This is a genomic window from Nocardia noduli (assembly GCF_019038455.1).
GTDB lineage: Bacteria > Actinomycetota > Actinomycetes > Mycobacteriales > Mycobacteriaceae > Nocardia > Nocardia noduli.
Genome location: NZ_JAFMPL010000003.1, coordinates 173,015 through 230,685, shown reverse-complemented (window position 1 = coordinate 230,685; position 57,671 = coordinate 173,015). Strand labels below are relative to the sequence as shown.

The 57,671-nt window shown below is 68.2% G+C and carries 46 protein-coding genes (2 of these 46 running past the window's edge); 20 read left to right on the top strand and 26 right to left on the bottom strand.

The window, feature by feature from the left end:
* The 12 genes from accA to JZ792_RS04035 all read right to left on the bottom strand — a co-directional run.
* Positions 1–1,290 carry the 5' portion of an acetyl-CoA carboxylase carboxyl transferase subunit alpha gene (gene accA / locus JZ792_RS04090; RefSeq protein ID WP_216906951.1) on the bottom strand. Its footprint begins 405 nt before the window's first position, so the window shows 1,290 of its 1,695 coding nt (coding positions 1–1,290); its start codon is at positions 1,288–1,290; the stop codon falls past the left edge of the window.
* A complete protein-coding gene (locus JZ792_RS04085; protein WP_216906949.1) occupies positions 1,287–2,855 on the bottom strand; it encodes a PfaD family polyunsaturated fatty acid/polyketide biosynthesis protein in 1,569 nt (522 codons plus the stop codon). Before JZ792_RS04085 ends, accA begins: the two co-directional genes overlap by 4 nt.
* The gene (locus JZ792_RS04080; protein ID WP_216906947.1) at positions 2,852–5,041 is read right to left on the bottom strand and encodes a hotdog family protein; all 2,190 of its coding nucleotides are present in this window, start codon (positions 5,039–5,041) and stop codon (positions 2,852–2,854) included. Before JZ792_RS04080 ends, JZ792_RS04085 begins: the two co-directional genes overlap by 4 nt.
* Complete coding sequence (locus tag JZ792_RS04075) at positions 5,038–11,385, bottom strand: type I polyketide synthase (protein ID WP_216906945.1); 6,348 nt, start codon at positions 11,383–11,385, stop codon at positions 5,038–5,040. Before JZ792_RS04075 ends, JZ792_RS04080 begins: the two co-directional genes overlap by 4 nt.
* A 29-nt stretch (positions 11,386–11,414) precedes the next feature.
* Positions 11,415–12,020: an SGNH/GDSL hydrolase family protein gene (locus tag JZ792_RS04070; protein WP_216906943.1), complete on the bottom strand. Its 606-nt coding sequence runs from the start codon at positions 12,018–12,020 to the stop codon at positions 11,415–11,417.
* Positions 12,017–13,267 (bottom strand): NAD(P)/FAD-dependent oxidoreductase, encoded by a 1,251-nt coding sequence (locus JZ792_RS04065; protein ID WP_216906941.1) that lies wholly within the window; start codon positions 13,265–13,267, stop codon positions 12,017–12,019. The genes JZ792_RS04070 and JZ792_RS04065 overlap by 4 nt, the downstream gene beginning before the upstream one ends.
* Before the next feature lie 129 nt (positions 13,268–13,396).
* The gene (locus JZ792_RS04060; RefSeq protein WP_308165134.1) at positions 13,397–15,061 is read right to left on the bottom strand and encodes an AMP-dependent synthetase/ligase; all 1,665 of its coding nucleotides are present in this window, start codon (positions 15,059–15,061) and stop codon (positions 13,397–13,399) included.
* An 86-nt stretch (positions 15,062–15,147) separates the two neighbouring features.
* Positions 15,148–16,080 (bottom strand): LysR family transcriptional regulator, encoded by a 933-nt coding sequence (locus JZ792_RS04055; RefSeq protein WP_216906939.1) that lies wholly within the window; start codon positions 16,078–16,080, stop codon positions 15,148–15,150.
* Between the two features lie 138 nt (positions 16,081–16,218).
* Positions 16,219–17,499, bottom strand: coding sequence for a cytochrome P450 (locus JZ792_RS04050; protein ID WP_216906937.1), 1,281 nt, complete (start codon positions 17,497–17,499; stop codon positions 16,219–16,221).
* A 31-nt stretch (positions 17,500–17,530) separates the two neighbouring features.
* Entirely contained in the window at positions 17,531–18,850 is a 1,320-nt protein-coding gene (locus tag JZ792_RS04045) for an NAD(P)/FAD-dependent oxidoreductase (protein ID WP_216906935.1), read from the bottom strand.
* Positions 18,847–20,073 carry a cytochrome P450 gene (locus JZ792_RS04040; RefSeq protein WP_216906933.1) on the bottom strand — a complete coding sequence of 409 codons (1,227 nt, stop codon included), beginning with the start codon at positions 20,071–20,073 and terminating at the stop codon, positions 18,847–18,849. The genes JZ792_RS04045 and JZ792_RS04040 overlap by 4 nt, the downstream gene beginning before the upstream one ends.
* The gene (locus JZ792_RS04035) at positions 20,070–21,308 is read right to left on the bottom strand and encodes a cytochrome P450 (protein WP_216906931.1); all 1,239 of its coding nucleotides are present in this window, start codon (positions 21,306–21,308) and stop codon (positions 20,070–20,072) included. The genes JZ792_RS04040 and JZ792_RS04035 overlap by 4 nt, the downstream gene beginning before the upstream one ends.
* Positions 21,309–21,563: 255 nt before the next feature.
* On the opposite strand from JZ792_RS04035, the gene JZ792_RS04030 reads away from it, so the two are divergent.
* From JZ792_RS04030 to JZ792_RS04005, 6 genes are read left to right on the top strand one after another with little or no spacing between them, the layout of a single operon-like run.
* Positions 21,564–23,234, top strand: coding sequence for an AMP-binding protein (locus JZ792_RS04030; RefSeq protein ID WP_216906929.1), 1,671 nt, complete (start codon positions 21,564–21,566; stop codon positions 23,232–23,234).
* A gap of 46 nt (positions 23,235–23,280) precedes the next feature.
* Positions 23,281–24,069, top strand: coding sequence for a ferritin-like domain-containing protein (locus JZ792_RS04025; RefSeq protein WP_216906927.1), 789 nt, complete (start codon positions 23,281–23,283; stop codon positions 24,067–24,069).
* Positions 24,070–24,082: 13 nt separating this feature from the next.
* Positions 24,083–24,634 (top strand): PaaI family thioesterase, encoded by a 552-nt coding sequence (locus tag JZ792_RS04020; RefSeq protein WP_254189233.1) that lies wholly within the window; start codon positions 24,083–24,085, stop codon positions 24,632–24,634.
* Entirely contained in the window at positions 24,631–24,894 is a 264-nt protein-coding gene (locus tag JZ792_RS04015; RefSeq protein ID WP_216906925.1) for an acyl carrier protein, read from the top strand. Before JZ792_RS04020 ends, JZ792_RS04015 begins: the two co-directional genes overlap by 4 nt.
* Complete coding sequence (locus tag JZ792_RS04010) at positions 24,891–25,763, top strand: SAM-dependent methyltransferase (protein ID WP_308165133.1); 873 nt, start codon at positions 24,891–24,893, stop codon at positions 25,761–25,763. The genes JZ792_RS04015 and JZ792_RS04010 overlap by 4 nt, the downstream gene beginning before the upstream one ends.
* A gap of 18 nt (positions 25,764–25,781) precedes the next feature.
* Positions 25,782–26,624 (top strand): acyl-ACP desaturase, encoded by an 843-nt coding sequence (locus tag JZ792_RS04005; protein ID WP_216906923.1) that lies wholly within the window; start codon positions 25,782–25,784, stop codon positions 26,622–26,624.
* A 54-nt stretch (positions 26,625–26,678) separates the two neighbouring features.
* Here the strand turns inward: JZ792_RS04005 and JZ792_RS04000 are convergent, their stop codons facing one another.
* Positions 26,679–27,224, bottom strand: coding sequence for a PaaI family thioesterase (locus JZ792_RS04000; protein ID WP_232839623.1), 546 nt, complete (start codon positions 27,222–27,224; stop codon positions 26,679–26,681).
* Positions 27,225–27,516: 292 nt separating this feature from the next.
* Here JZ792_RS04000 and JZ792_RS03995 point away from each other — a divergent pair, with 292 nt between their 5' ends.
* A complete protein-coding gene (locus JZ792_RS03995; RefSeq protein WP_216906921.1) occupies positions 27,517–27,720 on the top strand; it encodes an EF-hand domain-containing protein in 204 nt (67 codons plus the stop codon).
* Positions 27,721–27,792: 72 nt separating this feature from the next.
* Here the strand turns inward: JZ792_RS03995 and JZ792_RS03990 are convergent, their stop codons facing one another.
* From JZ792_RS03990 to JZ792_RS03985, 3 genes are read right to left on the bottom strand one after another with little or no spacing between them, the layout of a single operon-like run.
* On the bottom strand, positions 27,793–28,560 hold the full coding sequence (locus JZ792_RS03990; protein ID WP_308165132.1) for an SDR family NAD(P)-dependent oxidoreductase: 768 nt from the start codon (positions 28,558–28,560) through the stop codon (positions 27,793–27,795).
* Positions 28,557–29,591, bottom strand: coding sequence for a phosphotransferase family protein (locus JZ792_RS41775; protein WP_254189267.1), 1,035 nt, complete (start codon positions 29,589–29,591; stop codon positions 28,557–28,559). Before JZ792_RS41775 ends, JZ792_RS03990 begins: the two co-directional genes overlap by 4 nt.
* An 11-nt stretch (positions 29,592–29,602) precedes the next feature.
* On the bottom strand, positions 29,603–30,826 hold the full coding sequence (locus tag JZ792_RS03985) for an acyl-CoA dehydrogenase family protein (RefSeq protein WP_216906919.1): 1,224 nt from the start codon (positions 30,824–30,826) through the stop codon (positions 29,603–29,605).
* 152 nt (positions 30,827–30,978) lie between these two features.
* Here JZ792_RS03985 and JZ792_RS03980 point away from each other — a divergent pair, with 152 nt between their 5' ends.
* Positions 30,979–31,842 (top strand): TetR-type transcription factor C-terminal domain-containing protein, encoded by an 864-nt coding sequence (locus tag JZ792_RS03980; RefSeq protein WP_216906917.1) that lies wholly within the window; start codon positions 30,979–30,981, stop codon positions 31,840–31,842.
* 3 nt (positions 31,843–31,845) lie between these two features.
* Here the strand turns inward: JZ792_RS03980 and JZ792_RS03975 are convergent, their stop codons facing one another.
* Positions 31,846–33,069 carry an oxygenase MpaB family protein gene (locus JZ792_RS03975; RefSeq protein WP_216906915.1) on the bottom strand — a complete coding sequence of 408 codons (1,224 nt, stop codon included), beginning with the start codon at positions 33,067–33,069 and terminating at the stop codon, positions 31,846–31,848.
* The gene (locus JZ792_RS03970; protein WP_216906913.1) at positions 33,020–33,682 is read right to left on the bottom strand and encodes a TetR/AcrR family transcriptional regulator; all 663 of its coding nucleotides are present in this window, start codon (positions 33,680–33,682) and stop codon (positions 33,020–33,022) included. Before JZ792_RS03970 ends, JZ792_RS03975 begins: the two co-directional genes overlap by 50 nt.
* A 111-nt stretch (positions 33,683–33,793) precedes the next feature.
* Here JZ792_RS03970 and JZ792_RS03965 point away from each other — a divergent pair, with 111 nt between their 5' ends.
* A complete protein-coding gene (locus JZ792_RS03965; RefSeq protein WP_216906911.1) occupies positions 33,794–34,600 on the top strand; it encodes an SDR family NAD(P)-dependent oxidoreductase in 807 nt (268 codons plus the stop codon).
* Between the two features lie 86 nt (positions 34,601–34,686).
* Here JZ792_RS03965 and JZ792_RS03960 read toward each other — a convergent pair whose 3' ends face one another.
* The 3 genes from JZ792_RS03960 to JZ792_RS03950 all read right to left on the bottom strand — a co-directional run bounded on the left by JZ792_RS03960 (position 34,687) and on the right by JZ792_RS03950 (position 38,763).
* On the bottom strand, positions 34,687–36,675 hold the full coding sequence (locus JZ792_RS03960; protein ID WP_216906909.1) for a family 2A encapsulin nanocompartment cargo protein cysteine desulfurase: 1,989 nt from the start codon (positions 36,673–36,675) through the stop codon (positions 34,687–34,689).
* Positions 36,647–37,579, bottom strand: coding sequence for a family 2A encapsulin nanocompartment shell protein (locus tag JZ792_RS03955; protein ID WP_216906907.1), 933 nt, complete (start codon positions 37,577–37,579; stop codon positions 36,647–36,649). Before JZ792_RS03955 ends, JZ792_RS03960 begins: the two co-directional genes overlap by 29 nt.
* A 242-nt stretch (positions 37,580–37,821) precedes the next feature.
* Complete coding sequence (locus JZ792_RS03950) at positions 37,822–38,763, bottom strand: TauD/TfdA dioxygenase family protein (RefSeq protein ID WP_216906905.1); 942 nt, start codon at positions 38,761–38,763, stop codon at positions 37,822–37,824.
* Between the two features lie 236 nt (positions 38,764–38,999).
* Between JZ792_RS03950 and JZ792_RS03945 the strand changes: the two genes are divergently transcribed.
* The 5 genes from JZ792_RS03945 to JZ792_RS03925 all read left to right on the top strand — a co-directional run bounded on the left by JZ792_RS03945 (position 39,000) and on the right by JZ792_RS03925 (position 46,777).
* Entirely contained in the window at positions 39,000–41,045 is a 2,046-nt protein-coding gene (locus tag JZ792_RS03945) for an ABC transporter ATP-binding protein (RefSeq protein ID WP_216906903.1), read from the top strand.
* A complete protein-coding gene (locus JZ792_RS03940) occupies positions 41,042–42,883 on the top strand; it encodes an ABC transporter ATP-binding protein (protein WP_216906901.1) in 1,842 nt (613 codons plus the stop codon). The genes JZ792_RS03945 and JZ792_RS03940 overlap by 4 nt, the downstream gene beginning before the upstream one ends.
* Positions 42,884–42,918: 35 nt before the next feature.
* A complete protein-coding gene (locus JZ792_RS03935; RefSeq protein ID WP_254189232.1) occupies positions 42,919–44,235 on the top strand; it encodes an NtaA/DmoA family FMN-dependent monooxygenase in 1,317 nt (438 codons plus the stop codon).
* A 37-nt stretch (positions 44,236–44,272) separates the two neighbouring features.
* Positions 44,273–45,415: a terpene synthase family protein gene (locus JZ792_RS03930; protein ID WP_254189231.1), complete on the top strand. Its 1,143-nt coding sequence runs from the start codon at positions 44,273–44,275 to the stop codon at positions 45,413–45,415.
* 120 nt (positions 45,416–45,535) lie between these two features.
* Entirely contained in the window at positions 45,536–46,777 is a 1,242-nt protein-coding gene (locus JZ792_RS03925; RefSeq protein ID WP_308165131.1) for a diguanylate cyclase domain-containing protein, read from the top strand.
* A gap of 21 nt (positions 46,778–46,798) precedes the next feature.
* On the opposite strand, the gene JZ792_RS03920 is transcribed toward JZ792_RS03925, so the two are convergent.
* Entirely contained in the window at positions 46,799–47,680 is an 882-nt protein-coding gene (locus JZ792_RS03920) for a hypothetical protein (RefSeq protein ID WP_308165130.1), read from the bottom strand.
* A gap of 351 nt (positions 47,681–48,031) precedes the next feature.
* Here JZ792_RS03920 and JZ792_RS03915 point away from each other — a divergent pair, with 351 nt between their 5' ends.
* Positions 48,032–48,577 (top strand): hypothetical protein, encoded by a 546-nt coding sequence (locus JZ792_RS03915; RefSeq protein ID WP_232839617.1) that lies wholly within the window; start codon positions 48,032–48,034, stop codon positions 48,575–48,577.
* A gap of 81 nt (positions 48,578–48,658) precedes the next feature.
* On the opposite strand, the gene JZ792_RS03910 is transcribed toward JZ792_RS03915, so the two are convergent.
* From JZ792_RS03910 to JZ792_RS03895, 4 genes are all read right to left on the bottom strand, one after another.
* Positions 48,659–50,269 (bottom strand): succinic semialdehyde dehydrogenase, encoded by a 1,611-nt coding sequence (locus JZ792_RS03910; RefSeq protein WP_216906895.1) that lies wholly within the window; start codon positions 50,267–50,269, stop codon positions 48,659–48,661.
* 99 nt (positions 50,270–50,368) lie between these two features.
* On the bottom strand, positions 50,369–50,572 hold the full coding sequence (locus JZ792_RS03905) for a ferredoxin (RefSeq protein ID WP_216906893.1): 204 nt from the start codon (positions 50,570–50,572) through the stop codon (positions 50,369–50,371).
* Positions 50,569–51,363 (bottom strand): SDR family oxidoreductase, encoded by a 795-nt coding sequence (locus JZ792_RS03900; RefSeq protein ID WP_216906891.1) that lies wholly within the window; start codon positions 51,361–51,363, stop codon positions 50,569–50,571. The genes JZ792_RS03905 and JZ792_RS03900 overlap by 4 nt, the downstream gene beginning before the upstream one ends.
* Positions 51,363–52,568, bottom strand: a complete 1,206-nt coding sequence (locus tag JZ792_RS03895) for a cytochrome P450 (protein WP_216906889.1) — start codon at positions 52,566–52,568, stop codon at positions 51,363–51,365. The genes JZ792_RS03900 and JZ792_RS03895 overlap by 1 nt, the downstream gene beginning before the upstream one ends.
* A gap of 296 nt (positions 52,569–52,864) precedes the next feature.
* On the opposite strand from JZ792_RS03895, the gene JZ792_RS03890 reads away from it, so the two are divergent.
* The 5 genes from JZ792_RS03890 to JZ792_RS03870 form a co-directional block, all read left to right on the top strand.
* Positions 52,865–53,005: a hypothetical protein gene (locus tag JZ792_RS03890; protein WP_216906887.1), complete on the top strand. Its 141-nt coding sequence runs from the start codon at positions 52,865–52,867 to the stop codon at positions 53,003–53,005.
* Entirely contained in the window at positions 53,002–53,892 is an 891-nt protein-coding gene (locus JZ792_RS03885; RefSeq protein WP_216906885.1) for an NAD(P)-dependent oxidoreductase, read from the top strand. The genes JZ792_RS03890 and JZ792_RS03885 overlap by 4 nt, the downstream gene beginning before the upstream one ends.
* A gap of 51 nt (positions 53,893–53,943) precedes the next feature.
* Positions 53,944–55,410: an FAD-dependent oxidoreductase gene (locus JZ792_RS03880; RefSeq protein ID WP_216906883.1), complete on the top strand. Its 1,467-nt coding sequence runs from the start codon at positions 53,944–53,946 to the stop codon at positions 55,408–55,410.
* Between the two features lie 19 nt (positions 55,411–55,429).
* Entirely contained in the window at positions 55,430–56,008 is a 579-nt protein-coding gene (locus JZ792_RS03875; protein ID WP_109524384.1) for a TetR/AcrR family transcriptional regulator, read from the top strand.
* 103 nt (positions 56,009–56,111) lie between these two features.
* On the top strand, positions 56,112–57,671 hold the 5' portion of the coding sequence (locus JZ792_RS03870; protein ID WP_308165129.1) for a GMC family oxidoreductase. It continues 24 nt past the right edge of the window; only the first 1,560 of its 1,584 coding nucleotides appear in the window; its start codon is at positions 56,112–56,114; its stop codon lies beyond the right edge, outside the window.

Genomic DNA, 57,671 nt, shown 5'->3' with positions numbered 1-57,671 from the left:
AACGGGCAGTCCCGCCAGCAGTTTCAAGGATTCCGCGATGGCGACGGCCTGACCTTGTTCCTCGGCGGTCACTCCTGGATACGCGCCCGCGGTGTCGACGAGGGAGATCACCGGAAGGCCCAGTTTCGCCGCGAGGCGCAGCAGGCGCGCCGATTTGCGGTAGCCCGACGGTGTCGGCATGCCGAAGTTGCGACGGGTGAGTTCGGCGGCGGTGTGGCCCTTCTGGGTGCCGACGACCGCGACCGGGACACCGTCGAGGCGGGCGAGGCCGGTGATCATGGCCGGGCAGTCGGCCGACATCCGGTCACCGTGCAGTTCGACGAATTCGTCGAAGGCGGCGGCGAAATAGTCCAGCGTGGTCGGTCGACCCAATTCCCTTGCCGCGCGGACGGACTCCCAGGGGTCGCGTTCGGGCAGCGATGCCGGATCGCTGATGATCGGTGGCTGGAGTTCGGTGGCGGGGATGCGTCGACCGCGATCGGCGGCCATTCTCAGCAGCCGTGCGAGTCGGTCGCGCAGTGCCGAACGATGGCAGATCATATCCACGATGCCGTGCTCGACCAGGAATTCGGCGGTCTGGAAGCCCGGCGGCAGGGTTTCGCCGATGGTCTGGCTGATCACCCTGGGGCCCGCGAAACCGAGACGCGCCTTCGGTTCGGCGATGATGATGTCGGTGCTGGTGGCGAACGAGGCGGCGACACCGCCGTAGGTGGGGTCGGCGATCACCGAGATGGTCAGGATGCCCGCGTCGTCGAGTGCGCGCAGCGCCTGGCTGGTCTTGGCCATCTGCATCAGGGCGAGGATGCCCTCCTGCATGCGCGCGCCGCCGGACGCGGTAACCAGGACCAGCGGGATGCGCGACTCGAGCGCGGTCTCGGCGGCGGTGGTGACCGCCTCACCGACCGCCGCGCCCAGACTGCCGCCGAGGAAACGGAAATCCATGACGGCCAGGACCACCGGCGCGCCGTCGACGGTGCCGCGCGCGCAACGGATTCCGTCGGGGAGGCCGGTGGCCGCGCGGGCGCGAGCGTGCCGGTCGATGTAACTGAGAGAATCGGTGAATTCCAGCGGATCGGTGACGGTTTCGGCGTATTCGATCGGCTCGACCAACGCGGGGTCGAGCAGTGAGTCGATGCGCTGGTCGGCGGTGAGCGCGCCGTGCCCGTCGCATTCCGGGCAGACGTGGCCTGCGCGTTCATAGCGTTTGCCGTAGACGATGGCTCCGCAACGCGGGCACAGCATCCAGGACGGTTCCGTGGCGGTGTCGATCTCGGTATCCGTGACGGTCATCGTTCCTCGCTCGGTCGTGGCGCGAATCGGGCGATGTCGGCGGGTAAACGCACACCGGCGGTGCGTAATTGCGCGATCCGGGTGAGATAGGCGGCGCCGGTGATCATCTGGTCGGCGATATCGGCGACGGTGCGGTTGTTCGGTGAGGCCAGGTAGGTGCCCGCGGTCCAGCTGTTGAACGCGCCCATCGCGGGCCCGCACCAGATCTGATAGTCGGCGGCGCGTTCGGCCTCACCCCGGATACTCCACCCGGACGAGAGCCCGAGATACCACCGGAAGATCAGTGCCATACGGCGTTTCGGATCCTCCGCCGCGCCGACGAGCTGGGCGGGGTCACGGTCGGTGAAGAAGGTGACACAGTCCTGCCAGACGGCCTCGAGCGGTCGCCGCAGGATCGTGGTCTCGAGTTCGGTACGCAGCGCGTCGGGCAGGGCGTCCACGCCCGCGTACTCGCGGTAGGTCTCGTAGAGCCGGTGCGCGCGAGCGGCGAACATGGTGCCGCGCCGCAGCACCTGCACCTGCACGCCGAGTTCGAACATATCCGAGGACGGCGCCATGGTGCAGTCGGCGAAATCCGCTGTGGCGAGCAGCTTCTTGGTGGTCTCCGACTGGTCGGCCTCGACAGCGGCCTGGTTGATCGACCCGGTGACCACGTAGGCCGCGCCGAGCGCGAAGGCGGCGGCCGCGGCGGCGGGTGTTCCGATTCCGCCTGCCGCGCCGATCCGCACGGCCGCCGCGGACGGTAGGTCCCGGGCGAGGCGATCCCGAGCCGCGATCAACTCGGGTAGCAGGACGGTGAGCGGACGACGGTCGGTATGCCCACCCGAATCGGCTTCGGCGGTGATGTCGTCGGCCATCGGCACGCGCTCGGCCAGGCGCGCCTGTTCGGGGTCGAGATCACCGCGTTCGACCAGTTCGCGGAGCAGGTGCGCGGGCGCAGGACGCAGGAACAGGTCGGCGACCTCCACCCGGGAAACCTTGGCGATCAGGCGATTGCGGGCCACGACGCGACCGTCCCGGTCGGTGGTCAGCCCGGCGGCCCGGTAGCGGACCACCTCGCGGGTGAGCGACATGAATGCCGACGCCTCGACGCAGCGCACCGCGTGGCGCAGGCAGGAATCCACGATCGCCCGCTCCAACGCCGGTTCGGACGGACTGTGGATCAGGTTGCAGGCGAACGGCCGGTCGGTGAGTTCGGCGGCGAGCCGCGACAGCGCCGCGTCCACGATCCCGGGTGACACACCCGCCGCGCCGTAGGACGCGAGGTACCCGGCCCGCGACATCGCCGACACAAGCGCCGGTGAGGCGATACCGTTCGCCATGGCTCCCGCCGCGTAGGCGGTGCGGACACCATGTGCGGCACGGAATCCGCTGTCGCCCAGCTGTTCCGGCGGAAGAGGTCCGACTGCGGCAAGTATTCGCGCGCCTGCGGCGACGGTCTCGTCGGCCGTGGCCACGACGCGGTCGCCGTGTCGGATGATCCAGCACGGGCGCCGCAGGTCCAGCAGGAGCGCGCCGATATCGGCGGCCGTCGCGGCGACAGCGGCCGTCCGTGTCGCGGTCATCGCGTCACCTTCCGATCGGTCAATTCGACGGCGAGATCGAGGAGTTCGTAGATGCGAAGGCCCGGCTTCCACAGCGATCCGTCGGCGACGACCACGACACCGTCGCGGGTCCGGGTGACGGATTTGATGTGGGCTTCGAGTTCGACCGTGCCGTCGGTCGGCAGGAACTGTCCGCGATAGCGCCAGCTGAAGGCGATGTCGCGGGGGATGCGGAAGACGGGGTCGGTCATGGTGTCGGCGTAGCCCGCGTCGAGCATCCATTCCTGGATCGCGTGGATCACCGACTCCACGCCGAGCGACCCCGGGATCACCGGGTCCAGGTGGAAGTGCCGGGCGAAATACCAGTCCGACGGGTCGATGACACGCAGCGAATGCAGGTAGCCCTCGCCGAATTCGCCGCCGCCGTCGACCACGTCGACACTGTCGATCAGGGTCAGGTTGCGGCGCGCGCACAGCGGCGCGGACGGATCCGCCCGCCGTGCCGCCACGTCGACGGAACGCACGGCGGCCGAGGGATTCTCGGACAGCCACGCGGGTTTGGTCTTCCCGGCGTCGAGTCCGGTCTGATTGGCCAGTGCCTGATCGCTGAAATACCCGAACATGGTCTCGCCGCGGTAGAACGGTTCGCCGTCGACGCTCAGCGTGTAGTCGAAGGTCTGTAGCGAGGAGCCGGGCAGGATGGTGGTGCTCAGCAGGCGCGAGGACTGTTCGATGGTGGCGTCGCGCAGGTCGACCTGGCGCAGCACGGTCGCCGTGCCGCCCAGATTCCGCAGGCTCAGGGTGGTGCCCGCCTGGGTCAGCGTCGGGCCCGCGTAGTACCCCATCAGCAATGCCGCCTGCAATGAGGTCTCCATGTAGACGAAATGCGGCATGGAGTCGTTGGCGGTGTCGGCGTAGTACCAGGAATCGGCGGGCGAATCGTATTCGGTGGTGTAGGAGGCGGAGTCCAATCTGCCGCGCTCGCCGTCGAATTCGATGACGCGGTCGACGAGCAGCAGTCCGCCGGTGGGCAGCCGGGTCGCCCGCACGCCGGTGTACTCCGCGAACTCGGGGCCCATCGCGATGGCCTGGTCGCCGCGCGAGAGGTGGGTCATGTGGAATTCGTTGAGCAGGAGGCCGGTGGCCGCGGCTCCGGGGCCCACCGATGCTCCCGCGGGTTCGACCACGGCGACCGTCACCTCGACGGTATCGGCGACACCGGATACCCGAGCGGACCCGGTCACGTGCGGGCGCGGGACGAGATCGATACGGGTGACGACGAATTCGACGGTGCCCGAGATGTTCTCGCCCTCCGCGTCCATGCCCACCGCCGAGACCAGGTCACCGTGTGACAGGCACAACCACATCCCGGTGTAGAGGGCGAATACTTCGGCCGCCTGGACGACCGCGGCGCGCGGGTCGCCGTCGAAGGTCGCGACCACGAGACCTTTGCCGCCGCCGCGCAGTTCGATGCGTTCCACTCCCGTCAGTACCAACGGGGATGTGGCAGCCAGACGTGCTGTCACCTCGGCGGTACCGCGCCGGTAGCCGGGGCCGAATACCCCGGCGATGTCGGCGGTGGCGAGTCGACGCAAGGCCGACAGGTCGAGGTGGGTGACCGCCGAGCGAGCGGGCGGTTTGAAGGCGTCTTCCGGTGCGCTCGAGGTGCCGGGGTGTGACGCGGCCCGCGACGGGGAGAGCGGTGGTGCTACCTCGTGAGCCGACGGCGGCCCATATCGTTGCCAGATGGCGCGTTGGAGGGCCACCTGGGCGGCGAGTGCGGCGCGGTGGGCTTCCACGACCCCCGCGCGAAGCTCGCCGACCGCCGTGCGTACGACATCGCGGTCGGGTCCGCCGACTGCGTTGTGCACGACGTTCCCACCGGACCCGCTGGCCACGTTGCGCGCCACGACTCCGTCGGATGTGCCGATTGCGTCGTGCGCTACGTCGCCGACGCCTGTGGGCGATGGGTTGCGCTCCGTGCCGCCGAGTCGACCGGCAGAGTAGACCGAATCACCGCCGATGACGCCGTCGCCGTTTGTGTCGGTGCCGGTGCCGGTGTCGGTGACCGACCTGTACTCCGTGTCCGTACCGGGTTCCGGCCCCCACCCACGGCGCGCGGACTGCACTCCAGCGTTCGCACCTGCCGGTGCGCCCGGCGCGGGGACCGGATCGAAGGGGATTCCGTCGAAGTCGAGAACTGTCATGACATCCACTGCCTCACCGAGGTTCGAAACTTCTCCGTCAGATCGGGTGTCGTCACCACGGTGACGTCCGAGAAGCGTTGCAGTACTGTGCCGTCCGTCCCTACGGCGGTCGCGTCGATACGGGCGTCCACCTTTCCGGCGCGGGGGTTGTCCACGACCAGCAGGAACGGCTCGTGCGACGGGAGCGGGCGGTAGTAGTCGATTCGTCCGACGCCGAGTGGTAAGCAGGCCGAACCGAGCAGGCGGTGGCCGAGTACCGGTGGTCCCTGGAGGATGAGGTCGGCCAATACCGGGTCGTGCAGTCTGCCCGCGTACGCGCCCGCGGCGACCGTGGTGGCGGGCAATGAGCATTCGAGCACGATCGTCTCGTCGGAGGCGGTCAGGATCGAGCGCATGCCCTGGAGGGCGGGGGCGTGGAATTGCACTCCGTCGCGGTAGATCTCGTCGGCCGGGGCTCGGACACCGGCGGGGACCACGGTTCGGGGTGGGGTGTCGGGGTGCTCTTCAAGCGTGAGCACGGCTCGGAAATGTGTTGCGGTGGTGCCGAGTACGCTCGCGCGCACCGCGATGCCGTTGTCGTCGGCCGGTTCGAGTTCGAGGTGGAGTTCGTCGATCGGGTGGTCGAACACGATCCCCTTGAGTACCTGGAAGTCCCGGACGCCGATCACCGTCCGGCCGGGCAGGTGGCGTTCGGCGAGGTTGATCATCGCGCCGAGACCGAAGGTCGCGGGCAGGACGATGTGGTCGCCGATGCGGTGTGCGGCGATCACAGGTTCCTCGGTCAGCCCGGTCACTCCGCGCCGTGCGCGAATTCCGCCGCGCACGGCCGATTCCGCGCGTGACAGCGGTGTGGCCGGTCCGATCAGGACCACGGTGTCGGCGGCCCGTTCCTCGGTGAACTGCTCGGTGAACGCGGCGGCGCCCCGGGTGGGCGCGAGCAGTTCGACACCGCGATCGACGAAGAACTCACGCAATTCGGGGGTGACCATTCCACCGTCCCACGCACCCCAGTCGACGGCGGTGACGTGGCAGTCGGGATGGGCGTGCCGATAACTCACCGCGAATCGACTGAGGGCTTCGTTGGCGGCGGCGTAGTCGGACTGGCCCGCGTTGCCGAACAGGCCCGCCACCGAGGTGAACAGGATCAGGTGGCGCAACTCGCCCACGGCGGCGAGCACAGCCGCCAAGCCGCCGATCTTGGGTCGCACGACGCGGTCGATCGACTCCTCGGACTTGGCGGTGATCATCGAATCGGCGAGCACACCGGCACCGTGCACGACGCCGGTGATCGAGTCTCTCCACGGTGCGAGCGCGGTGCGCACGGCCTCGGGGTCGGTGACGTCGACCGCGATGTATTCGGCCCGGTCGTCCAGATCCCGGAGGGTGGAACGGATTTCGCGGGTCGCGCGGATCGCCGAGCAGTGCCGCTCGATATCGCGCGGGGTGACGCCGGTGCCGCCCAACGCGCGCAGTGCCGCCTGTTTGAGATCCGGATCGTCCACCGCGACGGCCCATTGCGGCTCCGTCGCGAGTTCGGATCGCCCGAGCAGGACGAAACGTGCGGGACCGCGGTCGGCGAGCGCGCGCACGCAGGTGGCGGTCACGCCGCGCGCTCCCCCGGTGACCACGAGTACGTCGTCGGCGGACAGGACGCTCGGCGGCTGTTCGTCGGCCGGGCGCACCGCCGTCACCGTGCGCGCACCGGCGTATCCGCTCGGAACCAGGGTCCGACGGTTTCCGGCGGCGTCGATGCCGACCTCGAGCGTGTCGCGCGCGCTGTCGGACAGTTCCGTCAGGATCGTCGCGGCGAACTGTTCGCCGGTCACGCCGGGTGCCAGGTCGAGCGCGCGCGTGAAGATCGCGGAGTGTTCGGCGGCCAGTGTTTTCACCACGCCGCCCGCGCCGCCGAGGAGCGCGGTGAACGGGTCGGCGGTGCCGAGGAAACCCAGTGCGCCGTCGAGTCGGGTGACCGTCGCGAACGCCGCCGGGCCGGTGGCGGCGAGCAGGCCGGGGAGCACGTGTTTCGCGGTGAGGATGACATCGGTCAACCGACGTCCGGCCTGTTCCGCGTCGGCCTGCCCGCCCACGAGAACCACGCAGATATCCACCGCATCGGTGTGATCCGAGGTGGACGAGCCGACGGTGCTGACGCGCCAGCCTCGTGCGGCACAGGCCCTTTCGATCGCTGTTCGATCGGATTCGTTGTCGGCGAGATCGACCACGAGGACCTCGGCCCGCGCGGGGTACCGGTCCACCACCACGTCCACGGGCGGCAGGGCGACGGACTCGACGAGATGCCGCGGCGTCGAGGCCGCGGCTTCAGCTTTTGGGTGGACATCACCGCCGGTCGACGCCGCGAACTCGGCCACGATCTGATCCAGCGTGCGCAGGGTTCCCAGTTGCTCCGGACCCAGGCTCGGCAATCGCGGAAACCGTTCTTGCAGAGCACCGATCACCTGCACCCGCTTGATCGAATCCACGCCGAGATCCGCCTCCAGATCGCGGCCGGGATCCACCATGTCCACGGGATAGCCGGTCTTGTCAGCGACCACTTCGCGCAGGGCGCGGCGCAGTTCCTCCTCCGACGGGTTCGCATCGCCGTCCGCGGTGCTCGGGTCCTCGCCCGCCACCGGGACGCTCTGCGGCTCGGTCGAGGACACACCGAGCAGATCCACGATCTGATCCAGGGTGCGCAGGGTGCCCAGCTGTTCGGGCCCCAGATTCGGCAGGTGCGGGAAGCGTTCTTGCAGCGCGCCGATCACCTGGACCCGCTTGATCGAATCCACGCCGAGATCCGCCTCGAGGTCGCGGCCCGGATCCACCATCTCGACCGGATAGCCGGTCTTGTCCGCGACGACTTCCTGGAGGGCGCGACGGAGTTCGTCGGCGGACACGCCGGTGTCCTGCGCCGGGGTGGGCGATACGACTTCCGGTGCGGGCGCGGACCCGTTCGATTCGACCGACGGAACGGCCATCGGCACACCGATATTCACCTCGGCAGGGGCGGCGGCGGACTCGTACGCGGCGGGCGCGAAACTCTCCCGGGCGGTCACGGCGGCCGGTTGCGACACCTGCGGGGCGGGCGGAGCTACCCGGCGCGACGGCGCGCGGACGGACGCCGGGCCACCACCTTCCAGCTCCGCCAGTTGCACCAGGACATCGACCGCGTGGGTGTGACTGGCGCTGATCGTGACGCCGTGGTCCTTGACGGCCTCGATCGCCCGGACCGTGTACTCGTCCAACGCGCCGCCGCTCAACGCGCCCGCCAGGCCGCGCGCGATATCGAGCTGACCGTCCAGATACTGGTTGTGGGTGCGCAGATGCTGCACCAGCGCGGTGTCGAGCGCGTCGACCGTCGGGACGGGCGCGTAGACATCGGCTGCGAACGGCTCACGCGGCTGCGGGGACGGATGCACGGAGGTCTGCGGTGCACCGTTGGACTGTGCTGGCACGACTGGCCTTTCGATTTCTCGACGGTGTTCGGGGACGGCGGCGGCGTAGGCGAGAACCGGTTCGGGCGCGGTCACGCCGACGCGATAGCCGTCACCGAGGGCTTCGGCATAGGCTTGTCTGCGGCTCGACGGGACGTACTCCGGCGCCGAGAGCGGTACCGTCATACCGGCTTTCGCGGTGACGGCGGGTCGCGGGGGCGCTCCGTGACGGTTCAGACCGCGCAGGTCGACACCGAGCACGGCCAGCCGGACGGCGGCGCGGGCGAGCGCGAGACTGCCGTCGCCGACCGGTCCGGAATCGGTGGCGACGGCGATCACCTTGTCGCCGAGGGTGCGCCGGACCAGTGAGGTGAGTACCTGTTTCGGACCGAATTCCACGAAGATCGCGCAGCCGTCGTCGTACATGGCGTTCAGCGCCGCGGCGAATTCGACCGGTTTGCTGAGCTGTTCGGTGAGGATCGCACCGTTGTGCGCGCTGTCGGCGCCGTATCGCACGCCGGGTGTGTCGGCGTAGACCGTCGCGTCCGGCTCGCCGATCCGCACCGCGGCGACGGCTTCGGCGAAGGCCGTGACGGCGTGACCGACGTAGGGCGTGTGGAACGCACCCGACACCGGTAGTTCGCGCGTGACGATCTCGCGTTCGGCGCTGCGTGCCGCCACAGCGGCGATACCGGCCGCTCCCCCGCCGACCACGACCTGATCGGGGGCGTTGTGGTTGCAGATCCACACGTCGTCGATATCGGCGATGAGTTCCTCGGCGGTCTCGCGGGTCGCGCCCACCGCCATCATGGTGCCCGCGTCGACACCGTCCGCCGGGGTCATCGCCACACCGCGAGCACGGGCCAGACGATGGAATTCCTCGGTCTCGAGCGCGCCGGATGCCCACAGCGCGGTCAGTTCGCCGAAGCTGTGGCCGAGGTAACCGTCTGCGCGCAAACCGAATTCGGTCAGTACCAGGAACTGTCCCGCTGATATCGCGCCGATCGCGGGCTGGGCGAATTCGGTGCGGCGCAGGGTCAGTTCCTGCTCCGATCGGGTCTGCTCGTCGAACGCGGGCGGCGGGAACACCACCGACGACAGTCGACGCGCCGCACCCGCGAAGGCCGCGTTCGCGGTGTCGAAAGCCGTGCCGACCGGCGGATTGTCCAGTGCCGCCGCGGCTCCCATGTCGACGTATTGGCTGCCCTGACCGGCGAACAGCGCGGCGACCTTGCGGTTCGGCAGGGCTGCGGCGCGGAAGTACACGCCCTCGGGATGGTCCCAGTGGCTCGCTTCCGGGTCGCGGATCAACTCGTCGACGGCCAGTTCGCGCAGATGGTCGGCGCTGTCGTCGTCCACCGAGACGAAGCCGACGCGAGCGTGATCCTCGGGAATGTCACCGCCGTCGTGCGGTTCGACGCTGCGCACCGCGTCGATCAGTCCGGCCACATCGAGTGCGTGCCACAGGTGTGCGTGCGGCGTGCGGTGCAGGACCTGCCCGCGTACCTGGTCGGCTTCCTCGAGCACGAGGTGGAAGTTGGTGCCGCCGAATCCCATGGCGGAAGCCGCGGCCCGGCGCACCGGCCGCTGCGGATCGAGAATCCACGGGCGGGTGGCGGTGTTCACGTAGTACGGGGTCTCGGTCGCGCTGATCTCGGCGTTGGGCGCGTCGACATTGATCGTGCCCGGCAGTACCTTCTGGTGCAGGGCCAGCGCGAGTTTCATGACGCTCGCGGTGCCCGCGGCGCCCTTGGTGTGCCCGATCTGGGATTTGACGCTGCCGAGCGCGGCGAAACCGGTTTCGGAGCTCGCGTCCGACAGCACGCCCTTGAGTGCGGTGAGTTCGGTCTTGTCGCCGACGGCGGTGCCGGTGGCGTGCGCTTCGATGAGTTCGATATCGGCGGGCGAGCATTCGGCGTCGGCGTAGGCGCGTTGCAGGGCGAGCCGCTGTCCCTCCGCGCGCGGGGCGTAGATGCTCTTGGCGCGTCCGTCGCTGGACGAGCCGAGTCCGCGGATCACCGCGTAGATCCGATTGCCGTCGCGGCGCGCGTCGGCCAAGCGGCGCAGCGCGAGCATGGTGATGCCCTCGCCGAGCAGGGTGCCGTTGGCCTCGTCGGAGAACGGGCTGATCCGCCCGGTCGGCGAGAGCGCGCCGACCTTGCTGAAGCACATGTAGATGAAGATGGTGTTCTCGGTGTCGACACCGCCGGTCAGCACCATATCGGCGCGGCCGTCCTGCAATTCGGCGATGGCGGTGCGGATCGCGGCCATCGACGCGGCGCAGGCCGCGTCGACGGTGCAGTTGATGCCGCCCAGGCCGAGCCGGTTGGCGACCCGGCCCGCGACGACATTGGCGAGCAGACCGGGGAAGGAATTCTCCTCCCACGGCGCGAACGCGGCGACGAATCTGTCGGCGATCGCGTCGGCGTCGTCGTCGGACAGGCCGACCGAACGCGCCGCCTCCTTGAGCACCGGCGTCGAGAGCCGGGCCGCCAGCGGATGCATGAGCGGCACCGGGCCGGTGGTGCCGAGGACGACGCCGGTCCGGCTCGGGTCGTACCAGGCCGAGTCCACCGCGCCCGCGTCGATGAGCAGGTCACGCGCGACGCCCAGGCTCAGCGTCTGCATGGTGCTCGTCACTTCGAGCTGGTTGGGCGGGAGCCCGAATTCCAGTGGGTCGAAATCGATATCGGGCAGGAAGGCGCCGCGCCGGGAGTAGGTCTTGTCGGCGGCCGTCGGATCCGGGTCGTAGTAGTCGTCCAGGCTCCATCGCGACGTGGGCACTTCCTCGGTGCAGTCCACGCCGTCGACGATGTTCTGCCAGTACTCGCGATGGTCGCGGGCCCGCGGCAGCAGGCCCGACATCCCGACGATGGCGATCGGGTTGCGTGCCAGTCGTCTGTCGTCCGTCACAGGAAATTCCTCTCGAGCAGCGATGCGGGTCAGGCGGCGACGTTGGTCGCCGTGGCCGAGGCGATGACCTCGGCCGCGCCCGCGGCGAATAGTCGGTGGCCGAGCGGGCTCGGGTGCAGGCCGTCCTCGGTCCACACCTCGGCCCGTTCCCATTCGGGGCGGGCCGCGATGTCGAGCAGTTCGGCGCCGGTGTTCGCGGTGACCTCGGCCAGGGTGGTGTTGGCGTAGTCGAACCGCTCGCGCAGCAGTCCGCGGAAGCCGTCCGGCACCGGGAGGCGGGCCGGGATATCGGGGTAGCTGGCGGTGAAAACCGTTGCGCCCGAATCGCACAGCGTGCCGAAGATGGTGCGCAGGTTCTCCGCGAATCGGTCGGGTTCGAAATCGCTGACCAGATCGTTGACGCCGACGACGACGCCGTAGACGTTCGAACGCGCCGCGAGGGCCGAAGGCAGCTGGGCGGCGACCACCGCGGTGGTCGTCGCACCGTGCACGCCGAGATTGCGCACGGCGGCGGGGCGCATACCGAGTTGGCCGCCCAGGCGCGCCACCCAGCCCCGGTAGCCGCCGCCCGTGGCCGGGTCGCCCCGGCCTTCCACGAAACTGTCGCCGAGCGCGACCAGACCGGCCGCACTCATGCCAGCGCCTCGGTATTGGTCACGTGCCGGTCGGCTTCGGGGAATCCGACCTCTTCGTACAGGTCGGCCAGCTGCTGCTCACCGAAGAACTTGTCCGGCGGGTACAGGCCCGCGATCAGACCGAAGAATTTCTTCGAGTAGTCGGGGCTCATGCTGGTGGCCCGGAAGACCGAGTCGTAGTACGGGGTCAGGGTGAGTTCGGAGATGCTGCGGGTCAGCTCGTAAGTGCTCGCGCTCTGCGCGTCGCGTTCGCGTTCGTACTCGGCGAGGGCCTCGTCCATCGGGCGCGCGCCCGACAGGCCCTCGTGGGCGAGGTCGGCGAGCAACTGGCCGTACTTGAAGGCGTCGGTGATGCCCCAGCCGGTGAACGGGTCCTTGTGATAGCCGGCGTCGCCGACCAGTGCCCAGCCGGGTCCGAAGGAACGCCGCCGGTAGTTGTCGGGGTAGAGCATCGGTCGGAACTGTTCGACGCGCTCGGCGGTGTCGCGGAAGCGCGCGCCGATCGCCGGGTCGATCTGGTCGATGATCTCCTGCACGCTGCCGTCGGGATCGGCGCGGAACTCGCGGAAGCGGTCGCGCTTGCGCATCACCGCGACCAGGTACTGGTCGTCGTTGGTCGGCCAGGCGGCGAACTGCTGCTCTCCGAAGCCGGTGCGGTGCTGCATCCCCCAGTCGACGCCCTCGTAGTACGAGTAGTAGATGAAGCAGGCGGCGGCGGAGCCGTCGTACTCCTGCGCGCCGACCTGCTTGGCCACCGTCGAATTCGACCCGTCGGCGCCGATCACCAGCCGCGCGCGGAACTCCTGCTCGGCGCCCTCGCCGACCCGGCCGCGGATACCGGCCACCCGATCGCCGTCGAAGACCAACTCGGTGACGCCGAAACCTTCGATGACCTCGGCACCGGACTCACCGGCCGCCTCGACCAGGATCTTGTCCAGGACGGTGCGACGCGGGCAGTACACCGCGTCGATGCCGTCGGCGGACGGGTCGGCCATGCCGTTGATGACGATATCGGTGTAGGTGAAGTTCAGGTTGCGCACCGGCGGGCATCCGGTGGCCACCACCCGGTCGAGCAGGCCCCACGAGTTCAGCAGGCTCAGGCCGGCCTGGTGGATGTAGTGGGTGGAGGGGGTGTCGCTGGGGAAGGTGGCCCGGTCGACGGCGAGCACCCGGTAGCCGCGCCTGGCCAGCAGCATCGCCAGCGGTGCGCCCGCGACGCGAGTTCCGACAACAATGACGTCGTACATGGTGGCATCACTTTCGGTAGTCGAATGACGATTCGAGTCTGTCGCCGTGAATGGCCGGGAACCAGTGGGCCGAGCCGTAATTCATCGGCCGATCGGTCCCGGCTATCACGCGGATGATTTCCCGCGAATTCACCCGCGGGAAAGGTAGAGCTGATCGATATCGTCCGAATAGGCCGATTCGATCGCGGCGCGGCGCAACTTCCGCGACGAGGTGAGCAGACCGTTCTCGACGGTGAAATCGCCGTCGACGATCCGGAATTCGCGAATGGATTCCGGACGTGAGACGAGCGAATTCGCCTCGTCCACCGCGGCCCGGACCGCCGCGGCGGGATCACCCGCCGGATTCGCCGCGCGCCAGCGCTGGGCCTGCGGCTCGTCGAGGGTGACCAGCGCGGTGACGTAGGCGCGGCCGTCACCGATCACCATGCAATTGCTGACCAGCGGATGCAGCCGGACCCGATCCTCGAGCGGGGCGGGCGCGACGTTCTTACCGGTCGAGGTGACCAGGATTTCCTTCTTGCGTCCGGTGATCCGCAGGAACCCGTCGGCGTCGAGCTCGCCCAGGTCACCGGTGTGCAGCCAGCCCTCGTCGTCGACGGGCCGCTGGTCGGCGGCCGCGCCCCAGTATCCCGGCGAGACATGGGGACCGCGCACCAGCACCTCGCCGTCGGCGCCGATGCCGACCGACGTCCCAGGGATCGGGCGACCGGTGGTGGCGAGGCGATTCGTCTCGGGGGCGTTGACCGTCACGGCGGTCGCCGCCTCGGTCAGGCCGTAGCAGTTCAGGATCACCACACCGAAACCCGCGTAGAAACCGGCGGTTGAATCGTCGAGGGACGCACCGCCGGAGATGACGTGGCGCAGCCTGCCGCCCAGTGCCGCGCCGACCGGATTGTCGGTGAATTCCGGTGCCGCGCCGGCGCCGAGGATGTCGAGTCCGCGTGCGACCGCCTCCCGTTCGGCCTCTTCGGTGATCAGGGTGCGGCAGAACTTTCGGATCTTCTCCAGCCCGTAGGGAATCATGGCGAGGAAGGTGGGGCGCAGCCGCGGCAGTGCGGGTACGAGGTCGGGGATGCCGGGCAGCAGGTAGGTCTGCGAACCGCCGACCAGGCACGCGAACAGGATGGTCTGACCGAAGACATGTGCCAGCGGCAGTGCGTGCACGGTGGTTCCGTCGAACATCGCGCCGGTCTGGCGGACGGTGTTGGCCGAGGAGACGTACATGTTGCGGTGGGTGATCATGCAGCCCTTGGCAACTCCGGTGGTGCCGCTGGTGTACACGATCATGGCGAGGTCGTCGGCGCGGACCGCGGCGATGCGGGCGTCGAGTTCGGGGGCGACCGCCGTGGTCGTCCAGGTAGCTATCTCGGGGAAGGTCCAGGCCGCCGTCGCGCCCGCCGCCGTCAGCCGTTCGGCGTCGGTCGCGTCCTCGGCGGCGAAATGCGCGCTGCCGCTGTCGGAGAGGATGTGTTTGATCTGCACCGGCGACGAGGTCGGGTACACGGGAACGAGGACGGCGCCGACGGCCAGGATCGCGCAGTCCAGCAGCGCCCACTCCAGTGTGGTCCGCCCCAGTACCGCGACCCGGTCACCCGCCGCGACACCGCGGGCGAGCAGCGCCGAGGCGACCGCGCGCACCGCCGTGTCGAGTTCGGCACAGGTGAGCACGGTTCCGTCCGCGGTGGACAGGGAATTCCGCTTCGGATTCCCCGCCGCCGCCGCGGATATCACCGAGTACAAACCGGTGTGGTCCGCCAGATCTGATCCGTTTTCGGTGATCGAGACACTATTCACAGCGCCAATTCTTCTCGGCGACGACGAATGATGTCTCCGCTATACCTCCTTGGCGACCGCGCGAATGTCAAATCCTATCGACGTGGTCATGCGGTTGCCGCGCGCGCAATATCGATTCGTGGGGATTCGGCCGATTCTATGCATTCGAGAAACAGGGATACCGCCGGATTCGCCTCGGCCGCCAGCCATACCGCGTAGAGATCGAGTGTGGGAACCGGATCGAATAATTTCACCGCGACCGTGCTGCTGTCGGGGGCGCCCATGCCCATCGACACCGCGCGGGGCAGCGACGCGAAACCGACGAGCGGGCGCACCGAGACCATATGCGCCGTCGCCCCCGGGTCGTCGGCGGTGTGGACCACCTCCAGCGAGATCCGTTTATCCGCCGCCGCCTGGAAGATCGCGTCGTACATCGCCGGACACTGCTCGCGGGCGAACAGGACACATTCCTGCGCGTCCAATTCGGCGAAAGGCACACCCGGCCGGTCCGCCCACCGGTGCCTGCGGCCCACGACCGCGACGAGCGGAACCCGGTGCAGCAGTCGCCGATACCGGAATTCGGTAGTACTCGGATGCCCGTAGACCAGGGCGACATCCAGTGAGCCGTCCGCCAGGGCCGCCAGCTGCGGTCCGGTGCGCTTCTCGAAAAGTGACACCACGATATCGGGATGTCTGCGGGTCATCCGCTCCAATGCGTCCGGCACCACGTGTCGACTGGCAGGCAGGTTGTACCCGACATTGAGTGAACCCGCCCGCCCGGCTGCCGTAGCCTTCGTCAACTTCGTGGCCCGCTCCATCTGGGCCACGATCAGTCGTGCCTGACTTTCGAACTCGAAACCGGCGGGGGTCAGCTTCACCTCGTGCGAATTGCGTGAAACGAGCTGTACCCCCAGCGATTTCTCCAACTTCTGCAACTGTGTGCTGAGGCTGGGCTGCGTCAGATGCAAGCGCTGCGCTGCGCGGCCGAAGTGCAGCTCTTCGGCGATCGCGATGAACGAGACCAGATGTCGGAACTCCATGCCGACTCCTTCCGGGTACCCGATACGCTAGCTTCGCCAAGTAACCGAGAATGAACCGAGCCCGCACAGCACCTGCCCAAACAGTTGCGGATGGGTGAACCGAATCCGCTGTCCATCGGCGCGATGGTGACGGCGCGGCTAATCGGCTGTGAACGCGGTGGGCAGCGCTTCGAGGCCGCGAATGACGACATTCGGCTTGAACGGCGGCGTGTCGGAAAGCAATTCGATGCCGCGCACCTTGCGCAGCAATACGTCGAGCAGTACCTCCATCTCCAGCAGCGCCAGCGGCGCACCCAGGCAGTAGTGGATGCCGAGGCTGAAACCGAGATGCCTGTTGGCCGGTTTCATCCGGTCGGCGTAGCGCGAGACATCGGTGCGGTCGGGGTCGGTGAAGGCCGCGGCGTCGCGGTTGGCCGAGTTGATCAGGACCACGACACCCTCCCCCTTCTCGAATTCGTGCCCTGCCACGGTGATCGGGCGCGTCGCGGCCCGCGTGGTGATCTGCACCGACGGCTCGAGTCGGAGCAGTTCGTCCGGGGCGTAGGCGGTCAGGCCGGGGTTCGCGCGCATGGCGGCGATCTGGTCCGGATTGCGCATCAGCCGCAACATGCCGGTGCCGATCAGGTTCGCCGTGGTCTCGTGACCGGCGACGAAGGTGGTGATGCAGGTGGCGAGCAGTTCCTGTTCGGTCAGCACGTCACCGCGGTCCTCGACCTGGGACAGCACACTGAGCAGGTCGTCGGTGGGACGGGCCCTGCGCTCGTTCAGCAATTCGCGGAAGTAGGACATGAAACCGCGCGAGGCCGCGCTACGGGCCCGCAGCGCTTCCTCGGGCAGCGTGTAGTCGTGGTCGAAACCGCGCGCCAGATCCAGCGACCATCGGTGCACTTGGGCGTAGGCCTCCTCGGGGACGCCGATCAGCTCGCAGGCGATGACCAGCGGCAGCGGGTAGGCGATCATCTCGACCAGATCGAATTCCCCGGCCTCGAGGGCGTTGTCGACCAACTGTTCGGTGAGCTGTTCGATCCGTGGCCGCAGCCGGGTGACCATGCGCGGGGTGAAACCCTTGGTCACCAGATTGCGCAGCCGGGTGTGGTCCGGCGGTTCCATCCACAGGAACGAGGTCGGCAGTTCCTCGGGTGCGTCTTCGGGCGACACCGTCGGATGCATCATCCCCGCTTCCTCCGCGTGGCTCCACGCGGTGGTCGAGAGCACCGCGGCGCAATCCTCGTAGCGGGTCAGGACGCGGTGGCCCAGTGGGGTCTGATGCACCGGGCCCGCCTCGCGCAGTACGCGGCCGGGGGTATAGGGGTCGGATCGGCCTTCGGGGCCGAACAGTTTCACGAGTGCGTCCTGGATCGCGGCGTCGCGTTCCGCGACGACCGTCAGCGGAGCGGGTGCGACTGTCTCGGAAGTCATAGCGGGTGGTGCCTCCTGTTCGAACGATCGGTCAACGATGGTTTCGACTGCCACGCAGCAGTATTCGGCCCGCCATCGCGGGGTGTAGCAGCGCGGCGGGTGGCTCGACGAGGTTGGCGACGCGCAGGAAGGTCCGCGCCACCTTCGGGTCGGTATGCGCGGCGCGATGGGCCGCGCCGACGTAGGCGTTGGTGACACGGATACGTGCCGTGCGGTCGCCGACGACGCCCGGGTAGCGCAGGTCCGAGCCGGTCGACATCTGCCACGCGACGTCGACGATCCGGCCCGCGGCGGCGTAGAAACGCGCGGGCAGATCCGCCGTGCCCGCGGCGACGAGGCAGTCGCGCAACGCGAGTGCCTGCTGCGCGGCGACCGACATCCCCTGCGCGTAGAGGGGATTGAAACTGCATACCGCGTCACCGAGGGCGAGGAATCCGTCGATGTGCGCGCCGCGGCGTTCGTACCTGCGTCGTATCGAATGCCGGAACCGGTGGGGCACGATGTCGTCGAGCGGTTCGGCGGCGGTGATGATGCCGTGGATGTCGGGTGCGGCGAGCGTGGCCGCGAAGGCGGCGAAGCCGGCCGGATCGGTCGGCGGATGATCGCCGAGCATTCCGGCGAGTGTCACGTGCCAGCGGTCGTCCTCGACGCGGATCGCGCCGCCGCCGCGTCCGTTCGGTCCGGTCGAGATGATGACCGAGCTGTGATCGTCGAGCTGGCCGGGACTGCGGCGGTAGAACCGCGACGCGTAGCCGAGATCGACCTCGACCTGATCCTGCGGCGGGACCGGCGCCGCGAGGGCTCGCAACCACTCCGGTGCGCGCGAGGCCCGTCCGGTCGCGTCCACCACCAGATCGGCGGCCAATGTCCGCGGGTCGTCGTCGCGGGAGACCACGACCCCGGTCACTTCACGCGCGGTGCCCGCGAGCGCCTTCGCCGTGGTCCGATCACGCAGTGTGATACCGGGAATCGCCAGCGTGCGGTCCCTGATGACCGATTCGAGCAGCGGTCTCGTCGCCATCAGCGAGGTCAGCCCGGTGGACGTCGGGGTGACCCGAAGGCCCCCGAGATACCAGCGGGTGCCGAGCAGTGCCTCGGCGGTGGGCGCGCCGAGTCCGGCCACCCGCGCGGTGAACCCGGGGTAGAGCTCCTCCATGATGGTGCGGCCGCGGTCGAGCAGGCCGTGCAGATGCCTCGCCTGCGGGACGCCCCGGCGCGAGCCCTCCTCGTCGAGCGGGTCGCGCTCGATCAGGGTGACCCGCGCGAAGTGGTCGGAAAGCACACGGGCGGTGAGCATTCCGGCGATTCCCGCGCCGAGTACCACCGCGTGCCCGGAGCCATCGGCACTCATCGTGTCAGCGTCACCGGGAGGGCGGCGATCCCACGGTGGATCAGGCTGGGTCGGTAGTCGATCCGGTCGGTGGCCAGGTCCACCGACGAGGTCCGTTCGAACAGGGTACGCACGGCGGTGTCGGCTTCGATCCGGGCCAGCGGCGCGCCGACGCAGAAGTGGATGCCGAGACTGAAGCCGAGATGTTTACGGGCGGGCCGGTTTCCGGCGTAACGGGTGACGTCGAAGCTGTCGGCGTCGGAGAACACCCGGTCGTCGCGACCCGCCGACGCCGTGAGCACCACGACCCCGTCACCACGGCGGAACGTACGCCCGCCCACCACGGTGTCGGCCAGCGCGACCCGGATGGTGAATTGTGTGGGCGGGTCGTAGCGCATCATCTCGTCCAGGGCGGGCGCGATCAGGTCCGGATTCTCGCGCAGGATCGCCACCTGGTCGGGGTTGCGCAGCAGCGCGAGCATGCCGTTGCCGATGAGATTGATCGAGGTCTCCATGCCCGCAACCAGCGTCAACAGCGCGATGCCGATGACCTCGGGTTCGGTCAGCACGCCCGCGGCCGAGGCCGCGACGAGTTCGCCGAGCAGATCCGAACTCGGCTGCTCCTTCTTGCGCGCGACCACCCGCGCGAAATAGCCCATACATTCCATCGCCGCCGTGCCCCGGGCCGCGACGTCCTGCTCGCCGAGCAGCCAATCGGGGTCGCTGCCGCGCGCGATCGCCAGCTGCCATTCGCGGAACAGCGCGCCGTCGGCGGGGTCGGCGCCGAGCAGGCGTACCGGAACCATCGCCACCGCCAGCGGCACGGCGAGATCGTTGAGGATGTCGAGTTCGCCGCGTTCGAGCGCGCGATCGACCAGTTCGCCGACGACCCGGCCCGCCAACGGCGACATCTCCGCCATGGTCTTCGGCGTGAACGCCTTCGCGACGACCTTGCGATAGCGGCCGTGTTCGGGCGGGTCCATCCGGACGAACGACCCCGGAATGGCCGCGGTGGTGTCGCGGAACGGGCTGATACCCGCGCTGTACCCGTGCCCCCAGTCCGAGCCGGTGAGGATCTGCGCGCACTCCTCGTAGCGGGTGACCATCGTGACCGGCACGTCGCCGAATTCGAACGGGAACAACGCCGTCGCGTCGCGCACCCGGCGGTAGGCGGGATAGGGATCGGCGTGCTGATCGGGTTGCCAGGCGTCGAAGGTGACGCCGGTGGGGAGTGCGGTGCTCATCGGGGCTCCATTCGGACACGAAGTTGCGACATGCCGCGCACGACCACATTCGGTCGGTACGGCGGTTCCTCGAGCAGCGTCATCGACTCGACCCGGCTCGCGAGAGCTCGCAGGACCACCGACATCTCGAGCCGGGCCAGCGGTGCGCCGAGGCAGTAGTGCAGGCCGAGGCCGAAGGACAGGTGCCTTTCGGGGCGAGTACCGCGCGCGTAGCGGGCGATATCGAAGCGATCGGCGTCGGGGAAGGCGAGCGGATCGCGGTTGGCGGAGGCCAGGAGGACGATCACCGCGTCACCGGGGGCGAATATCCTTCCGCCCACGGCGATTTCGTCGTGGGCGGTGCGGGTGGTCAGGTGCACGGGTGCGTCGTAGCGCAGCACTTCGTCGACCGCCGGTTCCGCGAGTTCCGGGAACGATCGCAGTCGCTGGAATTCCTCCGGGTGGCGGATGAGGGCCAGTACACCGTTGCCGATGAGGTTCACCGTGGTCTCGTGGCCGGCGACGACCAGGATCAGCAGGGTGCCGAGCAGTTCGGTGCGAGTCAGTCCGGCGCCCGCGTCGTCCGCCTGGACCAGGGCGGTGATCAGATCCGCTCGTGGCTCCGCGCGCCGTCGGTCGACCAGGTCGCCGAAGAATTCCAGGAAGGCGTGCACGGCCGCGGTCCGCGCGGCCAATTCGTCCGGGGAGAGCAGCACATCCGGATCGAGCCCGCGAGCGATACCCGTCGACATGGTCCTGACGTGCTCGTGTGCCTCCTCGGGGACGCCGAGCAGTTCGCACACCATGGTCAACGGAAGGGGGTAGGCCAGCGCGTCGAGCAGGTCGACCTCGCCCTGCGCGAGGACCTTGTCCAGCAGATCCCCGGTCAATTGCTCGGCGCGCTCACGCATGCCGGAAATGGTGCGGGCGGTGAACGCCTTGCCGACCAGGCCGCGCAACCTGGTGTGCTCCGGGGGTTCCATCCACAGGAACGACCCCGGCAGTTCGACCTCGCTGTCGCCGTGCAGGAGTTCGGGTTCCTCGGCATGGCTCCACCTGGCGTCCTGCATGATCGCCTGCGCCTCCCGGTGCCGGGTGACCAGATGCGTGTCGTGCGGTCCCGGGACGAACGGGCCGTCGGCGCGTAATATCTCGTAACTGCCGTACGGATTGTGCCGCATATGTGGCGCGATACTCTCGAGGACCGCGATTTGCACGGGGGTCGGCGCCGCACTCGCGGAATGGTCGGAAATCACCGGCAACTCCTGGATACAGAAATAGGTGAAAATCGCACCGCACCCCGGCCGTTCGGAACGGCTTGCAGCCCAGCGCATTCGAGACCAATCGTGCCATCGACCGGCGGGGACGCCTCGGCAATCGACTGTTTCGATCGCGCCATAGCGGAATTACTCGATCACCCGGAACAATGGCGTGATCGCGGATTCATATCGAACCGTTCAATTCATGATGCGTTCAAAGAGTTGTCACAATTCGCTGTTGTCGTGGAAAACATGAATTCTGCGGATTCGGCCGAAACGTTGCACGGCCTGCTGGCCCGCGTCGCCGCCGACCACCCCCTGGTGCACGCCCGGTTCTGGTCGGTCTCCGAATCGCTGAGCTATCGGGAACTCGATCGGGCGGCACGTTCGATGGCCGCCGCGCTGGTCCGGCGCGGGATCCGGCGCGGTGAACCGATCGGCATCCTGTGCCCCAACGCACCGGAGTTCCTGATCTGTCTGTTCGCCGTCGCCGCGGCGGGCGGTGCGGCGACGCCCCTTCCGCTGCCCGCGGGTGCGAAACAGACCGGCGGCTATCCCAGGAAACTGGCCGCCATCGCCGAGGCGGCGGGAATGAACACCCTCCTCGTCTCGCATCGCTTCGCCGATCTCACGCCCCTCCTCGCCGACGTGGTCGAGGCCGAACTGCTCGACGCGGGTGCGCTGGCCCGCCTCGCCGACGCGACCGAGGACACCGACACCGCACTGCCGAAGATGCGGGGCGACGATCCCGCCATCGTGCAGTTCACCTCCGGCAGCACGGCGATGCCGAAAGGTGTTCGCCTGACCCATCGCAACGTGCTGAGCGGACTGGCCGCCATCCGTTCCGGCATCGACCTGAGCCTCGACGATCAGGGCGGATTCTGGCTGCCGCTGTTCCACGACATGGGTCTGTTCGGCACGCTGTCGGCGGTCCTTCGCGGTATCCCGGCGCACGTGTGGTCGCCGATGTCGTTCGTCAAGGATCCGACGCGCTGGCTGGCCGAATTCGCCGAGAGCGGATCGACCATCACCGCGATGCCGAATTTCGGCTACGAATCGCTGCTGGCCGCGATCTCGCCGGAAGAGGTCGCCGAATTCGATCTGCGGCGCTGGCGGATCGCGTTCAACGGAGCCGAACCGATCTCGCACGACGTGGTTTCCGCGTTCTGCGAACGTTTCGCACCGGCGGGGTTCGCGCGGTCGAGCATGTTCGGCGTGTACGGCATGGCCGAGGCGACGCTCGCCGTCGCCTTCCCGCCGCTGGGCCGCGCACCGGTCTTCGAATGGGTCGACCGCGCCCGGCTCTGCGACGACAGTCGCGCCGAGACCGTCCCCTCCGACGCCGCGGGCGCACGCGCGGTCGCGAGCGTCGGTTCGGCCGTGGCCGGACTCACCCTGCGCGTCGTGGCGCCCGATACCGGAACCGAATTACACGACGGCGTGGTCGGCGAGATCCTGATCCGCGGTGACGCGGTGACCGCGGGGTATCTGTCCGCCGATCCTGCCGCGACCACGGGCCTCATCACCGACGACGGCTGGTTGCGCACCGGCGATCTCGGGTATCTGCGGGCGGGTGAACTCTTCGTCACCGGCCGCAGCAAGGACATGATCACCGTGCGCGGCGCGAACTACTACGCCCAGGACGTGGAGGCCGCGATCGGCGATCTCGACGGTATCTACAAGGGCCGGTGCACCGCGGCCGCCGATCCGGGCGGCGCCGACATCATCGCGCTGATCGCCGAATCCGAACGCACCGGCGCCGAGGCCGAGCTGCTCGCCCGCGATATCCGCGACCGGATCGCGGCCGAACTCGGCCTGGCCGCCGTCGAAGTCCACATCGTCGCCCCGCGCAGCATTCCCCGCACCAGCAGCGGCAAACTCCGCCGTCTCGCCGCACGTGACCTGCTCACCGCCGGTCACTGAACCCCTCCGGCCACTTCCGCACCGCCCCTACCGATCTGGAGCCACGATGCACAGCTACGACGTGTTCCGCCATTACGAGCGGCTGCACTGGCGCCTCGCCGACCTGGATCTCGACGCGATCGACCGCAGTCTGGTCCGCCCCGAGTACATCACCCTGGCCAAGAGCGCCACCATGGGCGAATCCAATGTGATCGCCGCCGTCCACGGATTCATGAACGAATTCGTCGACGACTACGACTTCTCCACTTTCGCCGTGGTCTGGGGCTATCAGGAAGTGCAACACCACTACGCCTTCCGGTCGTGGCTCGGCGCGGTCGGCGAGGCCGTCGACGAGAAGGCCGTCGATTCCATGCGCGAGCCCTACGCCCCCGGCACCACCCCCTCGGCCACCCTGGCCACCAACATCATCTCCGAGCTGACGGTCAACCACATCTACCGCGCGGTGTCGAACTGGGTGCGCGAGCCGGTGCTGAAGAATCTGCTGCTCGACGCCAGCCGCGACGAAGCGGGCCATGCCCGCGAATTCATCCACTACGCCACCGAACGGTTGAAGCGGCGACCCCAAGAGCTGCCCTCCGTATTGGAAACGCTCTACGTCTACAGCTCCGAGGCCAAGATCAAACATCCGGTGAGCACCTTCAAATCCGGGATCACCGAACTCGGTGATCACGAGACCATCGATACCGGATTCGAGCTGTTCCTCGAACAGGTCGCAGCCGTCGGTGAACTGGATGTGTTGCACGACAAGGTCCGCCGCACCTTCGCCAATATGACCGGCCTCGATCTGTCGAGTAACGCCCGGGTGCGCCGCGCGCTCGCGGACGCGCTGGTCTGAGCCGGCCGACGCCATGGATCAGGAAACCATCACCGTACCGTGGTCGGTCATCCCCGACTACCGGTGCTTCGGGTGTTCCCCGCACAACGAAGGCGGCCTGCGGCTGGTCTTCACCGCCCATCCCGACGGGTTGCAGGCCCGGTTCCGGCTCGGTCGATCCTTCGAGTCCTACCCGGGTGTCGTGCACGGCGGTCTGACCGGCGTGATCTGCGACGAGGTGATGGGGAATCTGATCGTGCTCGCACGGCACACGCCCGCGTTCACCGTCTCCCAGCGCACCCGGTTCGTCACACCGCTGCTCGTGGATCACGAATACACCTGCGTGGCAAGTCTTTCCGGTAGCGCCGCGGATGCCTTGATCCAGGGCAACGCCGAAATCCTCGACGCGTCCGGAGCGCTGTGCGCCGGATCGACCGCCACCTACCAGCCCTTCGACTTCCGCGACGTGCGCCATCAGCTGACGCTCGACGACGACGAGGTCGCCCTGCTCTCACACGCTCTCGACCCCGAATCGCACGACCGTCCCGCAACGAAACACCCCGCAACGAACGGAGTCCTGCTATGACCGCGAACACCCCCGACGAGATCCTGCGCACCATCACCGCCATCGCCGTGGCCGAAACCGGTATCGCCGAGACCGAACTGCGTCCCGATGTCGATCTGCGCGCGATGGCGGGCGTCGACTCGGTGCGGGTGCTGCGCATGGTCGCCAAGATCGAGCGCGCCTACGACATCGAACTCGAGGACGAGGCCGTCTTCGGCATGGCCACACTCGACGATGTCGTCGCCGTGGTGGACAGCGAACTGCGCCAGGCCGCCGCGTGAGCGTCGACAGCGTAACGGCCGACAGCGTCAGCGCGCCCGGCGCGATCGCCGATACCAATCAGCACTACGACCTCGACCCGGATATCTTCGGCCAGTTCCTCGATCCGCTGCGCAAGTACAGCGCGGGCCGCTACCTGTCCGAGCACGACACCCTCGAACAGGCCCAGCGCAACAAGTTGCGCTTCGTCGCCGACCGGCTCGGCCTGCGCGGCGGGGAACGGCTGCTCGACATCGGCTGCGGCTGGGGTTCGCTGATCCTGTACATGGCGGCCGAACTGCGGTGCGAGACGCTGGGTGTCAGTCCGGCGCCGCGCCAGCACGGGTACATCGCCGAACAGGCCGCCGCCCGCGGCGTCGCGGATCTGGTCCGCACCAGGGTCGGCCACTTCGAACGTCTCGACCTGCCCGCGCGCGGTTTCGACGCGGTGACCATGCTCGGGTCGATCGTGCACATGCCCGACCTGGACGAGGTGTTCCGGCGCGCGCGGGCGGTGCTGCGCCGCGACGGCAGGCTCTACGTCTCGGAGAGCTGCTTCCGCAATGCCGCGATCCGGGCCCGATTCGATGACAGGGCCGGTACCGATTTCGTCCGCGAGGACATCTTCGGCTGGGGCGATCTGCGGCCGCTGTCTGATCTGGTCACCGCCGCGGAGAACGCGGGCTTCTCGATCATCTCGGTGGACGATCTCACCGAGGACTACCACCGCACCATCGAGGACTGGATCGCCAACGTCGAGGCGAACGGGGCCACGATCGACTCGCACGGGGCGGGCATGGCGCAGCGGCTGCGGCACTACCTGGAGATCGCCAACGCGGGCTGGGGGTACACCACCAAGCATTACGCGCTGGTGTGCCGCAACGGCCGCTGACACCGGAGGACGACGACCATGGACATCGAGTCCGGATTGATCTCCGTCGGCGATATCGCCGATGCCGTCGACGGGTTCCTCGCCGCCTCCCCCGCCGCCCGTGGCTGGGATGTGGAGACCGCCGTCGACTGGAACCGCGCCGACGCGGGGCTGCTCAGCGAGGGGCAACGCTCGGCGGTCGAGTTCATCACGCTCATCGAGGATCACCTGCCCGGCTATTTCGAGGTGTACCACCGGTATTTCCCGGTCGACGACACCGTCGACGCGCCGACCTTCGTCCACAATCGCGAGCTGTACCACTTCACGGTCCGCTGGGCCCTGGAAGAGGACACCCATGCCCGCGCGCTGACGCGCTACCAGCAGGCGTCGGGGATGGCCGAGCGCGACGCCCTTCGCACCGCGTTGGCGGTGGAGGGTCGCCGTCCCTTCGACCTGCCCTACGAGCATCCGGTGCAGTTCTTCGCCTACGCGCTGGTGCAGGAGAAGGCGACGCAGATGTACTACCAGCAGCTGCGTGACGTGGTGGGCGATCCGGTGCTCGCTACGGTGCTGTCGCGGCTCGCGCGCGACGAGGCACGGCATTTCAGTTTCATGGCCGATGTGGTCGGGCGCTATCTGCGCGTCCACGGTGACGCCGTCGTCGAACCGATCCGCGACGTGGTCGCGCATTTCCGGATGCCGCTCGCCGACACCATGCGCGGGTATTGGCGCTGGGCGCTGAAGATCGCGGACGTGGCCGAATACGACCACACCGAGGCCTACGAACATCTGGTGAAGGTGATCGACCGCGCGGTCGACGCCCGCACGGATCGGGTCGACGAACTGGTGCGATTCATCGACCAGTGCCGGATCGTGGCCTGACCGCGAACGAGGAAGGGGCCCGCGACATCGTGTCGCGGGCCCCTTCTCGTCGGGTCAGCTCCCCGGCTGAAGGACCAGGATGGTGGTCGAACCGTGCGCGATCAGCTTCCCGCCCGCGTCGGTGATCCGGCCCTCGGCGGTGGCGGTGCGCCGCCCGACGTGCACCACCTCGGCATCGCAGGTGAGCCTGCTGCCGTCGAGCGTGACCGACCGGATGAAATTCACTTTCAGTTCCAGCGTCGTGTACGCGACACCGTCGGCGAGCCTGGTGAACACCGCACTACCCATCGCGGTGTCCATCAGGGTGGCGAGCACGCCGCCGTGCACGGTGAACATCGCGTTGATGGTGGCCGGATTCGGGTCGAGGTAGTAGCGGGTACGACCGTCGCCCACGTACTCCTGCCGGATTCCGAGCGACGCGCCGACGCCCAGATTCTCCCGCAGGCCCCGCTCGAACACCTCGGTCAGTTCACCGGCTCGCGACGCGACCGTTCCGGTGAGTCCACTGCCGTTGGTCTGGGTGCTGGTCATGAGATCTTCCTCCCTGCCGTACAAAGTGCCGAATTCGCCGCGCATCCGCATCGGCTTCTCAACGCTCACCCATTCCCCGGGGGGACGCCGGTCCCCGCGCGATATTCGATTGGCGCGATCGACGTTCGCGATCGACGCCTCACGAACGGCGTTTCACGATCCGTGACAATGGCCGGAAATACCGCGTCACGCAGGTACGCATTCGATGTCATGACGCACCGCGTGCAGAAATATCGAAGAATTCGCCACCGATCGCCCCCCTGTGCGCCTACCCTTGACGCGTCAGTTTTCCACTACGGCTCGACCACCTGTCGCGAAGTGGTATTCGACCACTTCGCCTAGAAGTTGGGAGAAGCACCGAATGGACAATCGCGACATTCTCGCCGCCTTCGCACTCATGGACCGAGACGGCGACGGCTACGTCACCCGCGACGAATTCTTCGCGCATTACCAGAACGAGGGACGTCAGCCGCACGACATCATCGCCATGTTCGACACTCTCGACGGCGACGGTGACGGGATGATCGTCAAGCACGAGGTCCAGGCCGCGCGCGACCGTATCTGAGTCGGTCCGAACGCGGGCTGCGCGAGCGAGTCGGTCCCGGATATCGTTCCGGGACCGACTTTCTCGTCGGTGTCAGTGCCCCGACATACCGCCGTCCACCGCGAGGGTCGTCCCGGTGATGTAGGAACTCGCGGGACTCGCCAGGAAGACGACGGCCGCGTCGAGTTCGTGCTGTTCGCCGAGCCTGCCCAACGGGCTGGTCTGTCGCACGAAGGTCAGCAGTTGGTCGGCGGGCACGGCGGCGGTCATCTCGCTGGCGAAATAGCCGGGGGCGATGGCGTTCACCCGGATACCTCGGCGGCCCGACCACTGCTGGGCGAGATCTCGGGTCAGGCCGATGAGCCCGGCCTTACTCGCGGCATAGGCCGCCTGCGGCGCATAGGATTTGATCAGACCGAGCACGCTGGCGATATTGACGATGCTCGAACCGGGCGTCATCCGCTGCCCGCAGGCCTGCGCCGCCCAGTACGCGCCGTTGAGGTTCAGGTCGATGACCTTGCGGAATTCGTCGGGTTGTTCCCGCACCGCGGGGACCGCCGTTCCGATACCGGCGTTGTTGATCAGGATGTCGATGCGGCCGTACTCGGTCATCGCCGCCTCGGCCATGGCCTGGCACCGATCGGGATCGGAGACGTCCGCGCCGACGACGAGTGCGCGCCTGCCGAGTTCGCGCACCCGGGCGGCGACGGTCTCCGACTGTTCGGTCCGGCGGGCGGCGAGTACCAGATCCGCGCCCGCCTGCGCGAGCGCGAGGGCGAATCCGGCGCCCAGGCCCGAACTCGCGCCGGTGACGATCGCGACCTTGCCGTCGAGCCGGAACAGGTCGAGTACGTTGCTCACAGTGACTCCGTCGAACGATGTCCGGTGCGCGAGACGGTCCGCAACGCGCGTAATCCGGCGGCCATGAATTCCGGCGTCGCCTCGGCGGCGCGACGGGCGTCCCCGCCCGCGTCCGACCCGTGCAGCGCGCGGTGCGTGATGCCCTCGCCGATGACGCCGAGTTTGAAATTGGCCAGGGCGAGATAGAAATTCCAGTCCGCGAGATCGCGCCCGGACAGGGTGGCGTATCGCTGCGCCAAAACCTCCGGCGACGGAAGACGCGGGCTGGTCCATGCCGCGTCCGTGCCGAGGACGAGATCGAATACCGGTGTGCGATAGACGCACATCAGCGCGATATCGGTCAGCGGGTCACCCAGTGTCGACATCTCCCAGTCGACGACGGCGCGCACGATATCCGGCGACGCCGAATCGAGAATCGTATTGTCGATCCGGAAATCGCCGTGGATGATCGACGCGTCCGACGTCGCGGGAATCGCCTCGGACAATGCCGCGTGCAGTGCCGCGAAATCCGGGAGGTCGCGGGTCTTCACCCGATCCCATTGCCGGGCCCACAGCGCGACCTGGCGGGCGACGAATTCGTGTGGGCGACCGAAATTCTCCAGACCCGCGGCCCGATAGTCCACCGCGTGCAGGTCGACCAGGGTGGCGACGAGCGCATCCGCGCTCGCCCGGACCTGCGCGTCGGTCAGCGTCGCCAGATCGGCACGGTCGCGGATCACACTGCCCTCGACGTATTCCACGACCGTCATGGGCGCGCCCAGCGCGGTGCCGTCGGCATCGAAGGCGACCACCGCCGCGACCGGGACGGAGGTGCCTGCCAGTCGGCTGGTGACGGTGTACTCGCGCGCCATGTCGTGCGCGGACGGGGTGAGTCCGCTCGTCGGCGGACGGCGCACCACCCAGGTCGAGCGGTCGTCGTAGGCCTTGAAGGTGAGATTCGAGCGCCCGCCGCTGATCATTTCGACCCGCAGTTCGCCCGCGACGTCGATACCGGCGCCGACGAGGTAGTCGCGCAGTGCCGCGACGTCCATACCCGGCAGAGTCACGGGGTCTCCTTCGATTCGGTCTCGCGCGCGGCGCGCTTCGCCGCGCCGATCACCCGTTTGGCGATCGCCCACCGGTGCACTTCCGACGGTCCGTCGTACACCCGGAACGGGCGCACCTCGCGGGACAGTCGCGCCAGCGGCAGATCGTCGGAAACCCCGAGTCCGCCGCACATCTGGACGCTGCGGTCGACGATCCGGAAGATCGCCTCGGCGGCGAAGGTCTTCGCCACGGAGGTCGAATTCGCCGCCGTCTCACCGGCGTCCAGTTCCCAGCACGCGCGGGTCAGCAGCGCCCTGGTCGCCGCGATATCGATCTCGTTGTCTGCCACCATCTGCTGGACCATGCCCAGATCCCCGAGTTTCGCGCCGAAGCCCTGCCGCCGCGCGACGTGGGCGACGGCGATGTCGTGCCCGCGCCTGGCCGCGCCGAGCCAGCGCATCACGTGGGTCATCCTGGCGGGTCCGAGCCGCACCTGCGCGTATTCGAAGCCGCGGTCCACCTCGCCGAGCACCCCGGCGTCGGGGACGAACAGGTCGTCGAAGAACACCTCGCAGTGGCCGCCGAGCATGGATTTGTCCAGGGTGGAGATATGCCTACCGACCCGGAGGCCGGGCGCGTCGGCCGGGGTGAGGAACATGGTGGCGCCGCCGCGATCACCCGGTTCGCCGGAGGTACGGGCGAAGATGATGAAGAATCCCGCGCCGTCCGCCCCGGTGATGAACCATTTGTGGCCAGAGATCCGCCAGCCGCCGTCCACGCGCACCGCCCGCGTCGTCAGCGCGGAGGGATCAGAACCCGCGCCGGGCGCGGGTTCTGTCATCGCGAAGGCGGACCTGACCTCACCGCGTGCCAGCGGTTCCAGGTACCGCTGCTTCTGCGCCGCGTCGGCGATATGGGCGAGCATGTGGACATTGCCCTCGTCCGGGGCCGCGATATTCAGTGCCGTCGGACCGAACAGCGAGTAGCCCGCCTCTTCGAAGACCGGTGCGCGATCGGACATGTTCAGACCGTGTCCGCCGTATTCGACCGGTGCGTGCGGCGCGAAGACGCCCGCCTTCCGCGCCTGCGCTTGCAGTTCGACCCGTATCGCGTCCCCACCGGCCGCGGCGATATCGCCGACGTGCTCGTCCTCGATCGGGAGGACGACCTCGCGGACGAAGGTCCGCACCTTCTCGACCAGCGCGGTCGTCTCCGGTGAATACGACAGGTCGATCGGCATCGGAAACTCCTCCAGCGTGGGCGGCGGTGGGCGGCGGACCACCGAATCGATTAGAACGATCGTTCGGTCCGCATGGGCCAATACACTGGCATGTTCGTGCTCGGCACGTCAAAATATTCAGGAATCCTGAACAGATCGGAGCAGAACCAGCGATGACGTCCGATATTCACGAATCGATTCGTTCGGCGCGGCGCGCGGCCGGGGTCTCCCAGCGCGAACTGGCGCGCAGGCTCGGCCTGAGCACCGCGACCATCAGCGCGATCGAGAGCGGGAAGACCGGGGTCAGCGTCGAGCGGTTGCGGGTACTCGCCGACGCCCTGCACGTCGACGTGCGCGACCTGGTCGGCGGCGCCGAACCCGCCCCGCGCGGCCGCGAATCCGATACCGGAGTACGGGCGGCGGCGGTGCGGCGGCACGGCGCGCGGCACTGGCGTGAATTCCCGCCGCTGTCGATCGATCCGGTGCTCGACGCGGCGATCGAATCGTTCGTCGAGACCGGATATCACGGGGCCACCATGCGCTCGCTGGCCCATCGCGCGGGGATGAGCGTGCCCGGCGTCTATCACCGCTATCGCGACAAACAGGAACTGCTCGTCCGCGTTCTCGACATCACCATGGACGAATTGCACTGGCGGGTCGGCGCCGCGCGGGCCGACGGTGCGACGAGCGCCGAACGGGTCGCGCTGATCGTGGAGGCGCTGGCGCTCTACCACACCCACCGCCGGGCGCTGGCCTTCATCGGCGCGAGTGAGATGCGCAGTCTCAAGGGTGAGAACCGGCGTCGCATCACGCAGTCCCGCAACGAGATCCAGTATCTGCTCGACGAGGAGATCGCCGCGGCCGTCGCCGAGGGAACCCTGCGGACCGATCACCCGCGCGACGCGGGGCGGGCGATCGCCACCATGTGCACGTCGCTGTCACAGTGGTTCCGCAGCGACGGCCCGTCCACCCCTGAGCAGATCGCGCGCGAGTATTCGGAATTCGCACTCGATCTGCTCAGGAAGACGCCCGGGTAGCGATTACGCGATCTTCTCGAGCGGTGGCGCGGATTCGCCGATGGTGGCCTTCGTCTCGCCGATCAGCCTGCGCAGGAACGCTTCCTGTTCGCGTCGCCCCTGGATCGCGGCCCGGTCGGTGCCGCCGGGGGACAAGCGGACGAACGCGCTGCGCACCAGGTTGACGGGGATGCGCAGCGCCGGGTACCAGGGTGGAACGTAGGCGGGCAGGCCGAGCGTGCGCATCGCCTTCGGGCCCAGGAACGCGGTGGTCACCGACAGATGCTGGGCGCGGGCGATGCGGCCGCGCAGCCCGGGCAGGTTGGGATAGGACCACCGCAACGGGTCGTCGGCCATCGGGACGGCGAGCTGGCGGCTGGTCTCGTCGGGGTTGGTGATGGCGGCGAGGCAGTGGTACAGGATCTCCACGCCGTCGCGGAAACCCGTTGGCAGCCACTGTTCTTCGACACCGATCAGCCAGCCCACGTAGCGGGTCAGGTGGGCGGCGGCGACCGTGTCGGCCCGCGACGGGACGATGCCGAGCACCATGCCGCCGACGAAGGGGGCGAGCAGCGCGCCGACGAGCGTGGCCGCCATATCGGTCTGATTGATGGGCAGGCCCCAGTCGTCCCCGCGCCAATCCGGCATGGCGGCGACGTGGCGGCGGACCATCGAGTGGATGAAACGCACATGCAGCGTCGAGCGGTAGCCCTGACCGAACAGGTCCATCCCGTTCTCCGTGGACACATCCATGGCCCATTGCAGAGTTTCGGCGAACCGCCGGGCCGGTCCCTTCTCCAGCGCACCGGTGCGGATCAGGGTCTTGTTGAAACCCGAGGCGAGATATCCACCGAGGAAGGACACATCGCGCGCGAAATAGAGACCGTCGGAACCGCCGGAACGGAAGACCCGCTCGCCACGGCGCAGCAATTCGGGATCGACCCAGTCGGGGGTGGTCTCGACCATGGTGAAGAACGCGCGCAGAGGTTCGGGCGCGTCGGGGACGCTGGAGATTCCCGCGCGCAGCGCCTGTTCGAACAGGGGGCGAGTGGTCCCCATGCCTTCGGCGTACATCCAGTCGACGAGCCGATCCATCGGTTCGTCGCCCACGACGAGGGATTCGCCGAGTCGACGCCACCGGTCCGGCGACGGCTCGCCGATGCCGAGCAGCAGGGCGATCGGTCCGAGACCGGGCGGCCTACGGGGCCGATCGGGGTGTCGAGTAGGCGGATTCGGCGAAGTGGTCATCGTTGACTTCCTCAGATGGTGTGGCGATGCCGTGTTTCATCAACGGCACGATGGCGGTGCGGACGAAAGCGCGGGCCTTGTCCGGATCGGCGAAGTCGACGTTGCCGCCGCCCGGTGTGAGCATCAGCGAATGTGCCAGGCGGGCAACGAGTTCGGCGACGGGTCGGGGGTCGTATCGGGCGACGAGCCCCGCGGCCTGCGCCTGGGTGAGCATCCCGACGATGTAGTCGATCCCGATCGCCACCAGGCGTTCCCCCTGCACGGTGTAGAAGCCGAGCACTTCATCGGGGGCGACGCGAAGCAATTCGGTGATCAGCCGGTGGATTCTGGTCTGCACCAGGACATGCAGCATCGTCTCCTCGATCTGCGCGTCGACGCCGGAGGCCGTCGCCGCGATCCCGGTGACCTCGGCGAGCATCCGCCGGGTCTCGCGGGCCAGAACGGCCTCCACGAGATTGTCCTTACCCGCGAACCGGCGATGCACGGTAACCCTGCTGATACCCGCACGGCGGGCGATGTCCTCGAGGCTGGCGCGCCGGATTCCGACCTGCACGATGCGTTCGAGCGCGGCGTCCATGATCGCCTCGTCCACATCGTCGAATCCATCCCGCATGTAACGAAGATAGAAATCATGTTGCATTATGTCAATGCCTCATCCCCGCGCACCAACGCGGCGACCGGAAGCCGCCAGCGCGCCGTCCGGCGCCGAACGAGACTTCTGCTCATGGATCTTCTGTTGCAGGACAAGGTCGCGGTGGTCACCGGCGGGTCGAAGGGAATCGGACTCGCCACCGCGCGCACCCTTCACGCCGAAGGGGCACTCGTCGTCGCCGCGTCGCGGCGTTCGACCCCCGAACTCGACGAACTCGCCGGTGATCGGTTCGCCCACGTCGCCGTCGACCTGTCCACCCCGGACGGCCCCGCGCGGGCCGTCGAACGGGCCGAACGACTGTTCGGCGGACTCGATATTCTCGTCAACAACGCCGGTGGCCCGCCGCGGGGCGCGGTGCTGCCGCGCTTCTCCTTCCACGACCTCGACGACGCCGACTGGCAGGCGATGCTGGACTTCAACCTGATGACGACGGTGCGGGCGGTGCGGGCCGCGATCCCGCGCCTGCTGGCACGAGGTGGCGGCGCGATCGTCAATATCGCCTCGACCATGGCCCACGTGCCCAGCGGCACGAATGTCGACTACGGGGTGGCGAAAGCGGGTGTACGCAATCTCACCCAGGCCCTCTCGGAGGAATTCGGCCCGCAGGGCATCCGGGTGAACACCGTCTCCCCCGGGCCGGTCGTCACGCCCTGGTGGACCGAGGACGGCGGCGCCGCCGATGTCATCGCGGCGGCGACGGGCACCGATCGCGCCGGTGTCCTCGGCGGCGGCGCGGCGCAGATGATGCGGCTGACGACCGGTCGGCTCATCGCGCCACAGGAGGTCGCCGACGCGATCGTGCTGCTGTGCTCCCCGCGTTCGGCCAGCACCACCGGGACCGACGTCCTGGTGGACGCCGGTTTGAACAAAGCGGTCTGAGCAGTCCGCGACAACGAAAGGGCCCGTTCTCGCTTCGATTCGAGGCGAGAACGGGCCCTTCGCTACCTTTCGGCTATTGCGGGTTTCTACCGCCGGGAACGAGCGAGTTGGATGAGGGTCGCGATCATCCGGTCGATCTCCTCGCAGGTGTTGTAGAAGGCGAAGGAGGGACGCACGGTCGCCTCGAGGCCGTAGCGGCGCAGGATCGGCTGCGCGCAGTGATGTCCGGCGCGCACCGCTATCCCCTTCTCGTTCAATGCCTTTCCGACTTCGAGTGGCTCGAATCCCGCCATCACGAACGACAGGACGCTCGCCTTCTCCCGTGCGGTGCCGACCAGTCGCACCCCCGGAACGGCCGCGAGCAGCGGTGTCGCGTATTCGAGGAGATCGTGCTCGTAGCGGGCGATATTCTCCATGCCGATACGTTCCACGTATTCGATCGCGCTGCCGAGACCGACGGCATCGGCGATATTGCCGGTGCCCGCCTCGAAACGTCCCGGCGGCGGCTGGAACACCGCGCGTTCGAGTGTCACGTCGCTGATCATGTTGCCACCCCCCTGCCAGGGCGGAACATCTTGCAGCACTTCGGATTTCCCGTAGACCACACCGATACCCGTCGGCCCGTACAACTTGTGCCCGGAGAACACGAAGTAGTCGGCGTTCAGCGAACGCATATCGACACGCGTGTGCGGCACCGATTGCGCACCGTCGATCACCGCGATCGCGCCCGCGCGGTGGGCCTGGTCCACGATGGCGTGCACCGGGGTCACCGTGCCGAGCGCGTTCGACACGTGGGCCACCGAAACGAGTTTCGTACGGTCGGAGAGCAGACGGGTGTATTCGTCGAGCAGCAGATCCCCGTTCTCGTCGACCGGGATCACCTTCAGCACCGCGCCGGTCTCCGCCGCGAGCATCTGCCACGGCACGATATTCGCGTGATGCTCGAGATGTGAGATGACGATCTCGTCGCCCTCGCGAATATTGGCGCGACCCCAGGTCTGCGCGATCAGGTTGATCCCCTCGGTGGCGCCGCGGACGAAGATGATCTCCTCCGAGGACGAGGCACCGAGAAAACGCGCGACGGTATCGCGTGCGTTCTCGTAGGCATCGGTGGAACGCGCCGCCAACTCGTGCGCGGCGCGATGGATATTCGAATTCTCGTGCTCGTAGAAATACGCGAGACGGTCGATGACCGCGCGTGGTTTCTGCGTGGTCGCCGCATTGTCGAACCACACGAGCGGATGACCGTTGACCCGCTCCCGCAGAATCGGGAAATCGTTGCGGACCGCGTACACGTCGAACGGCGGACGCGGGTCGGGCGCGATTCGGCCCGCGTTCGACTCCAGGAAATAGAACGGCGACGACGGCGCGGGCGCCTGGATCTGCTCGGTCGGCCGGTCGAGGAAATAGAAAGCGGGCGCACCCGCGATCGGCACCGAACCCGCCGAATCCAGCGCCCGGGTCGGCGGGAGCAGATCGGTGAACGCGGGCAGCGGCGGCGTGAAGTATTCGGCGTAGGAGCCGATCACACCGGTCGACGGATCCGCGACCGCCGGGGCCGCGGATTCCGGCGCGACGTTCGCCGCGCTCGCGTAGGTCGGTGCGGGCACGGCCGCACCGGCGGCGGGAATACCGGTGGCGGGCGTTCCCGAATAACCACGCGGTGACGAAAGCGATTGGGGTGACGAAGAACTCGGCTCGGACGCGTTGCTCACGGGAGTGGACGGGACGGCGGCCGACGGGGACGCGCCGACCGGTGCCGTCCGCGCGGGCGGACCGGCCCGGTCGATCTCCCAGCCGGGCACGGTCGGCTCCGGTGTCGCCCCACCCGGGGGCGCGGCGGACCCACTCGGCGGGGTCGTGGACGGCGACGTACCCGCCCGTGGCGCGGGATCCGGGGGTGTGGCGGCGAGGGCCGTCACACCCGGCGACGCGGACGGCATGGCCGCGAAAATCTGCGCGGCCAGCCGATTCAGGGTCGATTCGTCGGGTAACAGCGGACCCGGCGCAGCGGCGTATTCGGCCTGCTCCGACGCGCCCGACCGATCAGCTGCGGTAGCTCGGGGCGTAGTCATGGAACTTGTCCACCTCGGCTCCCTCCAGCACGGCCACCGCATCGTCGGTCAGTACCGCGAGTGAGCAGTACAGCGACACCAGATACGAGGCGATCGCGCTGCGATCGATTCCCATGAACTTCACCGACAGACCGAGGCCCTGCTCGCCGGAAAGCCCCGGCTGGTAGAGACCGATCACGCCCTGCCTGGACTCACCGGTGCGGATCAGGAGGAATTTCGTCTTCCCGCCTTCGACCGGAACCTTGTCCGAGGGAATGATGGGAATGCCGCGCCAGGTGATGAATTGGGATCCGAACAAACTCACCGTCGGCGGCGGAACCCCGCGCCGGGTGCATTCTCTGCCGAAAGCCGCGATTCCCTGCGGGTGGGTGAGGAAGAACGCGGGTTCCTTCCACACGCGGGCGATCAGATTGTCCAGATCGTCCGGGGTCGGCGGTCCACCGATCGTGGAGATCCGCTGTTTCTCCGCGGTGTTGGCGATCAGTCCGTAGTCCGGACTGTTGATCAATTCGCCTTCCTGATGCTCCTTGATCGCTTCGATCGTGAGCCGCAGCTGCTGGGCGATCTGATCGTGCGGGCTCGAGTACAGATCGGAGACGCGAGTGTGCACATCCATGATGGTGTGCACCGCCTTGAGGCGGTACTCCCTGGGCTCACGGTCGTAATCGACGAAGGTGTCCGGCAGGGGGGATTCATCGAAATTGTCGCACTGGATATCGACGGTGTTCTCGTGGGTGACCCGGTTGCGCCGGAAGATACCCGCCTCCACCGGAACCCAATTCAGCAGATGAACGAGCCAGCGGGGGCTGATCGACTCCATCTGGGGAACGGATTTCGTCGCATTGGCCAGTGTCCTCGCGGCGTCGTCGCTGAGGGCAACCGGTTGCGGCCTTGCACTTGTCATTCGAACCACCTCGGCTCGGCAAATCCACCGTTATCGGCTGCGCCAATGCTAGCGCCACGGCCCCCCGTTGTCGCGCTGGATCCGATCTCCGACGCGCCGTGTCGCGAGAGTCACTCCGACTGGACACGCCGAGTCGACGGTGCCCCGGACACGCCGAGCGGCCACCGGCGATGCCGGTGACCGCGTTTCGATGGTGTGTCCGAATCCCCCTGCCGTTCAGGGCTCTTCGCCGCGCGCGGCGGTCAGGCGCCGAGGAAGGCGTCACCCTCGAGCGATTCGGAGAGCCGCCCGTCCACACCACGGGGGACATCGCCCTCGATAGTCACCCGGTACAACACCCGGTCGTAGCCGAGGTGGCCCGCGTCGGGAATGGCGAGATGCGCGGTGGCGCGGTTGTCCCAGAACGCGACGCTGCCCGGCGCCCAGCGGAAGCGCACCGTGTACTCGGTGCGAGTGGCTTCCTCCCACAGCGCGTCGAGCAGGTGGGAACTCAGGCGAGGGCCGAGATTGCGCACCGTCTTGGTCTTGCGGGTGAAACCGGGGCTGACGAACAGCGCCCGCTCCCCCGTTTCCGGATGCACGCGCACCACCGGATGATAGGTGCGCAACGGCTTGCCGTCGATCACCGCCGCCCGCGTGCTGCCCTGGGTCGCGCGGTTCTCGAAGGTGTGCTCGGCGTCGAGGACGTCGGCGAAGGCGCGCACCTCGGCGGGCAGGTTCTCGTAGGCGGCGACCAGATTCGTCCAGGCGGTGTCGCCGCCGAACGGGGGCAGGATGTCGGCGCGCAGGATGGAGAAGGCGGGCGGATTGATCAGCGCGGTGACGTCGGTGTGCCAACTGCTGTCGTAGGAGGTCCGCTTGCGCCCGTACTGCGTGCCGTAGCGACGGCTGTCGATCGGCAGGATCTCCGGGAAACCCTCCGGCGGGTTCTCCTCGTACGGATGGGCCGGGGTGACCTTTCCGAACCGGCGTGCGAAGGCGATCTGTTCCGCGTGCCCGATCGTCTGATCGCGGAAGAACACCACCTTCCATTTCAACAATGCCTGCCGAATTTCCGCGATCACCTGATCGGAAAGTTCCTCGGAAAGGTCGACACCGGATATCTCAGCGCCGGTATACCCGGACTGCGGCGCTACCGTGATCGTCGATTCCGTCGAAATCTGTTCTGTCGCCGCGATTGTCATCGGACCCACCACCTGATTCGCTCGGGGAGAACATGTCCTGACCAGGCTAGGACGGACGGGGAAATCCCTGACGGGTTGCGATCGGCAAGATTGTCTACACCATTCTTGAAGTTTCTCTTGACGGAGTTTCCGACCAGAATTTTCGATCACCCTGATCCAGTTCATTGCCCGAGGCAACGAATTTCGCGCACTGTTGTCCTGGCGTGTGTGTTCGAAAAGCAGGAGGTTTCCCGATCATGAGCTACGGCAGAGGCGCATTGCTCGCCGGAGCGGATACCGGGACCGGCGGCGACGTCCGCACCCTGCGTACCGGCCTGGCGATGATGGCGCGCGGATGTGCCCGCATGCCGGGAGCGGCCGCGATAGCGATCGGCTCCGGACTCACCAACGCGGTGTGCATGGTGCTGGCCGCCAAAGCGATCGGCTGGAGTACCGAACACGTCGTCGTCGCGGGCTTCGCCGAGGATCGATTCCTGGTTGGCGCGGCCACGACGGGCGCGCTGTTCGTCCTCGCGGTCTCGCTGCTGCGCATCCTGACGATCATCTCCCGTGGCGTCGCGACCGGCGTCGTCCAGTACCACAACGAGGCCGCGACCAGGAAGGCCGTCACCGCGGCCTACCTGCGGCTGGGCGTCTCGTGGCACCGCAGGCATTCGGCGGGCGAACTGGTGTCGCGCGCGGTCTCCGACGCCGAGACCGCGTGGGATCCGATGCAGCACTTCCCCTTCGCGGTCGGCATGACGGGCATGCTGCTGCTGGTGATGGCCGATATCGCGCTGGCCGATCCGTGGCTGGCGCTGATCGCGGCGATCCTCATCCCGCTGGTCTTCGCCGCGAACCTGCTGTATCAGCGGGTGCTCGCGCCCCGGGCACGCGCAGCGCAACAACAACGCGCCGTCGTCAGCGGGCTCGCGCACGAGGCGGTCGCCGGACGCCAGGTGATCCGGACCCTCGGCATCACCGAACGCGAGATCGATCGGTTCGCGCGGGCCGCGGACGCCTCACGGGCGGCGAATCGTCGCATGGGCAACGCGGGTGCGATCTTCGATCCGGCGATCGAACTCATGCCGCCGCTGGCCGCGCTGGTGATCCTGGCCGTCGGGGTGGCCCGTGTCGACGCGGGCCATCTCGGAGTCGGCGCCCTGGTCGAGGTCATCTACCTGCTCATCACCACGGCCATTCCGCTCAATGTCATCGCCCGATTCCTCGGTGTGCTGCCGCTCGGGGTCGCCGGACACACCAGGGTCGAACAGATTCTCACCGCGACCGAGCGGCCCGCTCACGGCCGGTCGACGCCCTCGTGGCAACCGGACGGGGTGGCGCTCGAACTCGCCGACGTCGATTTCGGCTATCGCGACGCGGGCGGCGGGCGGGCGCACGCCGATCGCGACGCCGTGCGGGATCTGACGCTCGCCGTCCGCCCGGGGACGGTCGTCGCCGTCGCCGGGGCGACCGGGGCGGGCAAGACCACACTGCTCGCGTTGCTCGCCCACCTGTTGGAAGCCGATCGCGGCGCGGTGTCGGTGGACGGCGTCGACACCCGACTCGTCGCGCCGGAGGCGGTGCGCCGGCGTACCGCGCTCGTCACCCAGAACGCGTTCCTGTTCGCCGATACCGTGCGGGCCAACGTCGTCCTCGACGCGCGACCGACCGGATCCGGTGACGGGACGACACCGCGACCATCCCGGCCGCGGACCGAGGACGACGCGGACGCCGAACTCGATCGGGCGCTGCGCATCGCCGGTGCGGCCGGATTCGTCGCCGGGCTACCGCACGGCGCCGACACCGTCCTCGGTGAGGATGTGCAACTCTCCGGTGGACAGCGTCAGCGGATCGCGTTGGCCAGGGCCGTTTTCCGGCGGCCCGGTCTGCTGCTGCTCGACGACGCCACCTCCGCGCTCGACCCGCTGGTGGAACGCGAGGTGGTCGACGCCCTGCGCGCGGAATACGCGGGCGATGATCGGCGAACCACCGTCGTGCTGGTCGGACACCGCGCAGCCACCATCGCCCTGGCCGACACCGTGGTCTTCCTCGACGGCGGGCGGATTCGGGCGCTGGGCGGACACGAGGAACTGCTCGATTCCGAACCCGGCTACCGCGCGCTGCTCGGCGCCTACTCCGACGGTGACGACGCCGAGGTTGACGAAACAGATACCACCGGTGGGCGATTCCCGACGCGGACCGGCGAGCGTCACGGGCTCGAAGTCGACGCGGTCTACGCTGACCCGCCGCCGCCCGGTCACGGATCCCAACCCGACCTCGCCGTTCGGCGGGCACGGTGAGCACCTCCGAGTACGAGCGGACCACCCCCGAACGCGCCTACGGCACGGCCGCCCTGCTTCGGCGGGTTCGTCGCGACACGACGTTCTCCGGTCGTTCCCTGGTCCTCATCCTGCTGCTCGCGACGGTCGCGGCGTCGGGCCGCATCGTCATCCCGGTCACCATCCAGTACGCGCTCGACCACGCCCTGCTCTCCGATGCCGACGCCGCGACCCGGTCGCGGGTGGTCACCGGTGCGGTGGCCGTCGGGGTCACGGCGGTCCTGCTGGCGATGCTCGCCTCCGCGCTGATGAACCACCGACTGATCCGCGCCGTCGAGCAGGCGCTGTACGAACTGCGGGTCGCGGCGTTCGCCCGCATTCTGCGGCTCTCGCCCGCCGACCCGAGGGCCGAGTCCGGCGGCGCACTGGTCGCGCGCGTCACCAACGATGTCGACGTCGTCACCCTGTACGCGCAGTCCGGCGGAATCACGTTGGTGCAGAACATCGCCCAGATGCTGCTGGCGCTGGCGGTGATGCTGGTCTACTCCTGGCCGCCCGCGGTACTGGTCCTGCTGATCGGCCTCGGTGTCCCGCTGGCCGGGCACAGTTTGCAGCGGTGGGTGGGCCGACGGTTCGACACGGTGCGTCGACGCATCGGCGAACTCTACGCGGGGCTGCTCGAGGTACTCGTCGGCATCGACACCATCCGTGGATACGGCATCGAGGAGCGTATGGGCGAACGCGCCGCCGCGCAGATCGACGGGGTGCGCGACGCGCAGTGCCGCACCCTGTGGCCGATGGGTTTCAACATCTCCATCGGCGAGGTCGCCAGCGGACTGATCACCACCGCGGTACTCGTCGCGGGCACCGCCGCGGGGGTCGGGGTGTTCGGGGTCGGGTTCGGGTTGAGCGCGGGCGATGTCGTGGCCTTCCTGTTCCTGGTCACGTTCTTCGTCCGGCCGATGCAGTTCGCGGTCAGCAGTCTCGCCGACGCGCGCAATGCCGAAGCGGGTTTGCGCCGCGTGGTCGAGATACTCGATCTGGATCAGGTGTCGGGGACAGGCAGCCGGACCGCGTTGCCGGAAGGACCCGCCACCGTCGAATTCCACGGGGTCGGATTCGCCTACGTGACCGGCAGACCCGCGCTACACGATGTCGACCTGCGGATCGCGGAGGGTGAGCACGTCGCCGTGGTCGGTGAGACCGGTTCGGGTAAGAGCACTTTCGCGAAACTGGTGACCAGGCAGCTGCTGCCGGGATCGGGCACCGCGACGCTGTGGGATGTCGATATCGCGGAGATCTCCGACGACGCGCTCACGCGACGCGTCGCCATCGTCCCGCAGGAGGCCTTCCTGTTCGATCGCACCGTCGAGGAGAACATCGCCCTCGGACGTGCGGGCGCCTCGCGTGCCGATGTGCTCGCGGTGCTGGCGCGACTCGGCCTCACCGGCTGGATTCGCGGGCTGCCCCGGGGGCTCGACACCCGCGTCGGTCAACGCGGCGAAGCGCTCTCGGCGGGGGAACGCCAACTCGTCGCCCTGGCCAGGACCGCCATGGTGAACCCGGACCTGCTGGTTCTGGACGAAGCGACCAGCGGGGTGGACGCGGGCACCGACGTGCGGGTGCAGCACGCGCTGGCCGGGCTGACCCACGGCCGGACCACGGTGACCATCGCGCACCGGATGCACACCGCCGAAACCGCCGATCGTGTGCTGCTGTTCCACGACGGGACCGTGGTCGAACAGGGCACGCACGCCGAACTCCTCGCGCGCGACGGTCGCTACGCGCGCCTGCACGCGGTCTGGGCGCGGGATTCGGTCGCGGTCCACCAACGTGTGCCCAGTGACGTCGGCGGCTGACCGCCCACGTATCCCTGTCCGAACGGAGAATCGACATGCCCTCTCGCAGACTGTTCCTCAATGTCGGTGTGAACAGCACCGGCTACCACGGCAATTCGTGGCTGGCCCCGGACGCGGCGTGGGACCGGTTCCTCTCCTTCGACCACTACGTCGAGGTGGCCCGGCTGGCTCACGAAGGGGGCTTCGACGCCGTTTTCCTCTCCGACCACCCCGCATTGCAACGCGCGGACACCAGCAGGCCGCTGCACTCGCTCGACCCGATCGTGCTGTTCACCGCGCTCGCGGCACGGGTGCCCGATATCGGGTTCGTGGTGACGGCGTCGAGCTCCTACAACTCGCCGTACAACCTGGCGCGGCGGCTGTCGAGCATGGATCACATCTCCGGTGGCCGGGTGATCTGGAATGTGGTGTCCAGTTTCAATCCGGATATCGCCGCCAATTTCGGATCGGCTCCGCTGCCGGGTCGCGCGGAGCGATACCGCCGCGCCGAGGAATTCGTCTCGGTGGTCAAGCAGCTGTGGCGCAGCTGGGACCACGACGCCGTCGACACCCCCTCGGCACTCGGCGACCCGCTGTGGTCCGGCGACTCGGTGCGCCCCATCGACCACCACGGCGAATTCTTCGATGTGCGCGGCCCGCTCAATGTGCCGCTCGGACCGCAGGGTCATCCGCTCATCGCCCAGGCCGGGGCATCCGACGCGGGGATCGATCTCGCGGGCCGTCACGCCGACCTGGTGTACGCCGCGTTGCTCGGCAAGCATGCCGCGCGCGAGTTCGGGTCGCAGGTGCGGGAACGGGCCGCGGCGCACGATCGCGATCCGGAGACGGTACGCATCCTGCCCGGTCTCGTCCCGATCGTCGCGGATAGCACCGACGAGGCATTACGTCGCCACGAACACCTCAACGGCCACGCCGACGAGCTCTCGCTGGTGCGCGCCTTCGCCGACCGGCACGGCCTGCCGTTCGATCCGGACGGCATCGTCGTACCGGAGTTGTTCCACTCCGACGAGAACCAGCGGGGCCCGATCGGTTTCACCCGTTCGCTGCACGATCTCGTATCCACCGAGCCGTTGACGTTGCGTCGACTCGCCCGTCGCGTCGACGGCGGCCACCGGCTCGTTCTCGGTACCCCCGCCGAGGTGGCCGAGCAGATCCTCGACTGGTGGCGCGACGACGTGGTCGACGGTTTCACGATCCAGCCGCCCACCCTCCCGCACGACCTGCGCACCTTCGTCGAAAAGGTCGTTCCACTGTTGCGGGCCGAGGGCGCGGTCGCCACCGACTACCCGGAATCCACCGTCCGCGCCCGCTTCGGGCTTCCCGACCCGGTGGCGTCGGCACCGGCCCGCTGACCCGACACCCCCTTTGAACGTGCGTCCAGTCTGTTTCATGGCTACCTTGATGGAAGCGGATGTGATGAGGGGGTTCGTGGTGGTCGAGTGCCTACCCGAGGTCGAGGCGAAGCTCGTGGCGATGCGGGCGGAGTACGAGGAGTTACTGGCCGGCGACGGGTGGTCGTTGCAACGGTTGTTCAGTACCCCCGATTTCGATATCGCCGTGTTCTGCGCGGATTTCCGACCGAACCGGTTCGCGGCCGTCGCGCTGGCCGAGACCGAGAGCTTCTGCCGCCGATACGGCATCTGGCTCGAGTCCACGGGGACGCATTACAACAGCATGACCCCCTACCTGCATCCGAACACGATCTCCCCGGAGCGCATGACGACCATCGGGATCTACAACGCGATCCTGTTCTGGCTCAACGACACCGTGGGTCGCGAGAAATTCGCGAATCTGACCACCCTCGACCAGCGACGCGCGACCCGAACCCTCGGACGTCTGTCCGCGCTACTCGAGACACGCACCGCCGCGACCGATCCCGATCCGGTCGAGGCGGCGGCGGCCGAATTCCTCACGCTGCTGGCCGATTCGGCCGACGCCGCGTGGCTCGACGAATTCCTGGAGTCCACGCGCGCCCATCTGAATACGGCCATCAGGGATCAGAACGCGCGCGCTCGCGGCGGAGTGCTCGGTGTGACGGAGTACATCGACCTCAGGGGCGATGTCTCCGGGATGTATCCCGCGATCGCGCTGTGCGAATTCGGCCGCGACGAGTATCTGCGATGGGAACGGATCCGCGCGGCGGGGCTCGGCGAACCCCTGGCCCGGCTCCGGCGACTGACGGCCGATATCGGGGCGTTGATGAACGATCTGTTCTCCTTCGAGAAGGAATGCATCCGCGACGGGGCGGATTTCAATCTCGTCTCGGTATGGCTGCTGAACACACCGGGCGCCCGCCTCGCCGACGCCGTCGAGGCGACAGCGGGCATCGTGCGCGAACGGTTGATCGAATTCGTCACGCTCCGCGCCCGGATCGAGGCCCTGTGCGACGCGCTGCCGGAACGCGACGTCGCTGTTATGGTCGGCACCCAGGTCGAGGACATGTCGGGGTGCGTGCGAGCCACGTGGGTCTGGCAGCTCACGACCCTCAGATACAAGGGTGCGTCGATCTTCGTCGAGAACCGGATGACCTGATCGTCGTTGTCCTGACCGGGACTTCCGTACGGCCGTTCCGGCGACCGACTATGGTCGAAAGACGCAGCACACCGCCCTCGGCGACCGGAAGCCGCGGGTAAGCGAAGCCGAGGGGATGTGGTGGACGACATCGACCGTGCCGCGCTGGCGCGGACTTGGCGACAGGCCCTTGCCACCGGTGGCATCGAGCGCACCGACACGAGCGCCGACAGTCGTCGACTATCCGGCCTCGTGGATCAGCTGGCCGCGGCCTTGGACGCCGAGCCGTTCGACGCGACCGTCGGCGTCGGGGTGGGCGCGGCGCTCTGGGCGGCGGACTTCACCGACCCGATGGTCCCGATCCTGTCCGCGCCGGTCCTGCACGCACTCGCCGAGGGTAGCGCTCACCCCGACGCCGGTGTCCGGCTCGGTGGCCTGCTGGCCGGACTCGGCCAGGGACACCAGCGCAAGGTCGACGAGGTGAACGAACAGGATGCGCGGTTCCGCGTCCTGTTCGACAGCACCGGTGTGGCGATAGCCATCGGTGACACCGACGGCATACTGGTCGACGCGAACCCCGCCCTCGCCGATATGATCGGCATTCCCGTCGAGCATCTGCGTGGGATCTCCGTCTACGATTTCGCCCACCCCGACGACCGCGACACCATTCGCACCCTGCTGTACGAGAAACTCGTCCCCGCGGGCGAAGGCACCGTCACACTCGACCAACGGCTGGTCCGCGCCGACGGCAGCATCGGATGGATGACCTTCGCCATCACCTACGTCAGGGGATCGCACGGCAGGCCCGATTGCCTGCTCGCCATCGGCGCCGATGTCACCGAACGGCATCTGCTCCAGGAGGAGTTGCACCGGCAGGCCAGGCACGACCCGCTGACCGGCCTGCCGAACCGGCGCTTCCTGCTCGAACGGATCGAGGAGCTGATCACCGACGCGGACGTGGACGCTCGAACCGGTTTGTGCTTCGCCGATCTCGACCATTTCAAACACGTCAACGACCACTACGGCCACCGCGTGGGTGACCGGGTGCTGTCGGAAGCGGCGGACCGCCTCTACCGCGCCGTCCACGAGAGCGGCTGTTTCGTGTGCCGCCTCGGCGGCGACGAATTCGTCGCACTCATCGAGCCGCCGACCGATGGCGACAAGGTCTCCCTGTTCGCCGACCGCATGCTCGCCGCCTTCGACGAGCCCGTCGTCGTCGACGGTATCGAGATCGAGATCTCGGCCAGTATCGGGACCGTGGTCACCTCACTGGCCCACGCCGACGCGGAATCGCTGCTCGACGCCGCGGATACCGGACTGCGCAAGGCCAAGCGAAACAGCAAGGGGCGCTGGGTCATGCATACGCAGCCGCCCTTCGAATGAGCCGCGCGCGGAGATGCCGAATCAGATCTGGGACGCCACCGCGCCGCCGATGAGACCTCCGACCAGTGCGGCCGGTATGCCGACCGCGGCCGCGCCGACGACGGCGCCGATACCCGCGCCGACCGCCATCGCGCCCGCCGCGATCGGGACCGCGGCGATCGCCGTCGCGCCGAGTACGGGGAGTGCGGCGACACCACCCGACGGCACGGCCGTGGCAGCGGTGGCGATGGCACCGCCCGCGGCGGTCCCGGCCACGCCCACACCGAAGCCGACACCGGCGCCGATCAGGCCGCCTCCGACTCCGCCGACGACCGCGGCGGGCACGCCCGCGACAGCGGCGCCGAGCAGCGCGCCCCCGGCGATGGTGCCCGCACGATTCGCGTCGATGCCCACCGACTGCGACGCCGCCGACCACTGGGCTTCGATACCGGCGATGCCGCTGTTCAGCCCGGCCAGCATGTCGGCGGGAACCTCACGCGGAACCGGTGCGCTGAACGCGCCGACACGCAACGTGTGAGCGGGCTCGGGCGAGATGGTCATGGTGTCGGGTGATTCCGGCGCTTCCTGGAGGGCCTGCGGAGACGACGGCGTGTTCTGCGGCGCGGGGTTCGACCGCGGAGGGGCGGGTTCGGCGTGCTGGATCCCGGCGTCGGCCTCCGGATCGACCGCGTCGACCGGGGCATCCGGATCGACGGGGGCATCCGGATCGACGATGGCCGGGCCTGCCTCGGGGCCCGCGGGCCGCGGGGTGACCGAAGGGGTGATGGTGACGCCGGGCTGCGACGGCGACGCGGGGATCGCCCTCGGCTGGATCGGCTGTTCGGGCTGGCTGACGCCGGGCGGTGTCGGTACCGGATCGGCGTTCGCGGTGCCCGCGCATACCACGGCTAGCACGATCGGCACCGCGCTCACCATGGGCTTCACGGCATTGCGTGCCGCGGAGTTCTGTACCCGTCGATGCCGACCTGCCAAGACAAACACTCCCACTACATCATGAACCACACTGCGGTTCAGCACGTCGACCGCTGCGCACGGTCAACCCTCTTCCCGGGCAGTAAGTTACAGCACATAGGCCGGATCGACATACCGCAGGTCGAAGTAAGTTTCGACGCGCCAGGACACGCCGTACGAATCCTAATCGGCGAGGCCCGTTTCCATGTCGTCTCACAGTGGACGGCCGAACCCCGGTGCCACTGCTCCCGCACCCGGCTCGCACGCCGGGCGACTGTCGGTACGGCGGCATACACTGATGCTATGGGTGATTCGATCGGAGTCCGGAGCGAGCGCGTGATGGCGGGGGATGCGGTGGCCGAGGCCCGGGAATATCGACAGATCCCCGCCGATCCACCGACCGCACCGGTCGGGCATCCCGAACTGAGGGTACTGCCGGAATGGCCGCTGGACACCATCGCGGTGCTGGTGACTGCGGCACCGTCGTTGCACGCCATTCCGGTCTCGTGGCCGGTCCGCGCGGGTGATCGCCGAATCCTGTTGAGCCTGCGAAGAAATCGCGGTTCGCTGCTGCGGCTGCGCAGCAATGCCGAGGTGGCGCTGACCATCATCGGCGGTGGCGACGTGGCGCTGTGCGCACGCGGTACCGCGCGGGTGGTGGCCGATCCGATGCCGGGGGCCGAGGATTACGCGGCCGTCGTCATCGATGTCGACGTGATCGACGACCACCGCCAGGGAGCCTTCCTCGTCGAGGCGGGCATCCAGCGCACCGTGGTCGACGAGACCGAACTCGCCTATCTCGAATCCCGGGTCGCGACACTGCGTGAGATGGCCCGCGAACTCGATTGATCCGCCGCCGACGCGATCGGCGAATCGGCCCGCGTGCCATCGGGCCGATTCTCGTCGAGGCACCCGCCGGGGTGTGCCGGATCAGCGCAGTCGGGTGCGGCGCATGAAACGGAGCGTGGCCAGGGTGATCCGGAGCTGGCGGTCGTAGGGCTGACCCGACCGCGCGGCGAGCACCTGACGTTTCTGCACGCCGACGTTGATCGAATCGGTGTATTTCAGCAACCCGCTGTCACCGTGGCGTGATCCGACACCGGATTGCTTCACCCCGCCGGACGGGCTGCCCTTGGACGCGTAGCTGGTGACGAAACCGTCGTTGATATTGATGCTGCCCGCCTGCAACTGCCCGGCGATGCGCCCGGCCCGCGACAGGTCGCGGCTCCAGACACTGGCGTTGAGCCCGTATTCGGTGTCGTTGGCCAGCCGGATCGCTTCCTGTTCGTCGGTGAACGGGTAGACGCTCACCACCGGCCCGAAGGTCTCCAGCGTCGCGTGCGCCATATCGGGGGTGACGTCGGTGAGGACCGTGGCCTCGTAGAAGGCGGGGCCGATATCGGGGCGGGCCTGACCGCCGACCAGTACCGTCGCGCCTTTGTCCCGCGCGTCGTCGACGTGGGCCGCGACCCGCGCCAGATGCTGCGGGGAGACCAGCGATCCGAATTCGGGTGTGTAGTCGTAGGCCGCGCCCATGGTGGCGTTCAGATCGGTCGCCGCCCGGACCAATCGGCGCAGGAATTCGTCGTGAACGCTCTCGTGTACGTAGATGCGCTCGATATGCATACAGGCCTGGCCTGAATTCGCGAAGACGCCGAATACCGCGCCGGGTATCACCTCGTCGAGGTTCGCGTCCGGGAGCACGATCATCGGATTCTTGCCGCCGAGTTCGAGGCTGCATCCGATGAGATTGCGGCCCGCGCTCTCCCCCACCACGCGCCCGGTGGCGGTCGATCCGGTGAACATGACGAAATCGGCGTTGTCGATCAGCGTCGGGCCGATGTCGGGTCCCTCGCCGCAGACCACCTGGAACAGTCCCTCCGGCAGCCCCGCCTTCCGCAGCAGTTCCACACCGAACAGGGCGCACAGCGCGGTCTTGTTGTCCGGCTTGAGCACGACGCCGTTGCCCGCGATGAGCGCGGGCACCGAATCCGACAGGGCGATGGCGAACGGGAAGTTCCACGGCGCGATGACCGCGACGACGCCTTTCGGGCGATGTTCCTCGGTCGAGGTGGTGAACAGCGGCACCGGGCCGCCGCGGCGCGTGGAACGCAGGACCCGGCGCGCGGTCTTGAGGTAGTGGCTGATGACCATGGGGACGTCACAGGATTCCTCGACCGCCATGCGCCTGGTCTTTCCACAGCCGATCTGGATCAGATCGGCGACGGTCTCGCATTCGCGCACCAGCAGTTCGTGCGCGCGTTCGAAGACCGCCAGCCTGCGCTTCAGCGGCCAGGAGGCCCATTCCCGCTGTGCCGCACGGGCTTTCTCGTAGGCGGCGAGAACGTCGTCGGGTCGTGACTGCGGCAGCGGGCCGACCGTCGCGCCGGTGTACACCTCGATCATGTCGTAGGCGGGGAGGGCGTCGGCGCTGTCGGCCGGGGTGGCGGTGACCAGCGCGGTCAGCCCGGCGATCAGTTCCGGGGTGATCCGGGCGGGCAGCGTCGCCACGGGACCGGGTCGGGTTTCGGTTGTACTCATCGACTCTCTCCATTGGGGCTCGGCATCCGGGATGCGGGGTCGGCCGCGCAAATGAAATTAGAACACGTTCTCGGTTCGTGCCTACCGAGAATCCGAGCGTCAGCCGTTTTCGTCGGCCGCGATCGACAGTGCCTGCGTCGGGCAGTAGCGCACGGCGCGCTCGACATCGGCGCGCAGGCTCTCCCCCGGCGACGGATCGAGGATGTCGACGGTGCCGCGTTTGGGCACGGAGAACACCTCCGGCGCCTCGTCCTGACAGACGGCGTGCCCCTGGCACAGATCGGGGTCGACGTGGATTCTCACTCCTTCGCCTCCTCCTTCGGACGCAGCGGCGCTTCGGGCTGCACCTCGACGAGCACCAGGTGCGCCCCGCGCGGGGTACTCACCACCGCGGCCACCGCGGCGGCCAGATCACTCGCGCGCAGCATGTACGGATGCCGGGCGAATCCCCAGTCCTTCCAGTCCTGCAACATCGGCCCGACGACCTCGGGGGTGGAGGTCATCCCCATGCCGGTCAGCGTCGGCCCCGGCCGGACAAGTGAGGCGCGCACACCGGTGCCTTCCAGTTCCATACGCAACTGTCCGGCCATCGCCTCCAGCCCCGCCTTGGCTGCGCTGTACGCGGCGGTGCGCGGGCGCGGCTGGTCGGCGCAATCGGAGCTGATCAGCACGAAATCACCGCGCCTGCGCTCGATCATGCCCGGCAGCACCCGGTGCGCCAGACGCTGCGCGCCCGCAAGATGCACACCGATCTGGTCGACGAATCGCGCCGGATCCATCTCGTGCACCAGCCCGAATTCGATATCCCCCGCGCCGGAGACGAGGATCTCGACCGGACCCAGTTCCTTCTCGGTCGCGGTCACGAAATCGTCGACGGAACCGGTTTCGGAGACGTCGAGCGGATACACGAAGGCGGTGCCCCCGTCGGCCCGGATCCGCGCGGCCAGTTCCTCGCATTTGTCGACCCGGCGCGCGCCGAGCGCGACCGGATGCCCGAGTTCGGCCAGCGTGATCGCGGTCGCGGCGCCGATACCGGAGGACGCGCCCGCCACCATGACGGTCCTGCGTTCGGGATGGGGTTCGAAACGTGGCATCAGCCTGCCTCCACAACGATCGGTAATTTGGCGAATCCGCGGACGCTGGTGGAATGCACCCGCTCGATGCCCGCTGTTTCTACCTCGTAGCGCCGGACCCGTGCGGCGAATTCACCCAGGGCGATATTCGCTTCCAGGCGGGCGAGATGGGCGCCGAGGCAGAAGTGGACACCGGCGCCGAAACTCGTCAGCGCGGCTTTACCCGGACGGCCGATCCGGTAACTGTCGGCGTCGTCGAAGGCCTCGGTATCGCGATTGGCCGATCCGATGAGCAGCAGGACCTTGGAATTCGCCGGAATGGTGCCGTACGGGTATTCGATATCGACGGTCGCGGTGCGCGCGAGGATCTGGCTGGACGCGTCGTAGCGCAGGGTCTCCTCGACCCAGTCCGAGACCAGGTCCCGGTCGGCCGTCACCTCCGCGTACTCCCCCGGATTCAGTCCGGCCCAGTACAGGGCGTTGCCGAGGAGTTTGGTCGTGGTCTCGTTCCCCGCGACGACCATGAGGAACAGGAAGCCGATGATCTCCTCGTCGGTCAGCCTGTCGCCGCTCATCTCCGCGTCAAGCAGCGCCGAGGTCAGGTCGTCGGCGGGTTTCCTGCGCCGGTCGGCGACCAGTTCGGTGTAGTAGGTGATCAGGGTGATGGAGGCGTGCGCGGCGGCCATGGGCACATCGAGTACCCCGTCGTCCCGATGCACCACCAGATCGGCGAGTCGGCGGATCTCGGCCCGGTCTGCGACCGGCACGCCCATCAGTTCGGAGATCACATCCATCGGCAGTTTGCCCGCGACCTCGTCGATCCAGTCGAAACGGCGTTCGGCCAGCGCCGGTTCCAGATACGAGACGGTCAGATCCCTGATGCTGTCTTCCATCGCCGCCACGCGCTTGGGGGTGAACCCCTTGAAGACGAGTTTGCGCATCCGGACGTGACGCGGGTCGTCCATGGCGAGGAAGGACATCACCTTGTGCGCGTGCGGCCCCCACGCGGCCGGGTCGAGCGAGACGCCGTTGGCGCTGGAGAGCCGATGATGGTCGCGGAATCCGGCGGTGACGTCGGCGTGCCTCGACAGCGCGTAGAAACCGATATCGGCGTTGTGATAGAGCGGCGCTTCGGTGCGAAGCCGCTGATACGTGGGGTACGGGTCGTCGTGGAAGCGGTAGTCGTACGGATCGAAGGTCAGCGGCTCCAACGACGCGGCGGTCATCGTGCACCTCCGAAAATCGAGTACGCGTTCGCTACGCAGCGACGCTCCGCCGAGCCACTGGGAGACACATAGCTGGACATGTGTCTGGACACTACCAGCGCAATCGGTCCGAGACAATGCTCGCTTTTGCTGATGCTCGAACCCGGCGATCTACCGGCGCGAACCCGGACGATCGGCAACTGTTCCATATCGGATCCACCCGACCGCGACGGGACATTCTGAAACCTGTTCTTGCGCCATCCGACGCGACGAGCCTATATTTCCGTACACGTGTCCAGACAGCTCAGGAGTCCCGCATGACCCGTTTCACGGGAAGATCCGCCGTCGTCGCCGACGCGGCACCGACCGGCGGCGCGGCAAACGCGCCCGCGTGGTCCGACAACACTTGCTCGGGTACCGGGCAGATCTCCGACGGCAGGCAGGAGTCGCGGGCATGACCGATCGCGTGGGTTTCATCGGGTTGGGCAATATGGGCGCGCCCATGGCGAAACGGCTGCTGGACCGGCCGGGCGGGCTCACCGTCTGCGATATGCGTCCCGAAGTCGTCGTCACCTACACCGACGCCGGGGCGAACGCGGCCGAGACACCGGCGGCCGTGGCCGAACAGTCCGAGGTCATCAGCATCGCGGTGGTCGACGACGCGCAGGTGCGCGGTGTCGTCGACGGACCCGACGGCATTCTGCGGACCGCGAAACCGGGTTCGGTGATCGCCGTGCATTCCACCATCAGCGACGCCACCGCCGAGGAACTCGCCGGAATCTGCGCCTCGCACGACGTCGAATTCGTGGACGCGCCGGTCAGCGGCGGTGCGCCCGGCGCCAATCGCGGCGTGCTCGCCGTGATGGTCGGCGGCACCGAAACCGCCTTCCAGCGGGTGCGCGAGCCGTTCGGCGCGTTCGCCGACCTGATCGTGCACGCGGGTCCGGTCGGCGCGGGCACACGTATGAAGTTGGCGCGCAACCTGCTTCACTTCGCGGCCTTCACCGCCGCGACCGAGGCGCAGCGCCTGGCCGAGGCGGCCGGTCTCGACATCGCCGCACTCGGCAAGGTGGTACGCCACTCCGACGCGGTGACCGGTGGCGCGGGAGCCATCATGCTGCGCGACACCACGGCCGCGATCGAGGAGGGCGATTTCTGGCTGCCGATCCTCAGTCACGCCCGCGACCTCGGAGAGAAGGATCTGTCGCTGGCGATGGAACTCGGCGAACGCCTCGGTGTCGCGCTGCCCTTCGCCGAACTCGCGATCGACGGCCTCGGAATCGGCCTGGGCGTCGGCACCGGCCCGATCGCCACCAAGAAGCGCTCCGGCGGATCGCCCGCGTGAGCGACATGGCCGCACAGACCGAAACAACCGAGAAGTAAGGACTCCCGACAGATGGCCGACACCTCCCTTCGCCCGCTGCCCGCCGCCGAGGTCACCGACTGGACGCATACCGCCGACGTCGTCATCGCCGGATACGGCATCGCGGGCGTGTGCGCCGCGATCGAGGCCGCTCGCGCGGGCGCGAGTGTGCTGATCCTGGAACGCACCGGCGGCTGGGGCGGCGCGGCCGCGATGGCGGGCGGGTTCATCTACCTCGGCGGCGGTACCCCGTTGCAGCAGGCCCTCGGCTTCGAGGACACCACCGAGAACATGGAGAAATTCCTGCTCGCCGCGATCGGGGCGGGCGCGGACAAGGAGAAGATCGCCGACTACTGCCGCGGCAGCGTCGAGCACTACTCCTGGCTGGTGGCCAACGGGGTGCCCTTCCGCGAGGCGTTCTGGGGCGAGCCCGGCTGGGAGCCCCCGCACGACGAAGGTCTCATGTACTCCGGCGGCGAGAACGCCGCGCCGTTCAACGCCATCGCGAAACCCGCTCCGCGCGGCCATGTCCCGCAGATGGTCGACAAACGGATCGGGCAGCGCAGCGGCGGGTACATGCTGATGAAACCGCTGGCCGAAACCGCCGAATCCCTCGGCGTGCGCGCCGAATTCGACACCCGCATCCGCAGGTTGGTCGTCGACGAGGACGGCCGGGTCGTCGGTCTGCGCGCGACCCGCTTCGGGGACGAGATCACCGTGCGCGCCGAACGCGGCGTGGTGCTCGCCACCGGCAGTTTCGCCTACCAGGAGAAGATGATCGAGGGCTACGCGCCACGACTGATCGGTCGACCGGCGGCGGCCATCGAGGAACACGACGGCATCGGGATCCGGCTGGCGCAGGCCTTGGGCGCCGATCTCGCCCACATGGACGCGACCGAGGTCGCCTTCTTCGCCGATCCGCAGATGCTGGCCAGGGGCATCCTGGTCAACGGCCGCGGCCAGCGCTACGTCCCCGAGGACACCTACGGCGGCCGGATCGGGCAGCTCACGCTGATGCAGCAGGACAACCAGGCGTATCTGATCCTGGACGAGGAGTCCTACGAACAGGCACTGGCGACGGTGAGCGCCACCCCGTTCTTCCGGCAACCGCCGAAATGGGCGGCCGAGACGGTCGCCGAATTGGAGGCGGATATGGGTCTGCCGACGCTGGCGCTGCAATCCACGGTGGAGTGCTACAACCGCCACGCCGCCGAGGGCTCGGATCCGCTGCTGGGAAAGAAGCCGGAATGGGTGCGCCCGCTGCGTGGTTCGCTGGCGGCCTTCGATCTGCGCGGTTTCACCGCGGGGTTCACCCTGGGCGGACTTCGCACCGATCTGGATTCCCGGGTCCTGCACGTGGCGGGCGATCCCATTCCCGGCCTGTTCGCCGCGGGACGGTGCACGTCGGGGATCGCGACCGGCGGCTATGTCAGCGGCGCGTCACTCGGCGACGGTAGTTTCTACGGACGGCGTGCGGGCATCGCGGCCGCGAAGAGCTGACCAGGTAGTATCCAGACATATGTCCGAGCCCGAGTCCATCATCCGCGAGGCGACCCGTCGTCGCCTCACCGGCAAACAAGCCGATACCGTCGACAAACTCACCAAGGCGGCGGTGGAGGTGCTGGCCCGCGAGGGGTTCGCGGGCATGACGATTCGTCTGGTCGCGGCCGCCGCCGGGGTGGGAACCGCGACGGCATACACCTATTTCTCCTCCAAGGAGCATCTGGTCGCCGAGATCTTCTGGCGGCGGCTGATGGCGGCGCCCTCCCCCGTCAGCGAAGATCCCGACCCGACGGTCCGGGTGGTCGCCGAACTGCGCGATATCGCGATGCTCGTCGCCGATGAACAGGAGTTGTCCGGGGCGGTCACCAGCGCCCTGCTCGGGCGCGATCCCGACGTCGAACACCTGCGTATCCGCATCGGCGCGGAGATCCGCCGACGCATCATCACCGCGCTGGGCTCCGACGCCGATCCCGACGTCGTGGAATCACTGGAACTGCTCTACGCGGGGGCGTTGGTCCGGGCGGGGATGGGGTACGGATCCTATTCCGAGATCGCCGACCGCATCGAGAAATCCGCGCTGCTGATCCTGCACTAGCACCGTCGCGGCAACTTCGGTCACGTTCGGCCGATTCGAACCCACCGCACCGCCCGATGCTCGTATGTTCTGGCGTAGGTCGGGTCGAATCGGAGTGGGGACTGTGCACCAGGGTGAGATTGTCGCGGATTACGTCATCGTCGGTTCGGGTTCGGCCGGCGCCGTGCTCGCGGATCGGCTCAGCGCCGCGCCCGGCGTCCGGGTGGTCGTCCTCGAGGCCGGTCCGCCGGACAAGAACAAATTCGCCCACATTCCGGCGGCCTTCGCCAAACTGTTCCGCTCCGAACTGGATTGGAACTATCTGACCGAACCGCAGCCGCGGTTGGACGACCGGCGGATCTATTGGCCGCGCGGGCGGATGTTCGGCGGTTCCTCCTCGATGAACGCGATGATGTGGGTGCGCGGTTTCCGCGCGGACTACGACGAATGGGCGCTGCTCGCGGGCGAGGAGTGGAATTTCGCCGCCGCCATCGACGCGTTCCGGCGTGTCGAGAACGTCGAGGACGCACAGTATCCCGACGAGGGCGCGGCCGGACCGCTCCACATCTCCAAGCAGCGCAGCCCGCGCGCGTCGACCGCCGCGTATCTGGCGGCCGCGCGGGAACTGGGTTATCCGGTGGAACCGCCGAACAGGCCGCAGCCCAACGGTTTCAGCCAGACCATGGTGACCCAGCGCGGCGGTCGCCGGTGCAGCGCCGCCGACGCGTTCCTTCGACCGGCCATGCGCCGCGACAATCTGACGGTGCTCGGCGACGCGCTCGCCACCCGCGTGCTCTTCGACGGCACCCGCGCCACCGGTGTCGAATACCGCACGGGCGGAGCGACATACACTGTCTCCGCACGACGGGAGGTGGTGCTCTGCGGCGGCGCCGTCAACACCCCGCAACTGCTGATGCTCTCGGGGATAGGCGATATCGACGAATTGGCGCGCCACGGTATCCGCCCGGTGTACAGCGCCCCGGAAGTGGGAGCGAATCTCCAGGATCACCTGGTCGCCGGAATCGGCTACGGCGTCGACGGCGATTCCCTGTTCGACGCCGAGAAACCGGGGCAGCTCCTGGACTACCTGATCCGGCACCGCGGCATGCTGACCTCCAATGTCGGCGAGGCCTACGGTTTCGTCCGCAGCGCCCCGGATCTGGACCTGCCCGATCTGGAACTGGTCTACGCGCCCGCGCCCTTCTACTACGAAGGGCTCAGGGACCCGACCGAACACGGCGTCATCCTGGCCTGCGTGCTGCTGCGTCCGCACAGTCGCGGCCGGATCGGGCTCGCGAGCGCCGACCCCACCGCGGCGCCGACGATCGACCCGCGCTACCTGTCCGACAGCGCGGGCGCCGATCACGAGGCGATGCGCGCGGGCCTGCGCGTGTGCGCGCGCCTCGCCGAAGCGCCCGCGCTGAAAGCCGTTCTCGGACCGGTCATCTACCCGCCGCGAGCACCCGCCGACATCGAGGCCACCATCGAACTCGCGATGCGCGGCTACGCGCACACCCTCTACCACCCGGCCGGTACCTGCCGAATGGGCACCGACCCGGCCAGTGTGGTCACCCCGCGTTTGGAAGTGCGTGGCGTACAGGGACTTCGCGTCGCCGACGCGTCGGTGATGCCGCTGCTGATCCGCGGTCACACCCACGCGCCGAGCGTCTTCGTCGGCTCACGC

Excerpts from the sequence above, each read along its gene's own strand:
- JZ792_RS04085 (WP_216906949.1), bottom strand. The coding sequence starts at position 2,855 with ATGACCGCGACACGGACGGCCGCTGTCGCCGCGACGGCCGCCGATATC.
- JZ792_RS04080 (WP_216906947.1), bottom strand. The coding sequence starts at position 5,041 with ATGACAGTTCTCGACTTCGACGGAATCCCCTTCGATCCGGTCCCCGCG.
- JZ792_RS04070 (WP_216906943.1), bottom strand. The coding sequence starts at position 12,020 with ATGAGTGCGGCCGGTCTGGTCGCGCTCGGCGACAGTTTCGTGGAAGGC.
- JZ792_RS04065 (WP_216906941.1), bottom strand. The coding sequence starts at position 13,267 with ATGTACGACGTCATTGTTGTCGGAACTCGCGTCGCGGGCGCACCGCTG.
- JZ792_RS04055 (WP_216906939.1), bottom strand. The coding sequence starts at position 16,080 with ATGGAGTTCCGACATCTGGTCTCGTTCATCGCGATCGCCGAAGAGCTG.
- JZ792_RS04050 (WP_216906937.1), bottom strand. The coding sequence starts at position 17,499 with ATGACTTCCGAGACAGTCGCACCCGCTCCGCTGACGGTCGTCGCGGAA.
- JZ792_RS04045 (WP_216906935.1), bottom strand. The coding sequence starts at position 18,850 with ATGAGTGCCGATGGCTCCGGGCACGCGGTGGTACTCGGCGCGGGAATC.
- JZ792_RS04040 (WP_216906933.1), bottom strand. The coding sequence starts at position 20,073 with ATGAGCACCGCACTCCCCACCGGCGTCACCTTCGACGCCTGGCAACCC.
- JZ792_RS04030 (WP_216906929.1), top strand. The coding sequence starts at position 21,564 with ATGAATTCTGCGGATTCGGCCGAAACGTTGCACGGCCTGCTGGCCCGC.
- JZ792_RS04025 (WP_216906927.1), top strand. The coding sequence starts at position 23,281 with ATGCACAGCTACGACGTGTTCCGCCATTACGAGCGGCTGCACTGGCGC.
- JZ792_RS04020 (WP_254189233.1), top strand. The coding sequence starts at position 24,083 with ATGGATCAGGAAACCATCACCGTACCGTGGTCGGTCATCCCCGACTAC.
- JZ792_RS04015 (WP_216906925.1), top strand. The coding sequence starts at position 24,631 with ATGACCGCGAACACCCCCGACGAGATCCTGCGCACCATCACCGCCATC.
- JZ792_RS04005 (WP_216906923.1), top strand. The coding sequence starts at position 25,782 with ATGGACATCGAGTCCGGATTGATCTCCGTCGGCGATATCGCCGATGCC.
- JZ792_RS03995 (WP_216906921.1), top strand. The coding sequence starts at position 27,517 with ATGGACAATCGCGACATTCTCGCCGCCTTCGCACTCATGGACCGAGAC.
- JZ792_RS41775 (WP_254189267.1), bottom strand. The coding sequence starts at position 29,591 with ATGGACGTCGCGGCACTGCGCGACTACCTCGTCGGCGCCGGTATCGAC.
- JZ792_RS03985 (WP_216906919.1), bottom strand. The coding sequence starts at position 30,826 with ATGCCGATCGACCTGTCGTATTCACCGGAGACGACCGCGCTGGTCGAG.
- JZ792_RS03980 (WP_216906917.1), top strand. The coding sequence starts at position 30,979 with ATGACGTCCGATATTCACGAATCGATTCGTTCGGCGCGGCGCGCGGCC.
- JZ792_RS03975 (WP_216906915.1), bottom strand. The coding sequence starts at position 33,069 with ATGACCACTTCGCCGAATCCGCCTACTCGACACCCCGATCGGCCCCGT.
- JZ792_RS03970 (WP_216906913.1), bottom strand. The coding sequence starts at position 33,682 with ATGCGGGATGGATTCGACGATGTGGACGAGGCGATCATGGACGCCGCG.
- JZ792_RS03965 (WP_216906911.1), top strand. The coding sequence starts at position 33,794 with ATGGATCTTCTGTTGCAGGACAAGGTCGCGGTGGTCACCGGCGGGTCG.
- JZ792_RS03960 (WP_216906909.1), bottom strand. The coding sequence starts at position 36,675 with ATGACTACGCCCCGAGCTACCGCAGCTGATCGGTCGGGCGCGTCGGAG.
- JZ792_RS03955 (WP_216906907.1), bottom strand. The coding sequence starts at position 37,579 with ATGACAAGTGCAAGGCCGCAACCGGTTGCCCTCAGCGACGACGCCGCG.
- JZ792_RS03950 (WP_216906905.1), bottom strand. The coding sequence starts at position 38,763 with ATGACAATCGCGGCGACAGAACAGATTTCGACGGAATCGACGATCACG.
- JZ792_RS03945 (WP_216906903.1), top strand. The coding sequence starts at position 39,000 with ATGAGCTACGGCAGAGGCGCATTGCTCGCCGGAGCGGATACCGGGACC.
- JZ792_RS03935 (WP_254189232.1), top strand. The coding sequence starts at position 42,919 with ATGCCCTCTCGCAGACTGTTCCTCAATGTCGGTGTGAACAGCACCGGC.
- JZ792_RS03930 (WP_254189231.1), top strand. The coding sequence starts at position 44,273 with ATGGCTACCTTGATGGAAGCGGATGTGATGAGGGGGTTCGTGGTGGTC.
- JZ792_RS03915 (WP_232839617.1), top strand. The coding sequence starts at position 48,032 with ATGGGTGATTCGATCGGAGTCCGGAGCGAGCGCGTGATGGCGGGGGAT.
- JZ792_RS03910 (WP_216906895.1), bottom strand. The coding sequence starts at position 50,269 with ATGAGTACAACCGAAACCCGACCCGGTCCCGTGGCGACGCTGCCCGCC.
- JZ792_RS03900 (WP_216906891.1), bottom strand. The coding sequence starts at position 51,363 with ATGCCACGTTTCGAACCCCATCCCGAACGCAGGACCGTCATGGTGGCG.
- JZ792_RS03895 (WP_216906889.1), bottom strand. The coding sequence starts at position 52,568 with ATGACCGCCGCGTCGTTGGAGCCGCTGACCTTCGATCCGTACGACTAC.
- JZ792_RS03890 (WP_216906887.1), top strand. The coding sequence starts at position 52,865 with ATGACCCGTTTCACGGGAAGATCCGCCGTCGTCGCCGACGCGGCACCG.
- JZ792_RS03885 (WP_216906885.1), top strand. The coding sequence starts at position 53,002 with ATGACCGATCGCGTGGGTTTCATCGGGTTGGGCAATATGGGCGCGCCC.
- JZ792_RS03880 (WP_216906883.1), top strand. The coding sequence starts at position 53,944 with ATGGCCGACACCTCCCTTCGCCCGCTGCCCGCCGCCGAGGTCACCGAC.
- JZ792_RS03875 (WP_109524384.1), top strand. The coding sequence starts at position 55,430 with ATGTCCGAGCCCGAGTCCATCATCCGCGAGGCGACCCGTCGTCGCCTC.